The organism is Streptomyces sp. NPDC028419 (assembly GCF_055565515.1).
Window position 1 is genome coordinate 130,425 of record NZ_JBVHUE010000014.1, and the last position, 56,495, is coordinate 186,919.

The 56,495-nt window shown below is 71.2% G+C and carries 53 protein-coding genes (2 of these 53 cut by a window edge); 24 read left to right on the forward strand and 29 right to left on the reverse strand.

The window, feature by feature from the left end:
• Window positions 1-1,982, reverse strand: partial view of an SARP-family global regulator AfsR gene (gene afsR, locus ACZ4UB_RS18375; RefSeq protein ID WP_468071313.1) — the 5' portion only. 1,153 nt of this gene lie to the left of the window's left edge; 1,982 of the gene's 3,135 nt are visible here — the first part of the coding sequence; the start codon lies at window positions 1,980-1,982; its stop codon lies beyond the left edge, outside the window.
• A 132-nt stretch (window positions 1,983-2,114) separates the two neighbouring features.
• Between afsR and ACZ4UB_RS18380 the strand changes: the two genes are divergently transcribed.
• Together ACZ4UB_RS18380 and ACZ4UB_RS18385 are read left to right on the forward strand one after the other, a co-directional pair.
• The gene (locus ACZ4UB_RS18380; RefSeq protein ID WP_468071316.1) at window positions 2,115-3,332 is read left to right on the forward strand and encodes an amidohydrolase family protein; all 1,218 of its coding nucleotides are present in this window, start codon (window positions 2,115-2,117) and stop codon (window positions 3,330-3,332) included.
• 173 nt (window positions 3,333-3,505) lie between these two features.
• On the forward strand, window positions 3,506-4,378 hold the full coding sequence (locus tag ACZ4UB_RS18385) for a trypsin-like serine peptidase (protein ID WP_468071318.1): 873 nt from the start codon (window positions 3,506-3,508) through the stop codon (window positions 4,376-4,378).
• A 5-nt stretch (window positions 4,379-4,383) separates the two neighbouring features.
• Here the strand turns inward: ACZ4UB_RS18385 and ACZ4UB_RS18390 are convergent, their stop codons facing one another.
• From ACZ4UB_RS18390 to ACZ4UB_RS18415, 6 genes are all read right to left on the reverse strand, one after another.
• On the reverse strand, window positions 4,384-4,941 hold the full coding sequence (locus ACZ4UB_RS18390) for a GNAT family N-acetyltransferase (protein WP_468071320.1): 558 nt from the start codon (window positions 4,939-4,941) through the stop codon (window positions 4,384-4,386).
• A 60-nt stretch (window positions 4,942-5,001) separates the two neighbouring features.
• Entirely contained in the window at window positions 5,002-5,457 is a 456-nt protein-coding gene (locus ACZ4UB_RS18395) for an NUDIX hydrolase (RefSeq protein WP_468071322.1), read from the reverse strand.
• 71 nt (window positions 5,458-5,528) lie between these two features.
• On the reverse strand, window positions 5,529-6,746 hold the full coding sequence (locus tag ACZ4UB_RS18400; protein WP_468071324.1) for an ABC transporter permease: 1,218 nt from the start codon (window positions 6,744-6,746) through the stop codon (window positions 5,529-5,531).
• A complete protein-coding gene (locus tag ACZ4UB_RS18405; protein ID WP_468071326.1) occupies window positions 6,746-7,561 on the reverse strand; it encodes an ABC transporter ATP-binding protein in 816 nt (271 codons plus the stop codon). The genes ACZ4UB_RS18400 and ACZ4UB_RS18405 overlap by 1 nt, the downstream gene beginning before the upstream one ends.
• Window positions 7,558-8,760, reverse strand: a complete 1,203-nt coding sequence (locus tag ACZ4UB_RS18410) for a peptidoglycan-binding protein (RefSeq protein ID WP_468071328.1) — start codon at window positions 8,758-8,760, stop codon at window positions 7,558-7,560. The genes ACZ4UB_RS18405 and ACZ4UB_RS18410 overlap by 4 nt, the downstream gene beginning before the upstream one ends.
• On the reverse strand, window positions 8,742-9,254 hold the full coding sequence (locus tag ACZ4UB_RS18415) for a hypothetical protein (RefSeq protein WP_468071330.1): 513 nt from the start codon (window positions 9,252-9,254) through the stop codon (window positions 8,742-8,744). The genes ACZ4UB_RS18410 and ACZ4UB_RS18415 overlap by 19 nt, the downstream gene beginning before the upstream one ends.
• Before the next feature lie 90 nt (window positions 9,255-9,344).
• Between ACZ4UB_RS18415 and ACZ4UB_RS18420 the strand changes: the two genes are divergently transcribed.
• The 4 genes from ACZ4UB_RS18420 (at window position 9,345) to ACZ4UB_RS18435 (ending at window position 12,532) form a co-directional block, all read left to right on the forward strand.
• Window positions 9,345-10,004, forward strand: coding sequence for a response regulator transcription factor (locus ACZ4UB_RS18420; RefSeq protein ID WP_467956166.1), 660 nt, complete (start codon window positions 9,345-9,347; stop codon window positions 10,002-10,004).
• Window positions 10,001-11,305 (forward strand): ATP-binding protein, encoded by a 1,305-nt coding sequence (locus ACZ4UB_RS18425; protein ID WP_468071332.1) that lies wholly within the window; start codon window positions 10,001-10,003, stop codon window positions 11,303-11,305. Before ACZ4UB_RS18420 ends, ACZ4UB_RS18425 begins: the two co-directional genes overlap by 4 nt.
• Before the next feature lie 70 nt (window positions 11,306-11,375).
• Entirely contained in the window at window positions 11,376-11,642 is a 267-nt protein-coding gene (locus ACZ4UB_RS18430; RefSeq protein WP_468071334.1) for a glutaredoxin domain-containing protein, read from the forward strand.
• A 53-nt stretch (window positions 11,643-11,695) separates the two neighbouring features.
• Entirely contained in the window at window positions 11,696-12,532 is an 837-nt protein-coding gene (locus tag ACZ4UB_RS18435; RefSeq protein WP_468071336.1) for a L,D-transpeptidase family protein, read from the forward strand.
• On the opposite strand, the gene ACZ4UB_RS18440 is transcribed toward ACZ4UB_RS18435, so the two are convergent.
• Window positions 12,504-13,163, reverse strand: coding sequence for a transmembrane-type terpene cyclase (locus tag ACZ4UB_RS18440; RefSeq protein WP_468071338.1), 660 nt, complete (start codon window positions 13,161-13,163; stop codon window positions 12,504-12,506). The two genes, ACZ4UB_RS18435 and ACZ4UB_RS18440, sit on opposite strands and share 29 nt — an antisense overlap.
• 277 nt (window positions 13,164-13,440) lie before the next feature.
• On the opposite strand from ACZ4UB_RS18440, the gene ACZ4UB_RS18445 reads away from it, so the two are divergent.
• From ACZ4UB_RS18445 to ACZ4UB_RS18470, 6 genes are all read left to right on the forward strand, one after another.
• Complete coding sequence (locus ACZ4UB_RS18445; protein ID WP_468071340.1) at window positions 13,441-14,388, forward strand: LLM class F420-dependent oxidoreductase; 948 nt, start codon at window positions 13,441-13,443, stop codon at window positions 14,386-14,388.
• 13 nt (window positions 14,389-14,401) lie between these two features.
• A complete protein-coding gene (locus ACZ4UB_RS18450; protein WP_354381821.1) occupies window positions 14,402-15,187 on the forward strand; it encodes an SDR family NAD(P)-dependent oxidoreductase in 786 nt (261 codons plus the stop codon).
• 119 nt (window positions 15,188-15,306) lie between these two features.
• Window positions 15,307-16,428 (forward strand): LLM class flavin-dependent oxidoreductase, encoded by a 1,122-nt coding sequence (locus tag ACZ4UB_RS18455; RefSeq protein ID WP_354381896.1) that lies wholly within the window; start codon window positions 15,307-15,309, stop codon window positions 16,426-16,428.
• Window positions 16,429-16,765: 337 nt separating this feature from the next.
• Complete coding sequence (locus ACZ4UB_RS18460; RefSeq protein ID WP_330335137.1) at window positions 16,766-17,425, forward strand: response regulator transcription factor; 660 nt, start codon at window positions 16,766-16,768, stop codon at window positions 17,423-17,425.
• Between the two features lie 223 nt (window positions 17,426-17,648).
• A complete protein-coding gene (locus tag ACZ4UB_RS18465; protein WP_468071343.1) occupies window positions 17,649-19,592 on the forward strand; it encodes a 2-oxoacid:acceptor oxidoreductase subunit alpha in 1,944 nt (647 codons plus the stop codon).
• Window positions 19,585-20,664, forward strand: a complete 1,080-nt coding sequence (locus tag ACZ4UB_RS18470) for a 2-oxoacid:ferredoxin oxidoreductase subunit beta (protein ID WP_468071345.1) — start codon at window positions 19,585-19,587, stop codon at window positions 20,662-20,664. The genes ACZ4UB_RS18465 and ACZ4UB_RS18470 overlap by 8 nt, the downstream gene beginning before the upstream one ends.
• Before the next feature lie 47 nt (window positions 20,665-20,711).
• Here ACZ4UB_RS18470 and ACZ4UB_RS18475 read toward each other — a convergent pair whose 3' ends face one another.
• The gene (locus ACZ4UB_RS18475; RefSeq protein WP_468071414.1) at window positions 20,712-21,071 is read right to left on the reverse strand and encodes a winged helix-turn-helix transcriptional regulator; all 360 of its coding nucleotides are present in this window, start codon (window positions 21,069-21,071) and stop codon (window positions 20,712-20,714) included.
• A gap of 175 nt (window positions 21,072-21,246) precedes the next feature.
• Here ACZ4UB_RS18475 and ACZ4UB_RS18480 point away from each other — a divergent pair, with 175 nt between their 5' ends.
• The 3 genes from ACZ4UB_RS18480 to ACZ4UB_RS18490 all read left to right on the forward strand — a co-directional run bounded on the left by ACZ4UB_RS18480 (window position 21,247) and on the right by ACZ4UB_RS18490 (window position 24,712).
• Window positions 21,247-22,101 carry an SDR family oxidoreductase gene (locus ACZ4UB_RS18480; protein WP_468071347.1) on the forward strand — a complete coding sequence of 285 codons (855 nt, stop codon included), beginning with the start codon at window positions 21,247-21,249 and terminating at the stop codon, window positions 22,099-22,101.
• Between the two features lie 112 nt (window positions 22,102-22,213).
• Complete coding sequence (rarD, locus tag ACZ4UB_RS18485) at window positions 22,214-23,194, forward strand: EamA family transporter RarD (RefSeq protein WP_468071349.1); 981 nt, start codon at window positions 22,214-22,216, stop codon at window positions 23,192-23,194.
• A 201-nt stretch (window positions 23,195-23,395) separates the two neighbouring features.
• Entirely contained in the window at window positions 23,396-24,712 is a 1,317-nt protein-coding gene (locus ACZ4UB_RS18490; protein ID WP_354382706.1) for a M28 family metallopeptidase, read from the forward strand.
• 58 nt (window positions 24,713-24,770) lie between these two features.
• Here the strand turns inward: ACZ4UB_RS18490 and ACZ4UB_RS18495 are convergent, their stop codons facing one another.
• The 4 genes from ACZ4UB_RS18495 to ACZ4UB_RS18510 all read right to left on the reverse strand — a co-directional run bounded on the left by ACZ4UB_RS18495 (window position 24,771) and on the right by ACZ4UB_RS18510 (window position 27,965).
• Window positions 24,771-25,187, reverse strand: a complete 417-nt coding sequence (locus tag ACZ4UB_RS18495; RefSeq protein WP_354382705.1) for a hypothetical protein — start codon at window positions 25,185-25,187, stop codon at window positions 24,771-24,773.
• Window positions 25,184-25,387: a ribbon-helix-helix domain-containing protein gene (locus ACZ4UB_RS18500; protein ID WP_239516343.1), complete on the reverse strand. Its 204-nt coding sequence runs from the start codon at window positions 25,385-25,387 to the stop codon at window positions 25,184-25,186. Before ACZ4UB_RS18500 ends, ACZ4UB_RS18495 begins: the two co-directional genes overlap by 4 nt.
• 119 nt (window positions 25,388-25,506) lie before the next feature.
• A complete protein-coding gene (locus ACZ4UB_RS18505) occupies window positions 25,507-26,715 on the reverse strand; it encodes a LolA family protein (RefSeq protein ID WP_468071352.1) in 1,209 nt (402 codons plus the stop codon).
• A 239-nt stretch (window positions 26,716-26,954) separates the two neighbouring features.
• On the reverse strand, window positions 26,955-27,965 hold the full coding sequence (locus tag ACZ4UB_RS18510; RefSeq protein WP_354382703.1) for a polyprenyl synthetase family protein: 1,011 nt from the start codon (window positions 27,963-27,965) through the stop codon (window positions 26,955-26,957).
• Window positions 27,966-28,155: 190 nt separating this feature from the next.
• Here ACZ4UB_RS18510 and ACZ4UB_RS18515 point away from each other — a divergent pair, with 190 nt between their 5' ends.
• A complete protein-coding gene (locus tag ACZ4UB_RS18515) occupies window positions 28,156-29,676 on the forward strand; it encodes a peptide MFS transporter (RefSeq protein ID WP_468071354.1) in 1,521 nt (506 codons plus the stop codon).
• Between the two features lie 49 nt (window positions 29,677-29,725).
• Window positions 29,726-31,732, forward strand: a complete 2,007-nt coding sequence (locus tag ACZ4UB_RS18520) for a CocE/NonD family hydrolase (protein WP_468071356.1) — start codon at window positions 29,726-29,728, stop codon at window positions 31,730-31,732.
• 563 nt (window positions 31,733-32,295) lie between these two features.
• On the opposite strand, the gene ACZ4UB_RS18525 is transcribed toward ACZ4UB_RS18520, so the two are convergent.
• Window positions 32,296-33,114: an HAD family hydrolase gene (locus tag ACZ4UB_RS18525; protein ID WP_467956204.1), complete on the reverse strand. Its 819-nt coding sequence runs from the start codon at window positions 33,112-33,114 to the stop codon at window positions 32,296-32,298.
• Between the two features lie 140 nt (window positions 33,115-33,254).
• Here ACZ4UB_RS18525 and fahA point away from each other — a divergent pair, with 140 nt between their 5' ends.
• The 3 genes from fahA to ACZ4UB_RS18540 all read left to right on the forward strand — a co-directional run bounded on the left by fahA (window position 33,255) and on the right by ACZ4UB_RS18540 (window position 35,932).
• Window positions 33,255-34,505, forward strand: coding sequence for a fumarylacetoacetase (gene fahA, locus ACZ4UB_RS18530; RefSeq protein WP_468071358.1), 1,251 nt, complete (start codon window positions 33,255-33,257; stop codon window positions 34,503-34,505).
• Between the two features lie 136 nt (window positions 34,506-34,641).
• The gene (locus ACZ4UB_RS18535) at window positions 34,642-35,241 is read left to right on the forward strand and encodes a hypothetical protein (RefSeq protein ID WP_468071360.1); all 600 of its coding nucleotides are present in this window, start codon (window positions 34,642-34,644) and stop codon (window positions 35,239-35,241) included.
• A 70-nt stretch (window positions 35,242-35,311) separates the two neighbouring features.
• Window positions 35,312-35,932 carry a Uma2 family endonuclease gene (locus tag ACZ4UB_RS18540; RefSeq protein ID WP_468071362.1) on the forward strand — a complete coding sequence of 207 codons (621 nt, stop codon included), beginning with the start codon at window positions 35,312-35,314 and terminating at the stop codon, window positions 35,930-35,932.
• 73 nt (window positions 35,933-36,005) lie between these two features.
• Here ACZ4UB_RS18540 and nuoN read toward each other — a convergent pair whose 3' ends face one another.
• From nuoN to ACZ4UB_RS18610, 14 genes are read right to left on the reverse strand one after another with little or no spacing between them, the layout of a single operon-like run.
• Window positions 36,006-37,652 carry an NADH-quinone oxidoreductase subunit NuoN gene (nuoN, locus tag ACZ4UB_RS18545; protein ID WP_467956200.1) on the reverse strand — a complete coding sequence of 549 codons (1,647 nt, stop codon included), beginning with the start codon at window positions 37,650-37,652 and terminating at the stop codon, window positions 36,006-36,008.
• Complete coding sequence (locus ACZ4UB_RS18550) at window positions 37,649-39,235, reverse strand: NADH-quinone oxidoreductase subunit M (protein WP_468071364.1); 1,587 nt, start codon at window positions 39,233-39,235, stop codon at window positions 37,649-37,651. Before ACZ4UB_RS18550 ends, nuoN begins: the two co-directional genes overlap by 4 nt.
• Before the next feature lies 1 nt (window position 39,236).
• On the reverse strand, window positions 39,237-41,132 hold the full coding sequence (nuoL, locus tag ACZ4UB_RS18555) for an NADH-quinone oxidoreductase subunit L (RefSeq protein WP_468071366.1): 1,896 nt from the start codon (window positions 41,130-41,132) through the stop codon (window positions 39,237-39,239).
• 12 nt (window positions 41,133-41,144) lie between these two features.
• On the reverse strand, window positions 41,145-41,444 hold the full coding sequence (nuoK, locus tag ACZ4UB_RS18560; RefSeq protein WP_007265827.1) for an NADH-quinone oxidoreductase subunit NuoK: 300 nt from the start codon (window positions 41,442-41,444) through the stop codon (window positions 41,145-41,147).
• Window positions 41,441-42,250: an NADH-quinone oxidoreductase subunit J gene (locus ACZ4UB_RS18565; RefSeq protein ID WP_385774756.1), complete on the reverse strand. Its 810-nt coding sequence runs from the start codon at window positions 42,248-42,250 to the stop codon at window positions 41,441-41,443. The genes nuoK and ACZ4UB_RS18565 overlap by 4 nt, the downstream gene beginning before the upstream one ends.
• The gene (nuoI, locus tag ACZ4UB_RS18570) at window positions 42,247-42,846 is read right to left on the reverse strand and encodes an NADH-quinone oxidoreductase subunit NuoI (RefSeq protein WP_468071369.1); all 600 of its coding nucleotides are present in this window, start codon (window positions 42,844-42,846) and stop codon (window positions 42,247-42,249) included. The genes ACZ4UB_RS18565 and nuoI overlap by 4 nt, the downstream gene beginning before the upstream one ends.
• On the reverse strand, window positions 42,839-44,188 hold the full coding sequence (gene nuoH, locus ACZ4UB_RS18575) for an NADH-quinone oxidoreductase subunit NuoH (RefSeq protein ID WP_468071416.1): 1,350 nt from the start codon (window positions 44,186-44,188) through the stop codon (window positions 42,839-42,841). Before nuoH ends, nuoI begins: the two co-directional genes overlap by 8 nt.
• 20 nt (window positions 44,189-44,208) lie before the next feature.
• A complete protein-coding gene (locus ACZ4UB_RS18580) occupies window positions 44,209-46,719 on the reverse strand; it encodes an NADH-quinone oxidoreductase subunit G (protein WP_468071371.1) in 2,511 nt (836 codons plus the stop codon).
• Complete coding sequence (gene nuoF, locus ACZ4UB_RS18585) at window positions 46,716-48,065, reverse strand: NADH-quinone oxidoreductase subunit NuoF (RefSeq protein ID WP_354382690.1); 1,350 nt, start codon at window positions 48,063-48,065, stop codon at window positions 46,716-46,718. Before nuoF ends, ACZ4UB_RS18580 begins: the two co-directional genes overlap by 4 nt.
• Complete coding sequence (nuoE, locus tag ACZ4UB_RS18590) at window positions 48,065-48,787, reverse strand: NADH-quinone oxidoreductase subunit NuoE (protein ID WP_468071419.1); 723 nt, start codon at window positions 48,785-48,787, stop codon at window positions 48,065-48,067. The genes nuoF and nuoE overlap by 1 nt, the downstream gene beginning before the upstream one ends.
• Before the next feature lie 50 nt (window positions 48,788-48,837).
• Window positions 48,838-50,172, reverse strand: coding sequence for an NADH-quinone oxidoreductase subunit D (locus ACZ4UB_RS18595; RefSeq protein WP_468071373.1), 1,335 nt, complete (start codon window positions 50,170-50,172; stop codon window positions 48,838-48,840).
• Window positions 50,172-50,921 (reverse strand): NADH-quinone oxidoreductase subunit C, encoded by a 750-nt coding sequence (locus ACZ4UB_RS18600; protein ID WP_354382688.1) that lies wholly within the window; start codon window positions 50,919-50,921, stop codon window positions 50,172-50,174. Before ACZ4UB_RS18600 ends, ACZ4UB_RS18595 begins: the two co-directional genes overlap by 1 nt.
• Window positions 50,918-51,472, reverse strand: coding sequence for a NuoB/complex I 20 kDa subunit family protein (locus tag ACZ4UB_RS18605; RefSeq protein ID WP_283452260.1), 555 nt, complete (start codon window positions 51,470-51,472; stop codon window positions 50,918-50,920). The genes ACZ4UB_RS18600 and ACZ4UB_RS18605 overlap by 4 nt, the downstream gene beginning before the upstream one ends.
• 15 nt (window positions 51,473-51,487) lie before the next feature.
• Window positions 51,488-51,847, reverse strand: a complete 360-nt coding sequence (locus ACZ4UB_RS18610) for an NADH-quinone oxidoreductase subunit A (RefSeq protein ID WP_283452259.1) — start codon at window positions 51,845-51,847, stop codon at window positions 51,488-51,490.
• A 736-nt stretch (window positions 51,848-52,583) separates the two neighbouring features.
• Between ACZ4UB_RS18610 and ACZ4UB_RS18615 the strand changes: the two genes are divergently transcribed.
• The 3 genes from ACZ4UB_RS18615 to ACZ4UB_RS18625 all read left to right on the forward strand — a co-directional run bounded on the left by ACZ4UB_RS18615 (window position 52,584) and on the right by ACZ4UB_RS18625 (window position 54,573).
• On the forward strand, window positions 52,584-53,441 hold the full coding sequence (locus tag ACZ4UB_RS18615) for a C40 family peptidase (protein WP_468071376.1): 858 nt from the start codon (window positions 52,584-52,586) through the stop codon (window positions 53,439-53,441).
• 283 nt (window positions 53,442-53,724) lie between these two features.
• Window positions 53,725-54,096 (forward strand): hypothetical protein, encoded by a 372-nt coding sequence (locus ACZ4UB_RS18620; protein ID WP_468071378.1) that lies wholly within the window; start codon window positions 53,725-53,727, stop codon window positions 54,094-54,096.
• Between the two features lie 12 nt (window positions 54,097-54,108).
• A complete protein-coding gene (locus ACZ4UB_RS18625) occupies window positions 54,109-54,573 on the forward strand; it encodes a hypothetical protein (protein ID WP_468071380.1) in 465 nt (154 codons plus the stop codon).
• Between the two features lie 65 nt (window positions 54,574-54,638).
• On the opposite strand, the gene ACZ4UB_RS18630 is transcribed toward ACZ4UB_RS18625, so the two are convergent.
• On the reverse strand, window positions 54,639-55,922 hold the full coding sequence (locus tag ACZ4UB_RS18630) for a geranylgeranyl reductase family protein (protein WP_354382683.1): 1,284 nt from the start codon (window positions 55,920-55,922) through the stop codon (window positions 54,639-54,641).
• 98 nt (window positions 55,923-56,020) lie between these two features.
• Between ACZ4UB_RS18630 and ACZ4UB_RS18635 the strand changes: the two genes are divergently transcribed.
• Window positions 56,021-56,495 carry the 5' portion of a GNAT family N-acetyltransferase gene (locus tag ACZ4UB_RS18635; RefSeq protein ID WP_354382682.1) on the forward strand. Its footprint extends 53 nt past the window's final position, so only the first 475 of its 528 coding nucleotides appear in the window; the start codon lies at window positions 56,021-56,023; its stop codon lies beyond the right edge, outside the window.

A 56,495-nucleotide genomic window follows, 5' to 3' on the forward strand; every position in this document is an offset into this window, starting at 1 on the left:
TGCTCGTCGCGTTCGGCGCACGCACGCGCGTAGAGCCGTACGAGGTCGTGGAAGCGGTAGCGGCCGGGCGCGGCGGATTCCAGCAGGGAGCAGTCGACTAAAGCTTCGAGGAGGTCCTCGGTGTCGTGCTCGGCGCGGTCGAGGACGGCGGCCGCGGCGTACAGCGAGATGTCCGGGCCGTCGGCGAGGCCCAGCAGCCGGAAGGCGCGCTGCTGGGCGGGCTCCAGCTGGCCGTAGCCCAGCTCGAAGGTGGCCTTGACGGCGAGGTCGCCGGCCTGGAGCTCGTCCAGGCGCCGGCGCTCGTCGGCGAGCTTCGCGGCGAGGACGGAGACGGTCCAGGTGCGGCGGGCGGCGAGCCGGGAGGCGGCGATGCGGATGGCCAGCGGCAGGAACCCGCAGGCGCCGACGACGTCGAGGGCGGCCTGGCGCTCGGCGCCGACCCGCTCGGCGCCGACGATCCGGGTGAAGAGGAGCAGGGCCTCGTCGGGGCTCATCACGTCCAGGTCGACGAGGTGGGCCCCGGCCAACCCGGCCATCCGTACCCGGCTGGTGACCAGGGCGGCGCAGCCCGCCGTGCCGGGGAGCAGGGGGCGCACCTGGGCGGCGTCGCGCGCGTTGTCGAGGAGGACCAGGACGCGGCGGTCGTCGAGGGTGGAGCGGTAGAGCGCGGCCCGTTCGGCGGGGGAGTCGGGGATCCGGGCGTCGGGGGTGCCCAGCGCCCGCAGGAAGGCGCCGAGGACGGCCTCGGGCTCGACGGGGCGGGCCTCGGTGCCCTGGAGGTCGACGTAGAGCTGTCCGTCGGGGAAGTGCGGGCGGGCGGCGTGCGCGACGTGCACGGCGAGGGTGGTCTTGCCGACGCCGCCGATGCCCGCGAGCGCGGAGACGGCCATGACCTGGCCGTCGGCGCCGGCGAGTACCCGGCTGAGCTCGGTGACGAAGGTGGCGCGGCCGGTGAAGTCGGGCACGGTGGCCGGCAGTTGGGCCGGGCGGATCTGGACCGGGGTGGCGGTCGGGGCCGGGTCGGCGGCGACGGCGAGTTCGGCGTCGGCGCGCAGGATCCGCTGCTGGAGGGCGGCGAGTTCGGGGCGGGGGTCGACGCCCAGCTCGTCGGCGAGCAGGCGGCGGGTGTCGGCGTAGACGGCGAGGGCCTCGGCCTGGCGGCCGCTGCGGTAGAGGGCGAGCATGAGCAGCTCGCGCAGGCGTTCGCGCAGCGGGTGCGCGGCGGTGAGCGCGGTGAGTTCGGAGACGGCCTCGGCGTGGTGGCCGATTTCGAGGTCGAGGTCGAGGCGGGTCTCCAGCAGCTGGAGGCGCCATTCGCCGAGCCGGACGCGCTCCGTCTCGGCGTAGGGCCCGGGCACCCCGGCCAGCGGCTCGCCGTCCCACAGGTCCAGCGCGCGGGCCAGCAGGGTGCGGGCGAGGGTGCGGTCACCGGCGGCGCGGGCCTTGTCGGCGTCCGCGGTGAGGGAGCGGGCGACGCCGAGGTCGAGGGCCGCGGCGGAGCCGAGCCGGATGGCGTACCCGCCGGACTCGCTGACGAGCAGGCCGGTGTCGAGCACCTTGCGCAGCCGGGAGGCGTAGGTCCGTACGGCCGCCAGGGCCTGCGGCGGCGGGTCCTCGCCCCAGATCGCGTCGATCAGCTCGGGGGCGGTGGCGGTGCGGCCGTCGCGCAGCAACAGGGCGGCGAGCAGGGCGCGTTGCTGCGGGCTGCCGGAGGACAGCGGCTCGCTGCCGTGCCAGGCGCGGATGGGGCCGAGCACGGCGAAGCGGGAGTCGGCCGTGGGAGCCGTGGGGGCCGTGGGCTCCGGCGGGGCCTTCGTGGCCTTCGCGGCCTTCGGTGCCTTCGGGGGCGGCGCGGTGGGCGCCGGGTCCCGTTCCGGTTCGGCGGGAGCGGGAGGCGGGACGGCGGATCGGGCTGCCGCGGAACCGGGCCGGGCCGCCTCGGGGTGGTTCCGCTGGTGCGGGATGGCCGGTATGCCCTGCATCTCTCGTCCTCCCTGCCTTCCGTCGGTGTGGTGGCCAGTCTGCCCTGTCTTGCGGTGAGACGTCAGCCCGCGGTGGACCGATCGCCGTCCAACTAGCTGACGCATCGTCAGATCGGCGCTACCGTGGGGGCCATGGAGACCTTCCCGAAGATCATCTCGGTGGACGACCACACGGTTGAGCCCCCCCACGTCTGGCGGGACCGGCTCCCGTCCAAGTACCACGACGTCGGCCCCCGCGTCGTACGCGCCCCCTTGAAGGAAATGACCTTCCTGGGAGGCAAGTTCGCCCCGGTCATGGGCGCCAAGGGCGACGACGGGCCGATCGGCGACTGGTGGGTCTACGAAGACCTGCACCGGCCGCTGACCCGGTTGGACACGGCGGTCGGGTACGACCGCGACGAGATCAAGCTGGAAGTCATCACCTACGAGCAGATGCGCCCGGGGTCCTTCTCGGTTCCCGAGCGGCTCGCCGACATGGACGTCAACCACGTCCAGTCGGCCCTGTGCTTCCCCACCTTCCCGCGCTTCTGCGGGCAGACCTTCACCGAGGCCAAGGACCGTGAGCTGGGGCTGCTCGGCGTACGGGCCTACAACGACTGGATGGTGGAGGAGTGGTGCGGCCCGCTGGCGCACGGCCGGCTGATCCCGCTCACCCTCATCCCGCTGTGGGACCCGGAGCTGGCCGCCGCCGAGGTCCGGCGCAACGCGGCGCGCGGCGTGCGGGCGGTCGCCTTCTCCGAGATACCGCCGCACCTGGGCCTGCCGTCCATTCACACGGACGAGTGGGACCCCTTCCTCCGGGCGTGCGACGAGACCGGCACGGTCATCGCCATGCACATCGGCTCCTCGTCGAGGATGCCGTCGACCTCGGCGGACGCCCCGCCCGCCGTCGGCTCCACCATCACCTTCGCCAACTGCTGCTTCTCGATGGTCGACTGGCTGATGAGCGGCAAGTTCGAGCGCTTCCCCAACCTGCGGATCATGTACGCGGAGGGCCAGATCGGCTGGATCCCCTACATCCTGGAGCGCGCGAACGTGGTCTGGGAGGAGAACCGGGGCTGGGGCGGCGTCGCCGACAAGGTGCTGCGGCCGCCGTCGGAGCTCTTCGCCGAGCATGTCTTCGGCTGCTTCTTCGACGACGCCTTCGGGCTGAAGAACCTGGACTCGATCGGGGTCGCCAACGTCCTGTACGAGACGGACTACCCCCACTCGGACTCGACCTGGCCGAAGTCCCGCGAGGTCGGCGAGGCCCAGATGGGCCACCTCGCCCCGGACGTGGTGGACCGCATCGTCCGCGGCAACGCGATCGACCTGCTGGGGCTGACCCCGGAAGGGCTGTGGGCCGGGTAGGGGCGGCCGGTCGAGCCGTTCGCCGGCGGCCTCGCGGGATCCCGGCGGGGCGATAACTCTCCCGCTCCGGAAGTGAGATGGTGGAGCCCGGGGCTCCACCATCGGAGTACCCCTTGCGGTCGTGTTGACCTCAGGGCATGCTTCGCCGGAGCAAAGCGGGAGGAGTGGCTGTGGTGGACAAGCGGACCGTGGTGACGGTGGTGCTGTGCGCGGTGGCGGCGCTCGGCGCCTCCGCGGCCATGACCGAGGTGGTGCCGACCCCCGGGTCCGAGCCGTCCCGTCAGGTCAAGGCCGCGCCCGCGCCCAAGCGGCCGACCCCCTCGTCGTCGCGATCGCAATCGTCCACGCAGTCACAGCTGGCCACTCCGGCCCCGGGCGGCTCATCTGCCCCCGCCGCCTCGGGGAAGCCCGCGCCCTCGTCCCCGCCCGACAAGCCCACGGCCATCGCCGGGGCGCTGTTCACCGGCGGTCTGGACGGCGACCACTTCTGCACGGCGACCGTGGTGCACAGCGCGGGCCGCAACATGATCGTCACGGCCGGGCACTGCCTGGTCGAGGGGGACCAGGGCGACGCCGGGCCGGTCTTCGCACCCGCGTACGCGAACGGGGCGGCCCCGTACGGCACCTGGAAGGTCGAGAAGGTCTTCGAGGACGAGCGCTGGTCCGACGGCAACGACGACGCCTTCGACCTCGCCTTCGCCCGGCTCGCCCCGGACTCCGCGGGCCGCAACGTCGAGGACGTCACCGGCTCCGCGACCCTCGACGTCTCCGGCCGGACGGCCGAGGAGGTCACCGTCACCGGCTACCCCGCCGACCGCAAGGTGCCCCGCACCTGCACCGCCGTCACGATCCGCGACAGCGCCACCGAGCAGCGCTTCGACTGCGCGGACTTCCCCGGCGGCACGAGCGGCAGCGCCTGGATCGCCCGCGACGGAAAGATCATCGGCATCCTGACCGGCGGCGACACCGACGACGTCTCGACCAGCACGGTCTTCGGCGACTGGGCCGGGGCCCTCTACGCGAAGGCCACCGCCCCCAGGGCCTGACCGCCCTACCCGCCGTGCGGTCGCCCGGCCGCGTAGCAGTGGACGGCAACGGTCTGTCGCGGGCTCCACCGCTGCTCGACGGTGGCCAGCAGCTCCCAGCCCATGCGTTCGTACAGGGCCGCGGCCGCCGTGTCCGAGGCCACGACATCGAGGACCGGGTGCAGTCCGCGACCGTGTGCTTCCCGCACGGCCCGCGCCATCAGCAGCGCGCCGATCCCGTCGCCCCGCGCGCTCGGAGCGACGAACAATCGGCTGACCACCGCGGTCCTCTCGACGCTCACGTCCTCACGGTCGCTCCACAGACCCGGAGCCACGTCGCCCGTCCCGCTCCGGGACAGACCGATGTGACCGACGACGCGGCCGGCGCGTTCCGCGACCCACGCCGCGAACAGCGACGGCTGCGCCAGCCACTCGGCGGGGCGATCGGGCCAGTTCACCGGATAGCCGTCCCGCTCGTGGACTTCGGCGAGCACGCGGACACACTCGTCGAGGTCGCGATCGGCGCGGTCCCGGACACCGCGCACCGGGCTTCCCCCGGGCGCGATGATGCTCTCCTTCTTCACCACCGTATGGAAGCACAGCCCGGCAGCGCGCCCCTGTGACCAGCGCGCTCGCCCGGCGCCCTAGCCGATGACCTGCTCCACCAGTCCCATGTGGACCGGGCCGGTCGTCGGCTCGGCGGCCAGGAGGGCCGGGAGCAGCGGGGGCCACAGGGGTTCGCCGAGGGCGGCGAGGGCCTGCGGGGAGAGCCACCGCCAGTGGGCGGCCGGGTCCTCCGGGACGGGGTCGCGGTGCGGGCCGGTGGTGACGTAGATGTGCTCGTGCTGGCGGACCGGGACGCCCTGGTGGGTGAAGTCGTGCTCCCACGTGCACAGCAGCCGCTGCGGGGCGAGGTCCGTCCAGCCCGTCTCCTCGCGCAGCTCGCGCCGCACGCACTCCTCGGGGCTCTCGCCGGGATCGATCCCGCCGCCGGGCGGCAGCCAGTGGATCCCGACCTCGATGTTGTTCTCGCGGAAGAGGAAGACGGATCCGGCGGGGGAGAGGACGACAATTCGCGCTGCCTGCCGTGGAGTTCTCATCAGATCAATGTACGACGGGACCCCCCGCGGGCCGTAGGGGCTTGCGGGGGGTCCCGTGTCGCCCACGCGGCCTATGCCGCCTGCAGCGCCAGCGTCGGGGACAGCCGGGCCGCCCGCACCGCCGGGTAGAGGCCCGCGACCGTACCGATCAGCAGCGTCGCGCCGAAGCCGCCCGTGACCGCCCACAACGGGACCACCCAGGGCAGGTCGCCGGCCCGGGCGTAGACCAGGGTGGCGATCGCGCCGAGCGCGATGCCCGCCAGGCCGCCGAGCCCCGACAGCAGCAGGGACTCCGTCACGAACTGCACCCGGATCTGGCCCTTGGTCGCGCCCAGGGAGCGCCGTAGCCCGATCTCGTGCCGTCGCTCCAGCACCGAGATGATCATCGTGTTGGCCACGCCGACCCCGCCCACCAGCAGGGCGATGCCGCCCAGGCCGAGCAGGAGGGTGCTGAAGGCGCCTTCGGTGGCCGCCTTCGCCTGGAGCGCCGCCGAGGGGTCCGTCACGGCGACCGCGCCCGGCGAGGCGGGGTTGGCGGTCTTGGCCATGAGGCCGCGGACCGCCCGCACGCGGTCGTCCGTCGAACGCTCGTAGATGGAGGTGGGGTGGCCGTCGAAGCCGAGCAGGTCCTGCGCGGCCTGCCAGCCGATCAGCGCCGAGCGCTCGATCTCCGGCGCCAACGGGATCGGGTCCAGGACGCCGATGACGGTGAAGTACCGGCCGCCGATGAAGACCTGGCCGCCCGGCTGCGTGATGCCGAGGCGCTCGGCCGTGACGTGCCCGAGGACGACGGAGGGGTAGCGGCCCGTCGCGTCGTTGAGCCAGGTGCCGTTGCGCATCCGCGCGCGCAGCGTCTCGAGCAGGTCGTCCTTGGCGGCCTTGAGGGCGATGCCGCCCGTTTCGTCCGGGGGGATGTTCTCGCTGCGGCGGACCGACTCCTTCACGTCGCCCGTCGTACCGACCGATTCGACCCCGTCGATCCGGGCGATCATGCCCGGGGCCTCCTTCGGGAGCCGGGTGTCCTGCCCGGAGTACATCGACGGCGCCGGGGTGGCGACCATCATGTTCGTCCCGAGCTTGTCGAGCTCCTGGAGCAGCTTGGCCTGGCTGGACGAGGAGATGCCGACCACCGCGATCATCGTCGCGATGCCGATCGCGATGCCGAGCGCGGACAGGAACACGCGCATGGGGCGTGAGCGCAGCCCCGCCGATCCGACGTGCAGGACGTCCCGGGGCCCGAGGCGCGGCGGCGACAGCTTGCGGGCGCGGGACTTCGTACGGGCCCCCATCACGCCACCCCCGCCGCGTCGGTGCGGGCGGCGCCCGCGTTCCACACGTCCGCGACGACCTCGCCGTCGCGGATGCGGACCTGCCGGGGCAGGCTCGCCGCGATCTCGTTGTCGTGGGTGATCACGGCGATGGTGGCCCCGTCCTGGTTGAGCTCGTGCAGCAGTTCCATCACCGATTCGCCGGAGGCGGTGTCGAGGGCGCCCGTCGGTTCGTCGGCGAGCAGGAGGTCCGGCTCGCCGGCGACCGCGCGGGCGATCGCCACGCGTTGCTTCTGGCCGCCGGACAGTTCGTGCGGCCGGTGGTCCATGCGGTCGCCGAGGCCGACGCGTTCCAGGGCGCGCTCCGCCCGGCGCCCGCGCTCGGCCCGGGAGAGGCCGGAGTAGAGCAGTCCCTCGGCGACGTTGGCCCGGGCGCTGATGCCCGGCACCAGGTGGAAGGACTGGAAGACGAAGCCGACGTGGCGCGAGCGCAGGGCCGACAGCGACCGGTCGGAGAGGGCGGCGATGTCGTACCCGGCGATGGCGACGCGTCCGGCGGTCGGCCGGTCCAGCGTCCCCACGATGTGCAGCAGGGTGGACTTCCCCGAGCCCGACGGCCCGACGATGGCGAGGAGCTCGCCGCTCAGGACGGTGAGGTCGACCCCGCGCAGGGCCGCGACCCCGCCGGGGTACTCCTTGGTGACGCCGGTCAGCTCGACGACCGGGTGGGCGTACCGGGCGATCGGGACCGTGTGCTCGGTGGGGTGTGCGGGGCTGACCGGGGGCGTGGGGTCGTTCGGGTCCGTCGGTTCGTTCGGGTCCGTGGGGTCGGTCATGACGCGGGGACTCCCACGTGCATGCCCTCCTTGAGGGCGTCCCCCTTCACCTCGACCCGGCCCTTGCCGAACATGCCCAGCTCGACCTTGACCTCGCGGACCTTGCCGTTCTCGACGACCTGGACGCCGAAGCCGCCTTCGGCCAGGGCGAGGAGCGAGTTGACCGGTACCGAGAGGACGTCCTTGCGGACCTGGCCGGTCAGGTTCACCGAGACCGGTGCCTGGTCGGCGCCCTTGGCACCGGCGGCGTCGTCGAGGGTGACCTCCACCTGCACCTTCGGCTTCTTGTCCCCGCCCCCGCCCCCGCCGCCGCCCGTGGGCGGATCGTCGGGGTTGGCGGTGCTGCCCACCGACTCGATCTTGCCGTTGGCGGTGCCGCCGCCGGGCAGGCTCACGCTCACCGGGTCGCCGGCCTTGACCGCGCCCGCCTTGGCCACGTCGAGCTGGAAGCGGACCATGCGCTCGGTGCCGGTCAGGGTCATGACGGGCTTGCCGGACCCCGCCTCGTCGCCGACCGCCATGTCGTTCTTCTGGACGCGCTGCGGACCGGACGCGAAGGCGATGTCCTCCTTGCCGATCTCGCCCGTCTCCTTCAGGCCGTGGGACTTCTGCCAGCGTTTGACGCCGGTGGCGGTGCCGTCGGTGAAGGTGCCGTCCGAGGCGTCCAGGCCGACGCCGAAGCCGAGGGCCTGGAGGTTGCGCTTGAGCTGCTTGACGTCGTCGCCCTTGTCCCCGCTCTTCATGGTCCGGTAGACGGGGGTGGTGCCGTACATGAGGCGCACCGCCTTGCCGTTGACCTCGTAGAGCTTGCCGTCCCGCTCGATCGAGGAGCCGGCGGGCGCGACCCAGGTCAGGGTCGCGGAGCCGCCCCCGCCGGAGCCGCCCGGAGCACCTGATCCGCCCGCACCGCCCGTCCCGCCCGAGCCACCGGCTCCCGCTCCGGATCCCGCTCCCGCCGCGCCGAGCTTGCGCTCCTTCGCGTACCCGAGCGTGCCGTCCACCGTGAGCCCGGAGCTCAGGTCGCCGCGCGTGACCGGCGCCGTCGCACCCGGCAGCCCGTCCGTCCGCTGCTGCTTCGCGTCCTTGCCGTCCGTCCCGGCCTGCGCCACGACGGCGTACCCGCCGCCCGAGATCGCCAGGACGACGGCGACCGAGCCCAGGACCCACTTGCCGCGCCGACTCACTTCTCGGCGCTGCACTTGTTCATCTGGGCCATGAAGGCGTCCTTGTCCACGCCGTCGGGAAACGTGTTCGCGCTCATCGCACCGCCGTTGAACTCCGGGTCCTTCACGTCGAAGCCGTGGTCCCGCATGCACTTGGCCGTCTTCAGCGCCTTGTCCTTGTCCGCCTGGGAGACCTGACCGGAGCCCGGGGCCTGGAGGCCGCACTTCTCGAAGGCCTTCTTCATGGCCTCCGGGTCGCCCCCGCCCCCGCCCAGGACCATGCCCCGCGCGTCCTCGCCGGGCTTCGGGTCGGGGGCGTCTATGCCGTTGTCGCGCAGGCACTTGCGCGTCTTGAGCGCCTTGTCGGCGTCCGCGCCGGAGTTGCCGCCACCGCCCGAGGCGGAGTTCGACGACTCCTTCTTGTCGTCCTTCTTCCCGTCCGAGCCGCCGACACCGCCCGCGCACGCGGTGACGAAGAGGGCCATCCCGGTGAGGAGGGCGGCCGTGGTCATGGTCGTGGATTGCTTCATGCGTCGAAGCGTGCGCGAGACGTGGGTTTCGCTTCTCTAAGGGCCCGCGCTTACAACGACGAAATGTCGCTCTCGGGTAAAGAGGACACCATGCGAGTTCTGGTGGTGGAGGACGAGGAGTTCCTCCGGGAGATGATCGCCGAGGGGCTGCGCCGCGACGCGCTGGCCGTGGACGAGGCGAGCGACGGCCTGGAGGCCCTGCGGCGGCTGCGCCTGGGCGAGTACGACGTCCTGGTCCTGGACCGGGACCTGCCCGGGTTGCACGGCGACGAGGTGTGCCGCCAGGTGGTGCGCGAGCGCCTCCTCACCCGGGTCCTGATGCTCACCGCCTCCGGCACGGTCCGCGACCGGGTGGAGGGCCTGGGCCTGGGCGCCGACGACTACCTGACCAAGCCCTTCGCCTACGACGAGCTGCTCGCCCGGGTCCTCGCCCTGGGCCGGCGCGCCCGCCCCGCGCTGCCGCCCGTCCTGGAGGCCGCCGGGATCGCCCTGGACACGGCGCGGCGCAGCGCGGTCCGCGACGGGCACCGGCTCGCCCTGTCGCGCAAGGAGTTCGCGGTGCTGGAGACGCTGCTGCGGGCGCAGGGGGCGGTGATCAGCAACGAGGACCTGATCGAGCAGGTGTGGGAGGCGGACACCAGCTACAGCACGAACGCGGTACGGGTCACGCTCAGCAAGCTGCGCGCCAAGCTGGGCGAGCCCGCGCTGATCGAGACGGTGCCGGGCGCGGGCTACCGGATCGCCCGGTGAGCCGCTCCCCCTGGGCCCGGCTGCTGCCCCGCGGCGAGCGGGCCCGGCTGACCACGCTGTACGGCTCGCTGCTGGTGCTCGCGGGCGGCGGTCTCGTGGCGCTGCTGAACCTGCTGGTCCGCCAGGGCCTCTTCCGCCGCATCAACCAGGCCGTCACCACCTACGCCCCGGCGCTCAACCAGACCCAGGTGCTCCAGGAGGGGCAGCACTACCCCGTGCCCGCGCAGCGCCTGCCCGGCGACGTGGTGCCTTCGTCGCCGGACCAGGTGGCGATGTACGCGGCCACGCGCAGGCTCAGCAGCGCCGCCGAGCAGGCCGCCCTGCACGAGCTGCTGACCGTGTCGCTGGTCGCGCTCGCGGTGTTCGCCGCGCTGTCGATCTGGCTGGCTTGGTGGATGTCGGGGCGGGTGCTGCGGCCCGTCGGGGTGATCACCGAGACGGCCCGGCGGCTGTCCGGGGAGAACCTGCACGAGCGGATCGGCCTGGACGCCCCGCCGGGCGAGCTGAAGCGGCTCGCGGACACCTTCGACGGGATGCTCGACCGGATGCAGGACCTGGTCGGCGCGCAGCGGCGGTTCGCGGCGAACGCGGCCCACGAACTGCGCACCCCGCTCGCCGTGCAGCGGGCGGCTGCGGAGATCGGGCTGGCCGGGGACCCGGATCCGCGGAAGGTCGCCAGGATCCGGGACAAGCTGATCGGGGTCGCGGATTCCAGCGAGCACCTCATCGAGTCGCTGCTGCTGCTCGCGGTGTCCGAGGAGGGCCTGGAGGGCACGGAGACGGTCGACCTCGCGGCGCTGGCCGCGGCGGAACTCTCCGCGGTGGAGCCGTCGGCCGCCGAGTGGTCGGACGGCGCGGGGGCGGTGACGGCGGGCGCGACCGGGTTGGTGGTCGAGCGGGAGCTGGCGCCGCTGCTCGTGACGGGGGACCGGCCGCTGCTGGGCCACCTGGTCCGCAATCTGCTGGCCAACGCGGTCCGGCACAACCGCCCCGGTGGCCGGATCACCCTGCGCACCTCCGCGGGCGGGGTGCTGACGGTCTCGAACACCGGCCCGGTGATCCCGCCCGAGGACGTGGCCCGGCTGCTGGAGCCGTTCCGGCGGCGCGCGGAGCGCCGGCACACCGCGGGGGAGGGCGCGGGGCTGGGGCTCTCGATCGTCGCCTCGATCGCCCGGGCGCACGGCGCGGAGCTGGCGGCGGAGGCCAACCCGGCTCCGGACGGCGGCCTGACGATCAGCATCCGCTTCCCCGCCGACTCCCGCCCGAAGCCGCCGCGGTCCGCCGCACCGGGTCCGTCGTAGAGCCGGCCGCCGGGTCCGTCGTGGAGCCGGCCGCAGAGCCGATCCCGGGCCGGCCGTAGGGTGTGTCGCCATGAGCGCTGAGATCACCGTCTACTGGCGGCCGGGGTGCGTGTTCTGCATGAAGCTGTGGCTCAAGATGCGGCTGACCGGCACCCGTTACCGCCCCGTCAACATATGGCGCGACCCGGAAGCGGCGGCCTTCGTCCGAAGCGTCGCGGACGGCAACGAGACGGTCCCGACGGTCCGGGTCCGCAGTGCCGACGGCACGGAGCGGAGCATGGTCAATCCCCGGCTGAGGGAGGTCCGTCGGGCGTTGGCGGGCCGAGGTCGCGGATGATCACTCGTTGACCGGTGAAGGGAATCCGGGGGCGGCTGTGTACGGTCGAACGCATGAGCAAGCACGCCCGACCCCGCAGCAGCGCCCGTACCGGCCCCCGTACCCGTACCCGTTCCCGGTCCTCCCGGAGCGTGGTCGTGGCCGCCGCCGTCGGGCTGTTGACCTGCTCGGCGGGGTGGGCGTACGCCGTGCACGACCGGGGTGACCGGGAGCGGCGCACGGAGGCGGCGCTGGACGCGCACGCGCGCGCCGGCGGGGACGCTACGGGCGCCCGGGCCGCCCGGGGCGCGGAGCGGGAGGGCCTGAGCGGGCTCCCGGGGGTCAGCGACGCGACCCGGGCCAGGATTCCGGCGGACGCGCGCCAGTTGGTCCTGGTGACCGGCAGGGCCAAGGACTCCTCGGAGGGCACCGCCGCGCTCTACACCCGCGCGCAGGCGGGCGGGCGTTGGTCGCCGGTGGGCAGCTGGCCCGCCCGCAACGGGGCCAAGGGGTGGTCCACCGAGCGCGCGTACGGCGACCTGACCTCCCCGCAGGGCGTGTTCTCGCTCACCGACGCGGGCGGGCTGCTGGCCGCTCCGCCCGGCACCCGGCTCCCGTACGACAAGGACAGCTCCTTCGTCCCCTCGGGCCGCGGTGTCAACGGCGAGTCTCTGGCCGGGTCCTTCGACTACGTGGTCGCGGTCGACTTCAACCGCAAGCGGGGCGCGTCCCCGCTCGACCCGACCAAGCCGGAGGGCGAGGCCAAGGGCGGGAACATCTGGCTCCACGTGGACCACGACGGTCCGTCACAGGGCTGCGTCGGCATTCCCAAGGAGGGCATGCGCAAGGTCCTGGAGACCCTGGACCCGGCGGCGAAGCCGGTCATCGTGATGGGGCCGGCCGGCTTCTGACGGCGGCCCGCCCCGCTGCCGCCCCGGCTCCCCGGTCGCGGACCAGCAGCGCGATGTAGGCGAGGTCGAAGACGCAGCACAGCACGCCGAGCCCGAGGATGAAGGGCGCGTCCTCGATCGCCCCGAAGAGCACGGTCGGGGCGAGGGTGCCGAGCCACTTGGCGACGGCGATGACCAGGCTCTGCCCGTGCGCCCCGCCGCGCCCCGCGAACAGCGCGATGAAGAGCCCGGACATCAGCAGGTTCTGCAGGAACGCCGAGTAGCGGGAGGCGTCGTGCGCCCCGAAGTGCGCGAGGAAGAGCCACTGCACGGCGAAGGCGGCGGCGAAGACCAGTACGCCCCAGGCGGCGAAGAGCGGCCGGGTGACGAAGGCGGGCAGTTCGGCCCGGCCGAAGCGGAAGTACGTGTAGACGATCACCACGTCGGCGAGTGCCCAGACGATGTTGACGACCCCCTGGGCGGAGATCCCGCCGAGGACGTCGTTGACGGCGTACGTCGTCTCCCACGCGAAGTTCAGGGCGAGCGCGGCCACGGGCATCGCGTACGTCCGCCGGCGCAGCCCGAGCCGGATGGCCTCGACGTAGACGATGGTCCAGGCGATCCCGCTGACCAGGGTCAGGAACAGCTCCACGCACGTCTCCCGCACTCGCGCCACCCCGGATCCGCACCCCGCGTCCGGCCCTGGCGCCGCACCCTAGCCCGCTGACCGGCCGAGGTCCACCGCGGCCCCCACCGCCCCGGTGCCCCCGCCCCCGTCGCCCGGCCCCGCCGCCCCCGTGCCGTCGTACCCCTTGCCTGACGATCCGTCAGCTACGACGATGGGCCCCGGCATCCGTATGACGAATCGTCAGGTGATGGCGAGGCGGTCGCGGTGGTGGCGGTGACGGCGAAGGCGAGGCGGGGACGGCATGGCGCGTGTGTTTCCGGAAGGTCGGCTGGTCTACGGGATGCAGCTCCCGATCCAGTCGCAGAGCACCATCTACGCCGAGCCCTGGGAGGCGTCGGCCGGGGCCGCCGACCTCGCCGAGGTCGCGCGGGCCGCGGACCGGGCCGGATTCGGTTACCTCGCCACCTGCGACCACGTGGCGATACCCCGGCGGATGGCCGGGCCCATGAGCACCGTCTGGTACGACCCGGTCGCCACCCTGTCCTTCCTGGCCGCGATCACCGAGCAGGTGCGCCTGCTCAGCCACGTGGCCATCGTCGGCCTGCGGCACCCGCTGATCAGCGCGAAGCAGTACGCGACCCTCGACCACCTCAGCGGCGGCCGGCTGATCCTCGGCGTCGGCGCCGGGCACGTGCAGGAGGAGTTCGAGGCCCTCGGCGTGGACTTCGCCCGGCGCGGCCCGCTGCTCGACGAGACCCTCGACGCGCTGCGGGCGGCCCTCGGGCCCGAGGAGTACCCGGAGTTCGAGGGGGAGACCTTCGCCTTCAAGGACCTGGGCCAGCTGCCGCGTCCCGCCCAGGAGCGGATCCCGGTGTGGGTCGGCGGGTCCTCGCCCGCCGCCGTGCGCCGGGCGGCCGTACGGGGTGACGGCTGGCTCCCGCAGGGCGATCCGCGGGACAAGCTCCCGGCGCAGGTGGCCCGCATCCGCGAGCTGCGCGCGGCCGCCGGGGTCACCGCGCCCATCGAGATGGGCGCGATCACCGAGCCGCTGTACGTCGGCGAGCCCGGCTGGGACACCGGCCGGCGCACCCTCACCGGCAAGGCGGAGGCCCTGGCCGAGTCCCTGCGCGCGTACACGGCGCTCGGCATGGACCAGATCCAGGTGCGCTTCCGCAGCCGCGACCGGGCCGAACTGGTCGACCAGATCAGCGCTTTCGGGGCCGAGGTCGGCCCCCTCCTCAACGACTGACAGGGGCATCGGCATGGGCAAGTTGGACGGGCGCGTCGTCATCATCACGGGGGCGGCGCGCGGCCAGGGCGAGCAGGAGGCCCGGATCTTCGCCGCCGAGGGCGCGAAGGTGCTGCTGGGCGACGTGCTGGACGAGCAGGGCGCCGCCGTGGCCAAGGAGATAGGGGAGGAGCGGGCCCGGTACGTACGGCTGGACGTGAGCCGGGAGGAGGACTGGGCGGCCGCCGTGGCCGCCGCGAAGGAGGCCTTCGGTGCGATCGACGGCCTGGTCAACAACGCCGGCATCCTGCGCTTCAACGAGCTGGTGAGCACTCCGCTGGCGGAGTTCCAGCAGATCATCCAGGTCAACCAGGTCGGGGCCTTCCTCGGCATCAAGGCGGTCGCCCCAGAGATCGAGGCGGCGGGCGGCGGCACCATCGTCAACACCTCCTCCTACACGGGGCTGACGGGCATGGCCTACGTGGGCGGCTACGCCGCCACCAAGGCGGCCATCCTCGGGCTGACCCGGGTGGCCGCGCTGGAGCTGGCCGCCAAGAACATCCGGGTCAACGCGATGTGCCCGGGCGCCGTGGACACGCCCATGGCCAACCCCGGGCTGCTGGACCCGGCGGGGATGACGGACGAGGCCCGGGACGCGATGGCGGACCTCTACAAGCGGGTCGTGCCGATGGGGCGGGTCGGCCGCCCGGACGAGATCGCGCGCCTGGCCCTGTTCCTGACCAGCGAGGACTCCTCGTACATCACCGGCCAGCCGTTCGTGATCGACGGCGGCTGGATGGCCGGCGTCAGCATCCTCTGACGCGGCATCCGTGGCCGGCATCTGATGGAGCGTCAGGTATTGACGGCTCCGGTGCTCGGTGGAACAGTCAAGCCCATCAAATCTGACGCAACGTCAGAAACCTAAGGACGGTGAACCCCTTGGAATTCGGGCTCTTTGTGCAGGGATACGTGGCTGAGGCGCGTTCCAAGGTCGACCCCGAGGCAGAGCACAAGGCGCTGATCGAGGAGACCGAGTACGTCATCCAGGCCGACAAGTCCGGCTTCAAGTACGCCTGGGCCTCCGAGCACCACTTCCTGGAGGAGTACTCGCACCTCTCGGCGAACGAGGTCTTCCTCGGGTACCTCGCCCACGCGACCGAGCGCATCCACCTCGGTTCCGGCATCTTCAACCCGCTCGCCCCGGTCAACCACCCGGTCAAGGTGGCCGAGAAGGTCGCCATGCTCGACCACCTCTCCAAGGGCCGCTTCGAGTTCGGCACCGGCCGCGGCGCGGGCAGTCACGAGATCCTCGGCTTCCTCCCGGGCATCGAGGACATGAACGGCACCAAGGAGATCTGGGAGGAGACCATCGCGGAGTTCCCCAAGATGTTCCTCCAGGAGGAGTACGAGGGGTTCCAGGGCAAGCACTGGTCGCTGCCGCCGCGGAAGATCTTCCCCAAGCCGTACGGCAAGGCGCACCCGGCCATGTGGTACGCCGCCGGCTCCCCGTCCTCGTACGCCATGGCCGCCAAGAAGGGCCTCGGCGTCCTCGGCTTCAGCGTCCAGAAGGTCTCGGACATGAGCTGGGTCCTCGACCAGTACAAGACGGCCATCCAGGAGGCGAAGGCCATCGGCGCCTTCGTCAACGACAACGTCATGGTCACCTCGACCGCGATCTGCGCCGAGACCCACGACAAGGCCGTCGAGATCGCCGTCAACGCGAACATGAACCGCTTCCAGTCGCTGGTCTTCCGCTACCACGACACCTTCCCGCGGCCCGAGGCGATCCCGCAGTGGCCCGAGATCCTCCCCGAGTACAACGCGGAGATCATCGAGCTGCTGATCGCCGAGGAGCTGCTGATCTGCGGCGACCCGTCCGAGGTGCTCCAGCAGTGCAAGCGGTGGGAGCAGGCCGGCGCCGACCAGCTGTCCTTCGGCCTGCCGACCGGCGTCTCGTACGAGGACACGATGAACACCGTCAAGCTCATCGGGGAGCACGTGATCCCGAAGATCGACACGGACCCGGTGCACCGGACGACCCGCTTCCGCGACGCGGTCTGATCCCGCGGCGCCGGTTGCCGGGGCTCCGCCCCGGACCCCGCGCCTCAAACGCCGGCGAGGCTGAAGTGGGCCCGGCCCGACTGGAAGGGGCCCGGGGCTCCGCCCGGACCCGCGCCTCAAACGCCGGCGGGGCTGACCTTGGCCCGGCGGGGTGGAGCTTCGGGCCCCTTTTTTTGTGGGCCGGAAGGCCCGTTGGGGCGGGCGACCTCGCAAAGTGGGGGTGGGCGCGGACTTGTTGGCCCGGAGCGGCCTTGACTCGGCCCCGAGGCTGGGATGCTTGGCTGTGCCAGGGATCGACAACGAGGGACGCGGGAGCTGCTGAGTCGTGGAAGACAGGGTGCGGGTGGTCATCGCCGAGGATTCAGTGCTGCTGCGTGAGGGCCTGACCCGGTTGCTGACCGACCGGGGGCATGACGTCGTAGCCGGCGTCGGGGACGCGGAAGCCCTGATCAAGACGGTGGCGGAGCTGGCGGCGGAGGACGCGCTGCCGGACGTGGTGGTGGCGGACGTACGGATGCCGCCGACCCACACCGACGAGGGGGTCCGGGCGGCCGTACGGCTGCGCAAGGACTACCCCGGGATCGGCGTGCTCGTGCTGTCGCAGTACGTCGAGGAGCAGTACGCCACCGAACTGCTGGCCGGTTCCAGCACCGGCGTGGGGTACCTGCTCAAGGACCGGGTGGCCGAGGTGCGCGAGTTCCTCGACGCGGTGGTCCGGGTGGCCCGGGGCGGCACGGCCCTGGACCCGGAGGTGGTCGCCCAGCTGCTGGGCCGCAGCCGCAAGCAGGACGTACTGGCGGGGCTCACGCCGCGCGAGCGCGAAGTGCTGGGGCTGATGGCCGAGGGGCGGACGAATTCGGCGGTGGCCAAGCAGCTGGTGGTCAGCGACGGAGCGGTGGAGAAGCACGTCAGCAACATCTTCATGAAGCTCGGCCTGTCGCCGAGTGACGGGGATCACCGGCGCGTGCTCGCCGTCCTCACCTATCTGAGATCCTGATCAACTGACACCCTGTCAGGCAATGCTGGAGCGCCTGGCACGACGGGGGTGTCGGAGAACCTGACGGCGGAGTGTCTCCTCACCGATGGTTTGCGCGGCGGGAGACACTCCGGACCAGGCCGTCCCACGGGACGGTCCAGCATATGAGCGGCCCAAGGAAGGACACCCTTACCGACGTAGGGTTGACCTTGCGAACGCCACGCCTCGAAGGAGGTCCAGTTCAGTGACCAGCCAGGTCAGTAGCCCAGCCGAGCAGGCCGACGGGGCCGGGGGTGCTGTTGTCGGTGGACAGCGCACGCCCGCGGGTCCCGGCGAGAAGGAAGTCCGTCGGCTGGACCGTGTGATCATCCGTTTCGCGGGTGACTCGGGTGACGGCATGCAGCTCACCGGTGACCGCTTCACGTCCGAGACGGCTTCTTTCGGCAACGACCTCTCCACGCTGCCGAACTTCCCTGCCGAGATCCGGGCGCCCGCCGGCACCCTGCCGGGCGTGTCCTCGTTCCAGCTGCACTTCGCCGACCACGACATCCTCACGCCCGGTGACGCGCCGAACGTGCTGGTCGCGATGAACCCGGCCGCCCTGAAGGCGAACATCGCCGACGTGCCGCGGGGCGCGGACATCATCGTGAACACCGACGAGTTCACCAAGCGCCCGATGGCGAAGGTCGGCTACGCGGTCTCGCCGCTGGAGGACGGCTCGCTCCAGGCGTACAACGTGCACCCGGTGCCGCTGACGACGCTGACCGTGGAGGCCCTCAAGGAGTACGGGCTCTCCCGGAAGGAGGCCGAGCGGAGCAAGAACATGTTCGCGCTGGGCCTGCTGTCGTGGATGTACCACCGGCCCACCGAGGGCACCGAGGCGTTCCTGCGCGCGAAGTTCGCGAAGAAGCCGCAGATCGCCGAGGCGAACGTGGCCGCCTTCCGGGCGGGCTGGAACTTCGGGGAGACCACCGAGGACTTCGCGGTGTCCTACGAGGTCGCGCCCGCGACGAAGGCCTTCCCGACCGGGACCTACCGCAACATCTCCGGGAACCTGGCCCTGTCCTACGGGCTGATCGCGGCCGGGCAGCAGGCCGACCTGCCGCTCTACCTGGGCTCGTACCCCATCACCCCGGCTTCCGACATCCTGCACGAGCTGTCCAAGCACAAGAACTTCGGCGTGCGGACCTTCCAGGCCGAGGACGAGATCGCGGGGATCGGGGCCGCTCTGGGGGCCGCCTTCGGCGGCTCGCTGGCGGTCACGACCACCTCCGGGCCGGGCGTGGCGCTGAAGTCGGAGACGATCGGGCTGGCGGTGTCGTTGGAGCTGCCGCTGCTGGTCGTGGACATCCAGCGCGGCGGGCCCTCGACGGGCCTGCCGACCAAGACGGAGCAGGCCGACCTGCTCCAGGCGATGTACGGGCGCAACGGCGAGGCCCCGGTTCCGATCGTGGCGCCGCGGACCCCGGCCGACTGCTTCGACGCCGCGCTGGACGCGGCGCGGATCGCGCTGACGTACCGGACGCCCGTCTTCCTGCTCTCCGACGGCTACCTCGCCAACGGGTCCGAGCCCTGGCGGATCCCGGACGTCACCGACCTCCCCGATCTGCGGGTGCCCTTCCAGGACGGCCCCAACCACCAGCTCGCCGACGGCACCGAGGTGTTCTGGCCCTACAAGCGGGACCCGCAGACCCTGGCCCGCCCGTGGGCCGTGCCCGGCACGCCGGGGCTGGAGCACCGCATCGGCGGGATCGAGAAGCAGGACGGCACCGGGAACATCTCCTACGACCCGGCCAACCACGACTTCATGGTCCGCACCCGCCAGGCCAAGATCGACGGCATCCAGGTCCCCGACCTCGACCTCGACGATCCCGACGGGGCGACCACCCTCGTGCTGGGCTGGGGCTCCACCTACGGCCCGATCACCGCGGCCGTACGCCGGCTGCGCCTGGCCGGGACCCCCATCGCCCAGGCCCACCTGCGCCACCTGAACCCCTTCCCCAGGAATCTGGAAGAGGTCCTGCGGCGTTACGACAAGGTAGTGGTGCCCGAGATGAACCTCGGCCAGCTGGCCACCCTGATCCGGGCGAAGTACCTGGTCGACGCCCGTTCGTACACCCAGGTCAACGGCATGCCCTTCAAGGCGGAACAGCTCGCCACGGTCCTCCAGGAGGCCATCAATGACTGAGGTCACCGACGCCCCCGCCCAGGCACCGACGCTGCTGTCGCTGGTCCCCAAGGCCGAGGCCAAGCAGTCGATGAAGGACTTCAAGTCCGACCAGGAAGTCCGCTGGTGCCCCGGCTGCGGCGACTACGCCGTCCTCGCCGCCGTCCAGGGCTTCATGCCGGAGCTCGGACTGGCGAAGGAGAACATCGTCTTCGTCTCCGGGATCGGCTGCTCCTCCCGCTTCCCGTACTACATGAACACCTACGGGATGCACTCCATCCACGGCCGCGCCCCCGCCATCGCCACGGGCCTGGCGACCTCGCGCCGCGACCTGTCGGTGTGGGTCGTCACCGGTGACGGCGACGCCCTGTCCATCGGCGGCAACCACCTGATCCACGCCCTGCGGCGCAACGTCAACCTCAAGATCCTGCTCTTCAACAACCGGATCTACGGGCTGACCAAGGGCCAGTACTCGCCCACCAGCGAGGTCGGGAAGCTCACCAAGTCCTCCCCGATGGGCTCCCTCGACGCGCCCTTCAACCCGGTCTCGCTCGCGATCGGCGCCGAAGCCACCTTCGTGGCCCGCACCGTCGACTCCGACCGCAAGCACCTCACCGAGGTCCTGCGCGCCGCGGCCGACCACCAGGGCACCGCGCTCGTCGAGATCTACCAGAACTGCAACATCTTCAACGACGGCGCCTTCGAGGTCCTCAAGGACCAGGAACAGGCGCAGGAGGCCGTCATCCGCCTCGAACACGGAGCGCCCATCCGTTTCGGGACGGACGGCTCCAAGGGCGTCGTCCGCGACCGCGCCACCGGCGACCTGCAGGTCGTCACGGTCACCCCGGACAACGAGGCCGACGTCCTGGTCCACGACGCGCGCACCACGTCGCCGACCAACGCCTTCGCGCTCTCCCGCCTCGCCGACCCGGACACCCTGCACCACACGCCCATCGGCGTGTTCCGCGACGTCGAGCGCCCCGTCTACGACACGCAGATGGCCGACCAGCTCGACACCGCCATCGAGCAGCACGGCAAGGGCGATCTGAGCACCCTGCTCACGGGCAACGACAACTGGACCGTCGTCGGCTGAGCCCGGCGCCACGGCCCCGCGCACGGGGCCCGGATCCCGGCCGACGGCTACGGGGTCCGGGCCCCGTCGTATGCCGCGCGGGCCCCGTCGTACGCCGCGCGGGCGGCCTGGACCTCGCCCGTACGGCGTTCCGTCCAGCGGGCCAGCGCCCACACCTGCTCGGCGGCCTCGCGCCCCAGCGGGGTGAGCGAGTAGTCGACCCGCGGCGGGATCACCGGCTGCGCGACCCGCAGCACGAAGCCGTCGCGCTCCAGCGTCTGGAGGGTCTGGGCCAGCATCTTCTCGCTGACCCCGCCCACCTCGCGGCGCAGTTCGCTGAAGCGGAACGACCGCTCCACGAGCGCGGCCAGTACCAGGACGCCCCAGCGGCTGGTGACGTGTTCCAGGACGCCCCGGGAGGGACACATGGGGGCCTTGACGCTCACTTCCGGAACTTCCGGAACTTCCGGCACTTCCGGCACTTCCGGTACTTCGACACTTACTTCCATGCCAGTACCTTACTTCAAAGTGGGTACTTACAAATAGTTAGCGTGCTCCGTAGGGTGGTGTCATCCACCGCAGGAACCCCCGAAGGAGCACCCCATGAGCATCGTCGTCACCGGAGCCACCGGAGCCCTCGGCCGCCTGGTCCTGGAGGACCTGCTGGCCACCGTCCCCGCCACGGAGATCGCCGCCGTCGTCCGCGACGAGGCCAAGGCCGCCGACCTCGCCGCGCGCGGCGTCGAGGTGCGCGTCGCGGACTACAGCGACCCCGCGAGCCTGGAGGGCGCCTTCCGCGCCGGGGACCGGGTCCTGATGATCTCCGGCAGCGAGGTCGGCCAGCGGGTGCCGCAGCACACCGCGGTGATCGAGGCCGCGAAGGCCGCCGGGGTGGCCCAGCTCGCCTACACCGGGATCCTCGGCGGCCCCGAGGCCGACTTCGACCTCGCCGCCGAGCACCGCGTCACCGAGCAGCTCATCCTCGACTCCGGGCTGCCCCACACCTTCCTGCGCAACGGCTGGTACCACGAGAACTACACCGCCCAGCTGGGCAACGTCCTGGAGCACGGCGCGGTCGTCGGCAGCGCCGGCGAGGGCCGGATCGCCTCCGCGGCCCGCGCCGACTACGCCGCCGCGGCGGCGGCCGTGGTGACCGGCGAGGGCCACCTGAACAAGGTCTACGAGCTCAGCGGCGACACCTCCTGGAGCCTGGCGGAGTACGCCGCCGAGGTCGCGGCGCAGTCCGGCCGCGAGATCGCCTACGCGGCCGTCCCGGCGGACGCGCACCTCGACATCCTCACCGGCGCCGGCGTCCCGGCGGGCTTCGCGGCGATCCTCGTCGACGTGGACGCGGCCATCTCGCGCGGCCGGCTCGCGGGCACCAGCGGGGACCTGGCCAAGCTGATCGGCCGCCCGACCACCCCGATCGCCACCGCCATCGCGGCCGCCCTGGCCTGAGCCGCGATGGAGACGCTCCGGATGTCATGACCGTCACCTGCCAACGGGCATGACATCCAGCTCCGGCGGCGCTACCTTCGTGAGGTTGGCGCGAAGTGACCCTGGAGGGCCCGTGAGCACAGAGAACGAGCAGCGCACGGGTTTGCTCTACGGATTCGGCGCCTACGGCCTGTGGGGCTTGGTGCCCCTCTTCTGGCCCTTGCTCAAGCCCGCCGAAGCGATCGAGATCCTCGCCCACCGCATGGTGTGGTCCCTGGTCGCCGTCGGCCTCGCCCTGCTCGTGATGCGCCGCTGGGGATGGATACGGGCCCTGGTCGGCCAGCCGCGCAAGCTCGGCCTGACCGCGCTCGCGGCCACCGTGATCTCGATCAACTGGGGCCTGTACATCTGGTCCGTGAACCACGGCCGGGTCGTCGAGGCCAGCCTCGGCTACTTCATCAACCCGCTGGTCACCATCGGCATCGGCGTCCTCGTCCTGGGCGAGCGGCTGCGCCGCACGCAGTGGGCGGCGGTCGCCGTCGGCTTCGCCGCCGTCGTGGTGCTGGCGATCGGCTACGGTCGGCCGCCGTGGATCTCGCTGGTGCTCGCCTGCTCCTTCGCGACCTACGGCCTGCTCAAGAAGAAGATCAACCTGAACGGCCTGGATTCCCTGGCCGCCGAGACCGCGCTGCTCTTCCCGCCGGCCCTCGGCTACCTCCTGTGGCTGACGGTCCAGGGCCACTCCACCTTCACCACCGGGGGCGTCGGGCACGCCGCCCTGCTGGCCTCGACCGGCCTGGTCACCGCGATCCCGCTGGTCTTCTTCGGCGCCGCGGCCATCCGGGTCCCGCTGTCCACCCTCGGCCTGCTCCAGTACCTGGCCCCGGTCTTCCAGTTCGGCCTCGGCGTCGTCTACTTCCACGAGGCCATGCCGCCCGAGCGCTGGGCCGGCTTCTCCCTCGTCTGGGCCGCGCTCGCCCTGCTGACCTGGGACGCATTGCGGACCTCACGGCGCTCCCGCGCGGCCCTCGCGGCGACCGTTTCGGCCACCGCGGCGCCCCCCTCGGGGGCCCCCGCGGCGACCCCGGTGACCCCGGCGCGCGAACCGGCGTAGCCGCGCATCATCCACCGCTCGATCCCCGGTACGGAACCTCCGTACCGGGGATCGTCCGTTTTCCGAACCCCACTGACCGGATTATGACCTTGACGGGCAGTCATACTCTCGCTGAACATCAGGCTCGCACTGACGCACGAACGCTCACTTGCTCTATCCCCGCAGTTCCGTCATATCCCCGCGGAATCCCGGAGCCCCCACATGAGCCTGTCCGTCTCACGGCGCCTGGCCGCCGTCACCGCGATCGCGGTGGCCGGCCTCTTCGCCTCCACCGCCCCCGCGGCGCTGGCCGCCCCCACCGCGGCCACGGCCGCGCCGACGCCGCCCGACATCCCCATAGCCAACGTCAAGGCGCACCTGACCCAACTCCAGTCGATCGCCACCGCCAACGGCGGCAACCGCGCGCACGGCAAGGCCGGTTACAAGGCCTCGATCGACTACGTGAAGGCCAAGCTGGACGCGGCCGGTTACACCACCACCCTGCAGACCTTCACCTCCAGCGGCGCCACCGGCTACAACCTGATCGCCGACTGGCCGGGCGGCGACCCGAACTCGGTCCTGATGTCCGGCTCGCACCTGGACTCGGTCAGCGCCGGTCCCGGCATCAACGACAACGGCTCCGGTTCGGCCGCCATCCTCGAAACGGCCCTCGCCGTCTCCCGGGCCGGGCTCCAGTCCACCAAGCACCTGCGCTTCGGCTGGTGGGGCGCGGAAGAGCTGGGCATGGTCGGATCGACGTACTACGTCAACAACCTGCCGAGCGCCGAGAAGTCGAAGATCTCCGGCTACCTGAACTTCGACATGATCGGGTCGCCGAACCCGGGCTACTTCGTCTACGACGACGACCCCACGATCGAGCAGACCTTCAAGACGTACTTCGCCGGCGTCGGCATCCCCACCGAGATCGAGACCGAGGGCGACGGCCGCTCCGACCACGCCCCCTTCAAGAACGCGGGCATCCCGGTCGGCGGCCTCTTCAGCGGCGCCGACTACATCAAGACCGCCGCGCAGGCCCAGAAGTGGGGCGGCACCTCCGGCAAGGCCTTCGACGCCTGCTACCACCGGTCGTGCGACACCTCGGCGAACATCAACGACGCGGCGCTGGACAAGAACAGCGACGCGATCGCCTACGCGGTCTGGACCCTGGGCGCGGCCGCCACGGTCCCGCCGGGCCCGTCCTTCGAGAACACGACGGACTACAACATCCCGGACTCCCCTGCCGCCGGCGTCAGTTCGCCGATCACCGTCTCGGGCGTCACGGGCAACGCCCCGGCGACCACGAAGGTGGACGTGAACATCGTCCACACCTACCGCGGTGACCTCCAGATCGACCTGATCGCCCCGGACGGCACGGCGTACCGGCTGAAGAACTCCAGCTCGGACTCGGCCGACAACGTCATCGCCTCCTACACGGTGAACGCGTCGAGCGAGGTCGCCAACGGCGTCTGGAAGCTCCAGGTGAAGGACGTGGCCGCGCAGGACATCGGCTACATCAACAGCTGGAAGATCACCTTCTGACAGCCCGAACGCGCCACCGCCGCCCGCTTCCCCCTCGGGGAGGCGGGCGGCGGTGGCGTCACGCGCCCTCGGCGCGCACCCGCAGGGTCTCCGGGACCGGCTCCTGTATCTGGGAGCGCAGCTCCTCGGCCACGGCGGAGATGTCGACCCGGCCCAGTTTCGCGGCCTCCACGAGATCACCGAGCGCCTCGGGCGAGGGCAGTTGCTTCGCCCCGGCCACCCGCAGGTACGAGCGGGTCGCCGCGGCCGCGTAGAACTCGTTCATCGGGGATTCCAGCGCCGGGCACACCGCGAGGGTGTGCAGGAAGGCGGCGGCCCGCCAGGCGGTGTCGGGGGCGGGCTGCTCGGGGACCAGCACCAGGTCGTTCTGGTGGCGGGCCACCGCGGCGGCCACCCCGGAGGGATCCCACACGGCGGGATCGGACGGGAGGTGGTGGGCCAGAGCGGTCCAGGCCCACTCCATGGTGATCTTCAATGGCCGAACCGCTCCTGGAAGTAGCCCCAGTGGTCGGCGAACTCCTCGATACCGGAGAGGAAGTTCTTGCGGTCCTCGTCCAGTTCGCGTTCGGTGACCTCGGTGATCAGCGCGGTGACCGTCGTCCCCAGCGCCGCCGCGCGCGCTTTGAGGCGCTCGTGGAACTCTTCCTCCAGGCGGATGGTGACGTGTCTCGACATGGCACTCACGGTACAGCGGGCCCGCTGTACGGAGGAGAGTTACGCCGGAAGGGTGGCCCGGGACACACGTCCTGGGCCACCCTTGTCGTACCTGTGCCCGCGTCCCGCGGGCGTCCGGACTACTTCGCCGCGTTGGCCGCCTGGACCAGGGCGTCCTTGGTGAGCGCACCCACATAGACCTTGCCGTCATCGGTGATCAGCGCATTGACCACGCGGGTCGAGAAGATCCGGCCGGAGCCGAACTTCCCGCTGACCTTGTCCCCGAGGCTGTCGAGGAGCTGCTTGGCCTCCTTGGGGGCGCCCTTCTCGTTCGCCTTGCCCTCGAAGTCCTTGAGCCCCTTGCCCGAGCCGGAGTCGATCCGGGCGACCGCGCCCCAGCCCTCACCGAGGACCGTGGTCCCGCCCTTGGCCCCGCCGCCGGTCAGGCCGTTCAGGCCGGGGATCGGCAGCGAGTCCATGCGGCGCTGCGCCTTGTCCCCGTGCGAGGCGTCGGAGCCCTCCCGCACCTTGGCGCCCTTGGGCGGGGTGAAGGTGAAGGTGTCGGCGGCGGGCTTGGCGAAGTCGACCTTGCTGAAGCCCGCGTCCACGATCGGCTTGCCGCCCTGGCTGGAGAGCACCTGGACGCGCAGCGGCACCCCGTTCTTGGCGTCCACCGCGATCTGGACGGACCCGATGGTGGAACCGGACGCCTTCGGCTTGAGCACCAGCTGGTAGGCGTCGCGTCCGGCCACCTGGGCCGTGTCGCCGACGCTCACGTCGGTGGTGGGTCCGGCGGCCTTCAGGGCCTCCTCGGCGAGCTGCGCGGGCGAGGTGGCGAGCCGGTCGGCCGTCTTGTGCTCCTTGCCCTTCTGGCCCGCCTTGGCGCCCGCTTCCTTGTCGTGGAAGACCTCGTTGGACTTGCTGTCGTAGCCCCAGACCTCATCACCGTTGTGGATGAGGCTGTACTCGTCCTTGCCGTCCAGGAAGGTGATCCGCTGGCGGTCCGGGCCGTCGGCCGCGACCTTGAAGGTGTGCGTGCCGGTGGCGAGCTGCGTGAGCTTGTCCTCCGGGTTCGCGGAACCGCCGGAGACGCCCCCGCCGCCGAGCAGGCCGGTCGCCAGCTTGGGCAGGCCGAGGTCGGTGCTGATCTTCGCGGTGCCGGACAGCTGCTGGGTGTCCGATGCCGCGATCTTCTCGATGAGCTGCTGCGCCGTCACCTTCGGAAGGTCCGGTCCGCTCGCGTTGGCGAAGGCCGGAATGAGTCCGACGGTCGCCACGGCCACTCCCACGACCACGACCGGTACCGCGTACCGCGAGGCCTTGCGAGGGGTCTTTACGTTCGCTGCCATGTCTCTGCCCTACCTCTGTGTGTAGGCGGCGACCTACCCATCCCGACATCTCAACGTCCACCCCGCGCCGCCACTCTCACCCGATCTGGTGGGGATGTGTGTCTCCATATGACCAAACGAAGGCCCTCCGGGGCATCACTCCTCGGAGCCAACTCCGTGTACGCCCGTGGGATGACATGACGAAGGCCCCCCGTCCCCATCCCGTAGGGGGTCGGAGGGCCTCGCCTCTGCCTTAGGACCTAGCCGGCCCGGTGGACCACCGCGTCGCACAGCTCTTCCAGGGCGGACTTCGCGAAGCACTCGGGCAGCGGGGCCAGCGTGGCCCGCGCGTCCTCGGCGTAGCGGATGGTGTCGCGCCGCGCCTGCTCCAGCGCCGGGTGCACCCGCAGCCGGGACAGCACCTCCGCGTGCCGGGCGTCGTCCGTCAGGTCGCCGTCCAGGAGGCGCACGAGCTCCAGGTCCTCCTCCCGCCCGTCCCGGGCGGCCATCTCCCGCAGCCGCAGCACCGGCAGGGTCGGGATGCCCTCGCGCAGGTCCGTGCCCGGCGTCTTGCCGGACTCGTGCGAGTCGGAGGCGATGTCGAGGACGTCGTCGGCGAGCTGGAAGGCGGTGCCGAGGCGCTCGCCGTACTGCGTGAGGATGTCGACGACCGACTCGTCGGCGCCGGACATCAGGGCGCCGAAGCGACCGGAGACGGCGATCAGCGAGCCGGTCTTGCCCGCGATGACGTCGAGGTAGTGGGCGACGGGGTCGCGGCCGTCGCGCGGACCGGCCGTCTCCAGGATCTGACCCGTCACCAGCCGCTCGAAGGCCTCGGCCTGGATCCGCACGGCCTCGGGGCCGAGGTCCGCCAGGATGTGCGAGGCACGGGCGAACAGGAAGTCACCCGTCAGGACCGCCACGGAGTTGCCCCAGCGCGTGTTCGCGCTGTCCACGCCGCGCCGGACGTCCGCCTCGTCCATGACGTCGTCGTGGTAGAGCGTCGCGAGGTGCGTCAGCTCCACGACCACCGCGGACGGCACGATGCCGGGCGCGTAGGGGTCGCCGAAGCGGGACGCGAGCATCACCAGCAGCGGCCGGAACCGCTTGCCGCCGGCTTTCACCAGATGCTGCGCGGCCTCGGTGATGAAGGGGACTTCGCTCTTGGTGGCCTCCAGCAGACCCGCCTCGACTGCGGCCAGTCCGGCCTGGACATCGCTCTCAAGAGCCTGGTCCCGCACGCTCAGTCCGAACGGCCCGACGACGGTCACGAGGGGTACTCCTGTCTGCTGACGATCACGGTGACGATCACCTGGATTGTCGATGTGTCGCTGCCATCACTCAAGCCAGCGTATCCGGTCTGTTTTCGATCACCGAGAGCGCCCGCCCGGTCGCGACCAGCGCACCGTCCGAACCACACCGGTATGTTCTTAAGGAGCCAATACGACCGGAGAATACGTTTTGTCCAGAACTGCTCCTGATATCGACGAACCGGCGGACCCGGAGGCCGACCAGCCGCCGCCCGGCGACGACCACGCCTTCCTCGGCCACCCCAGGGGCTTGGCGACGCTCTCCGGACTGGAGGTCTGGGAGCGCTTCTCGTTCCTGGGCATGCAGGCCATCCTCGTTCTCTACTTCGCGGACACCGTAGTCAACGGCGGCCTCGGAATGAATCCGGGAACCGCCGCGTCCGTGTCGGCCGCCTACGGAACCATGGTCTACCTGGTTTCCGTCGCCGGCGGCTGGCTCGCCGACCGGATCCTCGGCTCCTACCGATCCGTCCTGTGGGGCGGCGTCCTGATCGCCTGCGGCCACTACGCGATGGCCGTGCCGACCGCCGCCATGACCTGGGTGGGCCTCGGCCTGATCAGCGCCGGCACCGGCCTGCTCAAGCCCAATGTGGCCAGCATGGTCGGCAAGCTCTACCGCACCGAGGACCAGCGCCGCGACGCCGGCTTCGCCCTCTACTACATGGGCATCAACATCGGCGCCTTCGCCGGCCCGCTCATCACCGGCTGGCTCGGCGAGCACGAGGGCTGGCACTGGGGCTTCTCCGCCGCCGCGATCGGCATGACGGCCGGCCTGGTCCAATACGTCCTGGGACGCCGCCATCTGGCCGGACGAAAGCACTCCGCCGAGTACCCCCTCGCCCCCGCCGCGATGCGCCGCGCCGTGTGGAGCATCCTGGGCGGCCTGCTGGGCGTGGCGGTCCTCGCCACCCTGTTGGCCGCACTCGGCTGGCTCACCATGGGCCGGTTCGTCGACCTGCTCACCCTGATCTCGGTGATCGCCCCGGTCGTCTACTTCGCCGTCATGTTCCGCAGCCCCCGGGTGAGCGCCGAGGAACGCGGCCGGCTGCGCCCGTACGTGGTGCTCTTCCTCGCCTCCGTCGCCTTCAACTTCATCCTGTTCCAGGCGTACTCGACGATGATGCTGCTGGCCTCGACGAACGCCCAGACCTCCATCCTCGGCTTCCACTTCCCGGCCAGTTGGTACGCCTCCGCGCTCGGCGCCTTCGAGGTGGCGCTGGCCCCGGTCGTCGCGGCCGTCTGGGTCCGGATGGGCCGCCGCCAGCCGCACTCCTCCCGCAAGATCGCCCTCGGCGTGATCCTGGGCGGCCTGTCCTTCCTGCTGATGGTCGTCCCGACCTCCGGGCACGGGGGCGACGACGCCTTCAAGATGGCCGCCTGGTGGATCGTCGGCTCCTACCTGCTGCTCGGGCTCGGCGACGTACTGCTGGAGACCTCGGGCATGTCGGCCACCACCAAGCTCGCCCCGAAGGCCTACGCCAGCCAGACCATGGCCCTGTGGTTCCTCTCGCTGGCCCTCGCCAACGGCATCCAGGCCCAGGTGGTCAAGCTCTACGGCACGGTCTCCATCCCCGCCTACTTCGGCGTCAACGGCGCGATCGCGGTGGCCGCAGGCCTGGCCGTGATCGCCCTCGGGCCCTGGCTGAAGCGCACCATGCACCCCGTGCACTGACCCGCCTGTCCACCGACCTTCCCAGTACCGCGAGGGGCTGAGGCCGCGCATGAACATCCGTACCGACTTCCCGTACGGGACCACCCACGAGGATGTCCGGATTCCGCTCCCCGACGGAGTGACGCTGTACGCCCGTATCTGGCGGCCCGTGACGGACGAACCCGTTCCGGCGCTGCTGGAGTACCTCCCGTACCGGCTCAGCGACTGGACCGCGCCCCGTGACCAGCAGCGTCACCCCTGGTACGCCGGGCACGGTTACGCCTCGGTGCGGGTCGACGTGCGCGGCCACGGCAACAGCGGGGGCCACCCCGGCGACGAGTACGACGCGCGGGAACTGGCCGACGGGGTCGCCGTCGTGGAGTGGCTGGCCGCACAGCCCTGGTGCACCGGCGCGGTCGGCATGTTCGGCATCTCCTGGGGCGGCTTCAACTCCCTCCAGATCGCCGCCCTCGCGCCCGAGCCGCTCAAGGCGGTCGTCACCGTCTGCTCCACCGACGACCGCTACGACAACGACGTGCACTACATGGGCGGCTCGGTCCTCGCCGTCGACATGCACGCCTGGGCCGCCACCATGCTCGCCTTCGCCGCCCGCCCGCCGGACCCGCTCTACGCGGGCGACGGCTGGAAGGAGCAGTGGCTGGACCGGCTGGAGTCCCTCCAGCCGCTCGTCCACACCTGGCTCGCGCACCAGACCCGCGACGCGTACTGGAAGCACGGCAGCGTCTGCGAGGACTACTCCGCGATCGGCGCGGCCGTCCTCGCCGTCGGCGGCTGGCACGACCCCTACCGGGACACCGTCCTGCGGCTGGTCGAACACCTGCCGGCCGACCGGGTGCGCGGCCTGATCGGCCCCTGGTCGCACCAGTACCCCGACCGCGGCCTGCCGCCGGGACCCGCGATCGGCTTCCTCCAGGAGACCCTGCGCTGGTGGGACCACTGGCTGAAGGGGGTGGACAACGGGGTCATGGACGAGCCGCTGCTGCGCTCCTGGATCAGCGAGTCGCACCGCCCGGCCACCGTCTACGAGCGGATGGAGGGCCGCTGGGTCGGCGACCCGGCCTGGCCCTCGCCGGCGGTCGCGCCGCACACCTACGCGCTCCAGGGCGACCCGGTCCTCGTCGTGTCCCCGCAGCACACCGGCCTGGATGCGGGCCGCTTCTTCCCCTTCGGCAACGACGGCGACCTGCCGCCGGACCAGCGCGAGGAGGACGCCAAGTCGGCCTGCTTCGAGTTCCCGGTGGGCGCCGGCGGGCGGCTGGAGGTCCTGGGGCGGCCCCGGGTCACCCTGCGGCTGCGGATGGACGTGCCGTACGGGCAGGTCGTCGCCCGGGTCTGCGACGTGGCGCCCGACGGGTCCTCGACGCTGGTCACCCGGGGCGCGCTGAACCTGTCCGCGCGGCGGGGGCGGGACAAGGCGGTGCCGTGGCCGGTGGGCGCGTACGAGGACGTCGCCTTCGAGCTGAACGGCATCGGGCACGCCTTTCCGCCCGGGCACCGGATCCGGCTCGCGGTGTCCTCCGCGTACTGGCCGTGGATCTGGCCGCGGGCCGGGTCCGAGGCGGGCTGGACGCTGGAGCCCGCGGGGAGCGCGCTGACCCTGCCGGTCCGGGACCCGGCCGTGGGGGCGGGGCCGGAGGTCGTCTTCGAGCCGCCGGAGCAGTCCGAGGGGCTCGGCGTGGTCCACCCCGAGACGTTGGACGAGCCGCGGCCGGAGCGGCTGGTCGTGCGGGACGTGGCGCGCGGGCTCTGGCGGCTGGAGGTGGACCCGCGGTACGGCGGGACGCGGGTGTACCCGGACGGGCTGGAGTTCAGCGAGGACGCGCGGGAGGTGTACGAGATCGAGGACGGCGACCCCTTGTCGGCCCGGACCGTCTCGGACTGGCGGATCCGGTTGCACCGGCCGGAGCGGGGGTGGGACGCGAGGGTGGAGACCCGGTCGGAGATCTCGTGCGACGAGGGTGGCTTCGTGACGTCCGACGAGGTCGTGTGCCGTGAGGGTGACGAGGTCCTCTTCCACCGCACCTGGCAACGCCGCCTCCCCCGCACAGCGGGCTGACCCCGCCCCGCCCCTCAATCGCCGGGCGGGCTGAATCGAGCCCGGCCCGCCCCACCGATTGCCCTCAAACGCCGGGCGGGCTGGATTGGGCCCGGCACCGCCCGCCCGCGCGGCTCACAGACTGCCCTCAAACGCCGGGCGGGCTGGATTGGGCCCGGCACCGCCCGCCCGTGCGGCTCACAGACTGCCCTCAAACGCCGGGCGGGCTGGATTGGGCCCGGCACCGGCCGCCCGTGCGGCTCACAGACTGCCCTCAAACGCCGGGCGGGCTGGATTGGGCCCGGCACCGGCCGCCCGTGCTGTCTCCGACGGGCTCGAATTCCAGCCTCGCCGGCGTTTGAGGCGCCCCCGGAGGGAGGGGGGCGGCGCGGGCTGGATCGGGCCCGGGTCACAGACTGCCCTCAAACGCCGGGCGGGCTGAATTGGGCGGGCCGGGAATCCAGCCTCGCCGGCGATTGAGGCGCCCCCGGAAGGGGAGCCGCGGCGCGGGCTGGATTGGGCGGGCCGGGGGTTCAGCCCCGCCGGCGTTTGAGGCGCCCCCGGAGGGAGGGGGTGGGGGCTCGTTACGCGTACAGGCGTTCCAGGACCACCGCGATGCCGTCCGCTTCGTTCGACAGGGTCACCTCGTCCGCCACCGCGACCAACTCGCGGTGGGCGTTCGCCATGGCCACCCCATGGGCGGCCCAGGCGAACATGGGGATGTCGTTCGGCATGTCGCCGAAGGCGATCGTCGAGGACCCGTCCAGGCCCAGGACGGCCGCCGCCCGCCCCAGCCCACTGGCCTTGTCGATGCCCGGCGGCTGGATCTCCACCGTGTGCTCCCCGGCCATCGTGATGTTGACGAGGTCACCGACCACGCCCCGCGCGATCCGGGTCAGTTCGTCGTCGTCCAGCTCGGGGTGCTGGAGCAGCACCTTGTTGATCGGGGCCGACCACAGGTCCGCCCGGCGCGGCACGCGGACCGTCGGCAGGTGCGGGTGCCACATCCGGTAGCCGGGCCCCATCAGCATCTCCGCGTCCAGCCCCTCCCGGTTGACGGCCGCGAACACCTCACCGACCTCCGCCTCGATCTTGCCGAGGGCGACCTCCGCCAGATCCCGGTCCAGGGCGACGGAGTGCAGCATCCGACCCTCCGCCGCGTCGTACAACTGCGCGCCCTGTCCGCACACCGCGAGCCCCGTGTAGCCGAGGTCGTCCAGGACGTGCCGGACCTGTGGGACGGGGCGCCCGGTGACGATGATGTGCCGGGCGCCTGCTGCGCGCGCCGTCGCGAGCGCCGCGTACGAACGGGCGGAAACTGTGTCACCTGCGCGCAGCAGCGTCCCGTCCAGGTCAGTGGCGATCAGGGCGTACGGGAGGGCGCGAAGGGGGGCGGAAGTCACGGGTTCAAGGATACGGACCTCGTTGGACAAGTCCTACAAATAGCGCCCGAATCCGGCCTCCCGCAGGCCCCACCAGGCACGTAACGTGTCAACAAAACCCGGGACACCCCCGGGCCGCCCGGAAAGCGAGGCAGTATCCCATGCCCCTGCAGAGCCCCCTCGACGTACCCGAGGGCGACCCGTTCGGGCCGCACAACCTCCCGTACGGCGTGTTCTCCACCGCCGAGGAGACGGGCGGGGACGCGGAGCCCCGACGGCGCATCGGCGTGCGGATCGGCGGGTACGTGCTGGACGCCGGAGCCGTCGCCCTCGCGCTCGGGTCCCCGTACGCCGGGCTGCTCGGCCAGCCCTCCCTCAACCCGCTGCTGGCGGCCGGCCGCACCGCCTGGCACGACGTGCGCCGCGCGCTCACCGCGTGGGTCACCGACCCGGGCCACCGGCCCGCCGTCGAGCCCCACCTGGTGCCGCTCGCGGCCGTCACCCTGCACCTGCCGTACGAGGTCGCGGACTACGTCGACTTCTACGCGAGCGAGCACCACGCCACCAACGTCGGGCAGATCTTCCGCCCGGACGGCGACGCGCTCACCCCCAACTGGAAGCACCTGCCCATCGGTTACCACGGCCGCGCGGGCACCCTGGTCGTCTCCGGCACGGACGTCGTGCGGCCCTCGGGCCAGCGCAAGGCGCCCGCGGACCCGGCGCCCGTCTTCGGCCCGAGCGTCAAGCTCGACATCGAGGCGGAGGTCGGCTTCGTCGTCGGCACCCCCTCCGAGCTGGGCACGGTCGTGCCGCTCGGCGACTTCCGCGAGCACGTCTTCGGCCTCTTCCTGCTGAACGACTGGTCGGCGCGCGACATCCAGGCGTGGGAGTACGTGCCGCTCGGCCCCTTCCTCGGCAAGTCCTTCGCGACCTCCGTCTCCGCCTGGGTCACCCCTCTGGAGGCCCTGGACGCGGCCCGCGTGGCGCCCCCGGCCCGCGACTTCCCGCTGCTGCCCTACCTCGACGACTCCGAGGCCGGCGCCGACGAGCAGGGCGGCTTCGACCTGCACATCACGGTCGCGATCAACGGCCACGAGGTCGCGCACCCGCCGTTCTCCTCGATGTACTGGACCGCGGCGCAGCAGCTCGCCCACATGACCGTCAACGGCGCCTCCCTGCGCACCGGCGACGTCTACGGGTCCGGCACGGTCAGCGGCCCCGAGACCGGCCAGCGCGGCTCCCTCCTGGAGCTGACCTGGAACGGCCGCGACGCCCTGGAGCTCCCCGACGGCAAGCGGACCTTCCTGGAGGACGGCGACACCGTCACCCTGACCGCCTGGGCCCCGGGCCCGGACGGCACCAAGGTCGGCCTCGGCGAGGTCACCGGCACGATCACGGCCGCGCGCCCCTGACCCGGCGCCGCTCCCCCGGCCCCGCCCGCGCGGCGGGGCCGGGGACCCGGCCGACCCCCCTTTGGGCCACACCACGTGCGCCCGCGCACGCTCCCGGCCAGGGTGGACCCACGTCCCCCACCCGCCAGGAGCCCCGATGTCCGTACGCCCCCTGAAGGCCGCCCTGACCTGCCTGGCCGCCGCGTCCATAGCCCTGGCCGCCGTCCCCGCGGCCCAGGCGGTGGACGGTCCGGCGCCCGATCCCCGCAACGCGCAGGCGATGCGCGACCTGGCCACGGCGATGGCGGTGACCGCCAAGTACGTGGACGAGCGGGAGGCGATCAAGGACGGCTACGTCCCGCACGGCATGGAGTGCATGACCAACCCCTTCGGGGTGGGCGCCATGGGCTACCACTACGTCAAGGAAGCCAACTGGGGTTCGACGGACCCGAGCAGGCCGGCCGCGCTCCTCTACAGCAGCACGAAGGACTCCCACGGCCGCCGCACGCTCGAAACCGTGGAGTGGATGTCCGCCGACCGCGACCAGGACATGAAGACCACCGACGACCGGCCGAGCATGTTCGGACTGCCCTTCGACGGCCCCATGCCCGGCCACTGGGCGGGCATGCCCAAGCACTACGACCTCCACCTGTGGGCCTACAAGGAGAACCCGGCCGGCCGCTTCCACAACTGGAACCCGGCCCTGACCTGCCCGAAGACCTCCGAGCCCGCCGATCCGGCCCACGCTCACCCGTAAGAGCGGTGCTTCCCGGTTTCCCGGCGATACGCTGAGCGGACTCGCGAGACTCTGCCCCATGGGAGCACTGATGAGCGTCGAATCCGCAGCGCCACAGCCTGAACCGGAGCCGGGGCCACACTGGCCGATCCCGCCGGCAGGCGGCTGGACCGCGGACGACCTGGACACGCTTCCGAATCTGCCTCCGCACACGGAGCTGATCGACGGGAGCCTGGTTTTCGTGAGTCCGCAGAGCGTCTTCCACGAGCGGGCCATCGACTTGTGCAAGTGGCAACTGCAATCGGTGGCCCCTGACGACTTCGAGGTCTTCCGCGAAATCACCATCGACATCGACAAGGGGAACCGGCCCGAGCCGGACGTCGTCGTCGTACGCGCGGACGTTGTCGATGCTCTGGAACAGACTCGATTCCCTGCCGAGGCCGTGGTTCTCGCCATCGAAGTGGTCTCCCCCGACTCGATCGGGCGCGACCGCGAAGCGAAGCCGTTGAAGTACGCCACGGCCGGGATCCTCCACTTCTGGCGGGTGGAGAACAAGGACGGCCGGGCCGTGGTCTACGTCTACGAACTCGACCCCGCCACCCAGAAGTACGTCGCCACCGGCATCTTCCACGACCGCCTGAAAGTTTCCGTTCCGTTCCCCATCGACCTGGACCTCGACGCGATCACGCCGAAGCGCCGGCGCCCCGAGTAGTCCCGTACCCGGTACGTGTCAGGGCCCGGCCCCCTAGGAAGGGGGGCCGGGCCCTGGCGCGTGGACGAACGGGTCAGCGGACGAACGTGCTCGCGTGGCCGGCCAGTTCGAGGAAGTACTGGGGTGCCACGCCCAGGACCACCGTCACGGCGACGCCCACCGCGATCGTGGTCATCGTGAACATCGAGGGGACGGCGACGGTCGGGCCGTCGGCCTTCGGCTCGCTGAAGAACATCAGCACGATGACCCGGATGTAGAAGAACGCCGCGATCGCCGAGGAGATCACACCCACCACGACCAGCGCGCCCGCGCCGCCCTCCGCCGCCGCCTTGAAGACCGCGAACTTACCGGCGAAGCCGGAGGTCAGCGGGATGCCGGCGAAGGCGAGCAGGAAGACCGCGAAGACAGCCGCCGTCAGCGGGGAACGCCGGCCGAGACCCGCCCACTTGGACAGGTGCGTGGCCTCGCCGCCCGCGTCGCGCACCAGCGTGACCACGGCGAAGGCGCCGATCGTCACGAAGGAGTACGCCGCCAGGTAGAAGAGGACGGAGGAGACGCCCTCCTTCGACGTGGCGATCACACCGGCCAGGATGAAGCCCGCGTGCGCGATCGAGGAGTAGGCCAGCAGCCGCTTCACGTCGGTCTGGGTGATCGCGATGACCGCGCCCGCCAGCATCGTGACGATCGCGACGCCCCACATCACCGGGCGCCAGTCCCAGCGCAGGCCCGGCAGGACCACGTACAGCAGGCGCAGCAGCGCGCCGAAGGCCGCGACCTTCGTCGCCGCCGCCATGAAGCCGGTGACCGGGGTCGGGGCGCCCTGGTAGACGTCCGGGGTCCACATGTGGAAGGGGACCGCGCCGACCTTGAAGAGCAGGCCCATCAGGATCAGCGCGCCGCCGATCAGCAGCAGCGCGTCGTTGCCCATGGTCCCCGCGAGGGCCGGGTCGATCTTCTGGACGGTGCCGTCCACCACGTCCGCGATGACGGAGTACGAGACGGAGCCCGCGTAGCCGTACAGGAGCGCGATGCCGAAGAGGAGGAAGGCGGAGGAGAAGGCGCCCAGCAGGAAGTACTTGACCGCGGCCTCCTGCGACATCAGCCGCTGGCGGCGGGCGAGGGCGCAGAGCAGGTAGAGCGGGAGGGAGAAGACCTCCAGCGCCACGAAGAGGGTCAGCAGGTCGTCGGCGGCCGGGAAGATCAGCATCCCGGAGACCGCGAACAGCATCAGCGGGAAGACCTCGGTGGTGGCGAAACCGGCCTTGACCGCGGCCCGTTCGCTGTCGCTGCCCGGGACGGACGCCGCCTGGGCGGCGAAGGAGTCCACCCGGTTGCCGTGCACCTCCGGGTCCAGGCGCCGCTCGGCGAAGGTGAAGACGGCGACGACGGAGGCCAGCAGGATGGTGCCCTGCAGGAACAGCGCCGGTCCGTCGACGGCGATGGCGCCCATCGCGGCGACGTGCGCCTTGGTGGTGCCGTAGCCGCCGGCGGCGAGGCCGACCACGGCCGCGAAGGCCGAGGCCAGTGCGGCGGCGGTGACGAACACCTGGACGGCGTACCGGGCCCGGCGCGGTACGAACGCCTCGACGAGGACGCCGATCAGCGCGGCGCCCAGCACGATCAGCGTGGGCGAGAGCTGGGCGTACTCGATGTGCGGGGCCGGGATCTTGTCGATCGGATCGGCGGCCAGGGCCCACAGGCCCACGGCGGTCGTGCTCACTTGGCGGCCTCCACGCTCTGTACCGGCACGGTGGGCTTGGGGTCCTGCTGCTTCACGTCGGACATGGTGTGCTTCACCGCCGGGTTGACGATCTCGGTCAGCGGCTTCGGGTAGACGCCGAGCCCGATCAGCAGGGCGATCAGCGGGGCGACCACCAGGACCTCCCGCAGGCGCAGGTCCGGCATCGAGCGGACCTCCTCCTTGAGCGGGCCGGTCATGGTGCGCTGGTAGAGGACCAGCGTGTAGAGCGCGGCCAGCACGATGCCGAAGGTGGCGATGATGCCGACGACCGGGTAGCGGGCGAAGGTGCCCACCAGGACCAGGAACTCGCTGACGAAGGGCGCGAGGCCCGGCAGCGAGAGGGTGGCCAGGCCGCCGATCAGGAAGGTCCCGGCGAGCACCGGGGCCACCTTCTGCACGCCGCCGTAGTCGGCGATGAGCCGGGAGCCGCGGCGCGAGATCAGGAAGCCGGCCACCAGCATCAACGCCGCCGTCGACAGGCCGTGGTTGACCATGTAGAGGGTGGCGCCGGACTGGCCCTGGGAGGTCATCGCGAAGATGCCCAGGATGATGAAGCCGAAGTGCGAGATCGAGGCGTAGGCGACCAGGCGCTTGATGTCCCGCTGGCCGACCGCGAGCAGCGCGCCGTAGACGATGCTGATCAGGGCCAGGACCAGGACGACCGGGGTGGCCCACTTGCTGGCCTCGGGGAAGAGACCGAGGCAGAAGCGGAGCATCGCGAAGGTGCCGACCTTGTCGACCACCGCGGTGATCAGGACGGCGACCGGGGCGGTGGCCTCGCCCATCGCGTTGGGCAGCCAGGTGTGCAGCGGCCACAGCGGGGCCTTCACCGCGAAGGCGAAGAAGAAGCCGAGGAACAGCAGGCGTTCGGTGCCCTGGGACATGTCCAGGGTGCCGGCGGCCCGGGCGGCGATGATCTCCTGGAGGGAGAAGTTGCCCGCGACCACGTACAGCCCGACGACCGCGGCCAGCATGATGAGGCCGCCGGCGAGGTTGTAGAGGAGGAACTTGACCGCCGCGTACGAGCGCTGCGCGGCCGCGTTCTCGTCGGACCCCGAGTGCGCCCGGTCCCCGAAGCCGCCGATGAGGAAGTACATCGGGATCAGCATGGCTTCGAAGAAGATGTAGAAGAGGAAGACGTCGGTGGCCTCGAAGGAGATGATCACCATCGCCTCGACCAGCAGGATCAGGGCGAAGAAGCCCTGGGTCGGCCGCCAGCGCGATGAATGCGTCTCCAGGGGGTCGGCGTCGTGCCAGCCCGCCGCGATCACGAACGGGATCAGCAGCGCGGTGAGCGCGATCAGCGCCACCCCGATGCCGTCCACGCCCAGTTCGTAGCGGACCCCGAAGTCCTTGATCCAGGAGTGGGATTCGGTGAGCTGGTAGCGGTCGCCGCCCGGTTCGAAGCGGACCGCGACGAGGGCGGCCAGCGCCAGTGTCGCCAGCGAGACGAGCAGCGCGAGCCACTTGGCGGCGGTCCGGCGGGCGGCCGGTACGGCCGCCGTCAGGATCGCGCCGACCGCGGGCAGCGCCGCCGTCGCCGTAAGAAGCGGGAAATTCATCTCACACCGCCCTCATCAGCAGGGTCGCGGCGATCAGGATCGCCGTGCCCCCGAACATCGAGACCGCGTAGCTGCGGGCGTAGCCGTTCTGGAGCTTGCGCAGCCGTCCCGACAGCCCGCCGACCGCGGCGGCCGTGCCGTTGACCACCCCGTCGACGAGGCTGTGGTCGACGTAGACGAGCGAGCGGGTCAGGTGCTCGCCGCCGCGCACCAGCACGACGTGGTTGAAGTCGTCCTGGAGCAGGTCCCGTCGGGCCGCCCGGGTCAGCAGCGAGCCGCGCGGGGCGACCACCGGGACGGGCTTGCGGCCGTACATCGCCCAGGCGACGCCGACACCGAGGACCAGCACCACCATGGTGGACAGGGTCACCGTCAGGGCGCTGACCGGCGGGTTGCCGTGCTCGTGCCCGGTGACCGGCTCCAGCCACTTGAGGAAGCGGTCGCCGATCCCGAAGATGCCGCCCGCGAAGACGGAGCCGAAGGCCAGCACGATCATGGGGATGGTCATCGACTTCGGGGACTCGTGCGGGTGCGGCGCGTGGCCGTCCGCGTCGGGCTGCCAGCGCTTCTCGCCGAAGAAGGTCAGCAGCATCACGCGCGTCATGTAGAACGCGGTGATCGCGGCGCCCAGCAGGGCGACGCCGCCGAGGATCCAGCCCTCGGTGCCGCCCTTCGCGAAGGCCGCCTCGATGATCTTGTCCTTGGAGAAGAAGCCCGACAGGCCCGGGAAGCCGATGATGGCGAGGTAGCCGAGGCCGAAGGTGACGAAGGTGACCGGCATGTACGTGCGCAGGGCGCCGTACTTGCGCATGTCGACCTCGTCGTTCATCCCGTGCATCACGGAACCCGCGCCGAGGAAGAGGCCCGCCTTGAAGAAGCCGTGCGTCACCAGGTGCATGATCGCGAAGACGTAGCCGATGGGGCCGAGGCCCGCGGCCAGGATCATGTAGCCGATCTGCGACATCGTCGAGCCGGCGAGGGCCTTCTTGATGTCGTCCTTCGCGCAACCGACGATCGCACCGAAGAGGAGCGTCACCGCGCCGACCACGACGACCGCGGTCTGCGCGTCCGGCGCCCCGTTGAAGATGGCGCCCGAGCGGACGATCAGGTAGACGCCGGCGGTCACCATCGTCGCCGCGTGGATCAGGGCCGAGACCGGGGTCGGGCCCTCCATCGCGTCGCCGAGCCAGGACTGGAGCGGCACCTGGGCCGACTTGCCGCAGGCGGCGAGCAGCAGCATCAGGCCGATGGCCGTCAGCTTGCCCTCGGAGGTGGAGCCGACCGCGCCCAGGACCGGGCCGAAGGCGAAGGTCCCGAAGGTGGTGAACATCAGCATGATGGCGATCGACAGGCCCATGTCGCCGACCCGGTTGACCAGGAAGGCCTTCTTCGCGGCGGTCGCCGCGCTGGGCTTGTGCTGCCAGAAGCCGATGAGCAGGTACGACGCCAGGCCGACGCCCTCCCACCCGACGTACAGCAGCAGGTAGTTGTCGGCGATGACCAGGATCAGCATCGCCGCGAGGAAGAGGTTGAGGTAGCCGAAGAAGCGGCGGCGGCGCTCGTCGTGCTCCATGTACCCGATCGAGTACACGTGGATGAGCGTGCCGACGCCGGTGATCAGCAGGACGAAGGTCATCGACAACTGGTCCAGCTGGAAGCCGAGGTCGGCCCGGAAGCCCTCCACCGGGATCCAGCTGAAGAGCCGCTGGTGCATCGCCCGGTCCTCGGCGGCGCGTCCGAGCATGTCGGCGAAGAGCGCCACGCCGATCCCGAAGGAGACGGCGGCGAGCAGGGTGCCGAGCAGGTGCCCGACCTTGTCGAGCCGGCGGCCGCCGCAGAGCAGCACCGCCGCTCCGAGCAGGGGCGCCGCCACGAGCAGCGCGATCATGTTCTCCACGGTGAGCGCCCCTTACAGCTTCATCAGGCTGGCGTCGTCGACCGAGGCCGAGTGGCGGGTACGGAACAGCGACACGATGATCGCCAGGCCCACCACGACCTCCGCGGCGGCGACCACCATCGTGAAGAAGGCGATGATCTGACCGTCCAGGTTGCCGTGCATCCGGGAGAAGGTCACGAAGGCCAGGTTGCAGGCGTTGAGCATCAGCTCCACGCACATGAACAGGACGATCGCGTTCTTGCGGATGAGCACGCCCGCCGCGCCGATGGTGAACAACAGGGCGGCGAGATAGAGGTAGTTGACGGGATTCACTTCGATGCCTCCTCACGGCCGAGCCGCTCGGACGAGGCCTGCTCCAGCGCCTTCAGGTCCTCCAGCGCCTTGCCGGACACGTCCCGGATCTGGCCCCGGGAGCGCAGGGTCTGGTTGACGGTCAGCTCGGACGGGGTGCCGTCCGGCAGCAGACCGGCGACGTCCACCGCGTTGTGCCGGGCGTAGACGCCGGGGGCGGGCAGCGGCGGGAGCTGGACGCCCTCGCGCACGCGCCGCTCGGCCAGCTCGCGCTGGGTCGCGGCGCGCTCGGTGCGCTCGCGGTGGGTGAGCACCATCGCGCCGACGGCCGCCGTGATGAGCAGCGCGCCGGTGATCTCGAAGGCGAACACGTACTTGGTGAAGATCAGCGTGGCCAGGCCCTCGACGTGGCCCGCCGAGTTGACCTTCCCCAGCCCGTTGAAGTGGGTCAGGGAGGCGTTGCGGATCCCGGCGATCAGCAGGATGCCGAAGCCGAGCCCGCACAGGAGCGCCAGCCAGCGCTGGCCCTTGAGGGTCTCCTTGAGCGAGTCCGCGGCGGTGACGCCGACGAGCATGACCACGAAGAGGAAGAGCATCATGATCGCGCCGGTGTAGACGATGACCTGGACGACGCCCAGGAAGTACGCCCCGTTGGCGAGGTAGAAGACCGCCAGGATGATCATCGTCCCGGCCAGGCACAACGCGCTGTGGACGGCCTTCTTCATCAAGATCGTGCACAGCGCGCCGATCACGGCGACGGTGCCCAGGACCCAGAACTGCACGGCCTCACCGGTCGAGGTGAGCGAGGCGGCGGCCACGGCGTTCACGCGCCCACCCCCTCGGACTCGGCGGCGCCCTCGCCCTTGGAGACGGCGACCTGGCGGACCGTGCCCGGAGCGGCCTCCGTCACCAACCCGCGGTAGTAGTCCTGGTCGTCCGTGCCCGGGAAGATCGAGTGCGGGGCCTCGACCATGCCCTCCGTGAGCCCGGCGAGCAGCTGCTCCTTGGTGTAGATGAGCGCCTCGCGGCTGGAGTCGGCCAGCTCGAACTCGTTCGTCATGGTCAGCGCCCGGGTCGGGCACGCCTCGACGCACAGCCCGCACAGGATGCAGCGGGCGTAGTTGATCTGGTAGACGCGGCCGTAGCGCTCGCCCGGGGAGTAGCGCTCCTCCTCGGTGTTGTCCGCGCCCTCCACGTAGATCGCGTCGGCGGGACAGGCCCAGGCGCACAGCTCGCACCCGATGCACTTCTCCAGACCGTCCGGGTGCCGGTTGAGCTGGTGCCGTCCGTGGAAGCGCGGGGCCGTGGTCTTGTGCTGCTCCGGGTACTGCTCGGTCAGCCGCTTCTTGAACATGGCCTTGAAGGTCACGCCGAAGCCGGCGACCGGGTTCTGCCACTTCTCGTTCTCGTCGGTGTCAGACATCCTCAGCACCCTCCTCTCGGTCACTGTCGTTGTTCGGCCCGCCACTGACGATCAGCTCCCGCTCGCTGCGGGAACGCCTGCGCGGTACGGGTGCCAGGAGCTGGCCGGGCTTCGGCGGCACGGGGAAACCGCCCGCCAGCGGATCGAAGGGCTCGGCGTCGCGCACCTCGGCCGCGGCCGCCGCCTTCCCCTTGCGGTCCCGGAAGACGTCCGCGACCAGGGACAACAGCAGGACCGCCACGACGCCCCCGCCGACGTACAGCACGATCTCCGAGAAGTCGTACCGCTCGTTGCGCAGCGCCCGTACGGTCGCCACCAGCATCAGCCAGACGACGGAGACCGGGATGAGGACCTTCCAACCGAGCTTCATCAGCTGGTCGTAGCGCACGCGCGGCAGCGTGCCGCGCAGCCAGATGAAGAAGAAGAGCAACAGCTGGACCTTCAGGACGAACCAGAGCATCGGCCACCAGCCGTGGTTCGCCCCCTCCCAGTACGTCGAGATCGGCGCCGGGGCCCGCCAGCCGCCCAGGAACAGGGTGGTCGCGACCGAGGAAACGGTGACCATGTTGACGTACTCGGCCAGCATGAAGAGCGCGAACTTGATCGACGAGTACTCGGTGTTGAAGCCGCCGACCAGGTCGCCCTCGGACTCCGGCATGTCGAAGGGGGCGCGGTTGGTCTCGCCCACCATCGTGACGACGTAGATGATGAAGGACACCGGCAGCAGCACGATGAACCAGCGGTCGCCCTGCGCCTCCACGATCTTCGAGGTCGACATCGACCCGGAGTAGAGGAAGACCGAGGCGAAGGCCGCGCCCATCGCGATCTCGTAGGAGATCATCTGCGCGCAGGAGCGCAGGCCGCCGAGCAGCGGGTACGTCGAGCCCGACGACCAGCCCGCGAGCACGATGCCGTAGATCCCGACCGAGGCCACCGCGAGCACGTACAGCATCGCGATCGGCAGGTCGGTGAGCTGCATCGTGGTGCGCTGGCCGAAGATCGAGACCTGGTTGTCGGAGGGCCCGAAGGGGATCACCGCGATGGCCATGAAGGCCGGCACCGCCGCGATGATCGGGGCCAGGATGTACACCACCTTGTCGGCCCGCTTGACGACGATGTCTTCCTTGAGCATCAGCTTGACGCCGTCGGCCAGCGACTGGAGGAAGCCCCAGGGGCCGTGCCGGTTGGGGCCGATGCGCAGCTGCATCCAGGCGACGACCTTGCGCTCCCACACGATGGAGAAGAGCACGGTCACCATCAGGAAGGCGAAGCAGAACACCGCCTTGATCAGCACCAGCCACCAGACGTCCTTGCCGAACAGCGACAGGTCCTCGGCAGCCATCTGTACGCCTTGTACGCCGTTCACGCGTCCACCTCCGAAGTGGCGTCGCCGGTCTCGGCCCGCCGGGTCGCGGGGCCGATGCGGACCAGGGCGCCCGGACGGGCACCGGTGTCCGCGAGGACGCCGGATCCGGTGGAGTTCAGCGGGAGCCACACCACCCGGTCGGGCATCCGCGTGATCCGCAGCGGCAGTTCCACCGAGCCGGCCGGTCCGGTGACGGCGAGGACGTCGCCGTTCTTGACCCCGGTCTCGGCGGCGGTGGCCGCCGACAGCCGGGCACTGGCCTCGTGCCGGGTCCCGGCCAGGGCCTCGTCGCCCTGCTGGAGCAGACCCTGGTCCAGGAGCAGCCGGTGGCCCGCCAGGACCGCCTCGCCCGCGCCCGGCCGGGGCAGCGGCGCGGTGTCCACGCCCTGCGCGCCCGCGCGGGCGCCGGCCCACGGCCCGAGCCGGTCCAGCTCCCGCCGCACGGCGTGTACGTCGGCCAGCGCGATCGGCCGGTCGGCGGCGTCGGCCAGCATGTGCAGCACGCGGGCGTCGGCCGGGGCCAGCCGGCGGGTCATCTGGTCGGGCTTCAGGGCGGCCTCGAACGGGCGCACCCGGCCCTCCCAGTTGATGAAGGCACCGGCCTTCTCCGCGACGGCCGCCACCGGCAGCACCACGTCCGCGAGATCGGTGACCTCGCTCGGCCGCAGCTCCAGGCAGACCACGAAGGCCTCCTTGAGGGCCTCGCGGGCCCGGACCGGATCCGGCAGGTCGGCGACCTCGACGCCGCCGACGAGCAGCGCGCCCAGTTCACCGCTGGCCGCGGCCTCCACGATCTGGCCCGTGTCGCGGCCGTAGCGGTGCGGGAGTTCGTCCAGCCCCCAGGCCGCGGCAACCTCCTCGCGGGCCCGCGGGTCGGTGGCCGGCCGGGCCCCCGGCAGCAGGGACGCCAGCGCCCCCGCCTCGATCGCGGCCCGCTCGCCGGCCCGGCGCGGGATCCACACCAGGGCGGCGCCGGTCGCGGTGGCCGCCCGTACGGCCGCGGTCAGCGCGCCCGGTACGGACGCGAGCCGCTCGCCGACGACGATGACCGCGCCCGGCAGCCGCAGCGCCTCGGCGGCCGCCTGACCGCCGTCCTCCAGACCGGTGCCGGAGGCGAGGGCGTCCAACCACTCGGGCTCGGTGCCGGGGGCGGCGGCCAGCAGGGTGCCGCCCGCCTTCTCCAGACCGCGCGTGGCGAAGGGCGCCAGGCCGAAGGTGCGCTGCTTGCGCGCCAGGTGGGCCTTGCGCAGCCGCAGGAAGACGCCGGGAGCCTCCTCCTCGGCCTCGATGCCGACGAGCAGGACGGCGGGCGCCGCCTCCAGCGAGGTATAGGTGACTCCGGCGCCGTCGAGGTCCTTGCCGCGGCCGGCGACCGAGGAGGCCAGGAAGTCGGTCTCCTCCGCGCTGTGCACCCGGGCCCGGAAGTCGATGTCGTTGGTGTCCAGCACCACCCGCGCGAACTTGGCGTAGGCGTAGGCGTCCTCGACGGTCAGCCGACCGCCGGTGAGCACCCCCGCCCGGCCGCGCGCCGCGGCCAGCCCGGCGGCCGCGGCCGCCAGCGCCTCGGGCCAGCTCGCCGGGGCGAGCACCCCGTCGCTACCGCGCACCAGCGGGGTGGTCAGCCGGTCGGGACGCTGCGCGTAGCGGAAGCCGAAGCGGCCCTTGTCGCACACCCACTCCTCGTTGACCTCGGGGTCCTCGGCCGCCAGACGGCGCAGCACCTTGCCGCGGCGGTGGTCGGTGCGGGTCGCGCAACCGCCCGCGCAGTGCTCGCACACGCTCGGGGAGGAGACCAGGTCGAAGGGGCGCGAGCGGAAGCGGTAGGCGGCGGAGGTGAGCGCGCCGACCGGGCAGATCTGGATGGTGTTGCCGGAGAAGTACGACTCGAAGGGGTCGCCCTCGCCGGTGCCGACCTGCTGGAGCGCGCCGCGCTCCAACAGCTCGATCATCGGGTCCCCGGCGATCTGGTTCGAGAAGCGGGTGCAGCGCGCGCACAGCACGCAGCGCTCACGGTCCAGCAGCACCTGGGTGGAGATCGGGACCGGCTTCTCGTAGGTGCGCTTCTGTCCCTCGAAGCGGGATTCGGCGTTGCCGTGCGACATCGCCTGGTTCTGCAGCGGGCACTCGCCGCCCTTGTCGCAGACCGGGCAGTCCAGCGGGTGGTTGATGAGCAGCAGCTCCATCACCCCGCGCTGGGCCTTGTCCGCGACCGGCGAGGTCTGCTGCGTCTTGACGACCATGCCGTCGGTGCAGGTGATGGTGCAGGAGGCCATCGGCTTGCGCTGGCCCTCCACCTCGACGATGCACTGGCGGCAGGCACCGGCCGGGGCGAGCAGCGGGTGGTCGCAGAACCGGGGGATCTCGACGCCGATCTGCTCGGCGGCACGGATGACCAGGGTCCCCTTGGGCACCGACAGTTCGACGCCGTCGATGGTCAGGGACACCAGGTCCGCGGGCGGCTTCACTGCCTCGCCGCCACCGGCGGGAGCATTACTGGTGACGGTCACGCGTTCACCTCCGTGTCAGCCCAGAGGGTCGACTTCTTGGGGTCGAAGGGGCAGCCCTTGCCCGTGATGTGCTGCTCGTACTCCGCGCGGAAGTACTTCAGCGAGGAGAAGATGGGGCTGGCCGCGCCGTCGCCGAGCGCGCAGAACGACTTGCCGTTGATGTTGTCGGCGATGTCGTTCAGCTTGTCGAGGTCGGACATGACGCCCTTGCCCGCCTCGATGTCGCGCAGCAACTGGACGAGCCAGTAGGTGCCCTCGCGGCACGGGGTGCACTTGCCGCAGGACTCGTGCGCGTAGAACTCGGTCCAGCGGGTGACCGCGCGGACCACGCAGGTCGTCTCGTCGAAGCACTGGAGGGCCTTGGTGCCCAGCATGGAACCGGCCGCGCCGACGCCCTCGTAGTCCAGGGGCACGTCCAGGTGCTCCTCGGTGAACATCGGGGTCGAGGAGCCGCCGGGGGTCCAGAACTTCAACCGGTGCCCCGGGCGGATGCCGCCGCTCATGTCGAGGAGCTGGCGCAGGGTGATGCCGAGGGGGGCCTCGTACTGGCCGGGTCCCACGACGTGCCCGCTGAGCGAGTACAGCGTGAAGCCGGGGGACTTCTCGGTCCCCATCGACTTGAACCAGTCCTTGCCCCGGTTCAGGATCGCGGGAACGGACGCGATGGACTCGACGTTGTTCACCACGGTGGGGCACGCGTAGAGCCCCTCGACCGCGGGGAAGGGGGGACGCAGCCTGGGCTGACCACGCCGGCCTTCGAGCGAGTCGAGGAGCGCGGTCTCCTCACCACAGATGTACGCGCCCGCGCCCGCGTGGACCGTCAGTTCCAGGTCCAGGCCGCTGCCGAGGACGTCCTTGCCGAGGTAGCCCGCCGCGTACGCCTCCCGCACGGCCTCGTGCAGGCGGCGCAGTACGGGGACGGTCTCGCCGCGCAGGTAGATGAAGGCGTGCTGCGAGCGGATCGCGTAACAGGCGATCACGATGCCCTCGATGAGGGAGTGCGGATTGGCGAAGAGCAGCGGGATGTCCTTGCAGGTCCCCGGCTCCGACTCGTCCGCGTTCACGACCAGGTAGTGCGGCTTGCCGTCGCCCTGCGGAATGAACTGCCACTTCATCCCGGTCGGGAAGCCGGCGCCGCCGCGACCGCGCAGCCCCGAGTCCTTCACGTAGGCGATCAGGTCGTCCGGGGTCATCGCGAGCGCCTTGCGCAGGCCCTCGTAGCCGTCGTGGCGCCGGTAGGTCTCCAGCGTCCACGAGTTCGGCTCGTCCCAGAAGGCGGAGAGCACGGGCGCCAGCAGCTTCTCCGGGCTGGTGCCGTTCTCGTTCAGTTCGGTGGTCACCGTCATCACTCCCCCTCCTCGGCGCTCGCCTCGGCGCGCGGGCCGACGACCTTGCCGCTCTGGTGCGGGACCTCGCCGCGCGCGATCCGCAGCCCGATCAGCGAGGCGGGACCCGCGCCGCCGCTCGCCTCGACGGCGCCGGGGCGCTCGTCCGGGAAGCCGGCCAGGATCCGGGCCGTCTCCTTGTACGTGCACAGCGGCGCGCCCCGGGTCGGCCGCACCGGGCGGCCCGCGAGCAGGTCGTCGACCAGGGCCTTCGCGGACTCGGGGGTCTGGTTGTCGAAGAACTCCCAATTGACCATCACCACGGGGGCGAAGTCGCAGGCCGCGTTGCACTCGATGTGCTCCAGCGTCACCTTGCCGTCATCGGTGGTCTCGTTGTTGCCGACGCCCAGGTGCTGCTTCAGCTCGTCGAAGATGGCGTCGCCGCCCATGACCGCGCACAGCGTGTTCGTACAGACGCCCACCTGGTAGTCGCCCGAGGGCTTGCGCCGGTACATCGTGTAGAAGGTGGCGACGGCGGTGACCTCGGCGGTGGTCAGGCCCAGCATCTCGGCGCAGAACCGGATCGCGGTGCGCGAGACGTACCCCTCCTCGGACTGCGTGAGGTGCAGCAGCGGCAGCAGCGCGGAGCGGCTGTCGGGGTAGCGGGCGATGACCTCCTGCGCGTCCGCCGCGAGCCGGGCGTGCACCTCGGCCGGGTAGTCGGGGGCCGGCAGTTGGGGCATCCCCAGGGAGAGGGGGGACTGGGGGGTGTCCCCTCCAGAAAGCGCGGTGGTCATCGGTCGACGCCTCCCATCACGGGGTCGATGGAGGCGACGGCCACGATGACGTCGGCGACCTGGCCGCCCTCGCACATCGCCGCCATGGCCTGCAGGTTGGTGAAGGACGGGTCGCGGAAGTGGACCCGGTAGGGGCGGGTGCCGCCGTCGGAGACGAGGTGGACGCCCAGTTCGCCCTTGGGGGACTCGACGGCCGCGTACGCCTGGCCGGCCGGTACCCGGAAGCCCTCGGTCACCAGCTTGAAGTGGTGGATGAGGGCCTCCATGGAGGTGCCCATGATGTTCTTGATGTGGTCGAGGGAGTTGCCGAGGCCGTCCGGTCCCATCGCGAGCTGCGCGGGCCAGGCGATCTTCTTGTCGGCGACCATGACCGGCCCGGGCTCCAGCCGGTCCAGGCACTGCTCGACGATCCGCAGCGACTGCCGCATCTCTTCGAGGCGGATCAGGAACCGGCCGTAGGAGTCGCAGGACTCGGTGGTCGGTACGTCGAACTCGTACTCCTCGTACCCGCAGTAGGGGTCCGTCTTGCGCAGGTCGTGCGGCAGACCCGCCGAGCGCAGGACGGGGCCGGTGGCGCCGAGCGCCATGCAGCCGGTGAGGTCGAGGTAGCCGACGTCCTGCATGCGCGCCTTGAAGATGGGGTTGCCGGTGGCGAGCTTGTCGTACTCCGGCAGGTTCTTCTTCATGGTCTTCACGAAGTCGCGCAGCTGGTCCACCGCGCCCGGGGGCAGGTCCTGGGCGAGGCCGCCGGGGCGGATGAACGCGTGGTTCATGCGCAGACCGGTGATCAGCTCGAAGAGGTCGAGGATCAGCTCGCGGTCCCGGAAGCCGTAGATCATGATCGTGGTCGCGCCCAGCTCCATGCCGCCGGTGGCGATGCACACCAGGTGCGAGGAGAGCCGGTTCAGCTCCATCAGCAGGACGCGGAGGGTGGTGGCGCGGTCGGGGATCTGGTCCGTGATGCCGAGGAGCTTCTCGACGCCCAGGCAGTACGCCGTCTCGTTGAAGAACGGCGTCAGGTAGTCCATCCGCGTCACGAAGGTGGTGCCCTGCGTCCAGTTGCGGAATTCGAGGTTCTTCTCGATCCCGGTGTGCAGGTAGCCGATTCCGCAGCGGGCCTCGGTGACCGTCTCGCCGTCGATCTCCAGGATCAGCCGCAGCACGCCGTGCGTGGACGGGTGCTGGGGACCCATGTTGACGATGATCCGCTCGTCGTCGGCGCGGGCGGCCGACTGCACGACCTCGTCCCAGTCGCCGCCGGTGACGGTGTAGACGGTGCCCTCGGTGGTCTCGCGGGAGGAGGCGTGGGACGTCTCGGGTGAAGTGGACATCAGCTGTACGACCTCCGCTGGTCGGGAGCCGGGATCTGGGCGCCCTTGTACTCGACGGCGATGCCGCCGAGCGGGTAGTCCTTGCGCTGCGGGAAGCCCTGCCAGTCGTCCGGCATCATGATCCGGGTGAGGGCCGGGTGCCCGTCGAAGACCAGGCCGAAGAAGTCGTACGTCTCGCGCTCGTGCCAGTCGTTGGTCGGATAGACCGACACCAGCGACGGGAGGTGCGGATCGCGGTCCGGGACCGACACCTCCAGCCGCAGCACCCGACCGTGGGTGAGCGAGCGCAGGTGGTAGACGGCGTGCAGCTCGCGGCCCTTGTCCTCCGGGAAGTGGACGCCGGAGACCCCGGTGCACAGCTCGAAGCGCAGGGCCGGGTCGTCGCGCAGGGTGGAGGCCACCGTGACGAGGTGCTCGCGCGCGATGTGGAAGGTGAGTTCGCCGCGGTCCACGACCGTCTTCTCGATGGCGTTCTCCGGCACCAGGTCCTGCTCCTCCAGGGCGCCTTCGAGCTCGTCCGCGACCTCGTCGAAGTACGAGCCGTACGGTCGGCCGGTGGCGCCCGGGAAGGCCACGGTGCGCACGAGGCCGCCGTAGCCACTGGTGTCGGCGCCCTTGGTGGCCCCGAACATGCCCTTGCGGACGCCGATGACCTCGCCCGCGGCGTCGCCGCGGGGCGCGGGAACGTTCCCGTTCCCCTCCGGCCCTTCGTGCGCGCGGCCCTTGGTCGCGTCGTTCGTCGCGCTCACCGGAGCAGACCCTTCATCTCAATGGTGGGGAGCGCCTTGAGGGCCGCCTCCTCCGCCTCGCGGGCCGCCTCCCGCTGGTTCACACCGAGCTTGGAACCCTGGATCTTCTGGTGGAGCTTGAGGATCGCGTCCATCAGCATCTCGGGGCGGGGCGGGCAACCGGGCAGATAGATGTCCACGGGGACGATGTGGTCGACGCCCTGGACAATTGCATAGTTATTGAACATTCCACCCGATGATGCGCAAACCCCCATGGAGATGACCCATTTGGGAGAAGGCATCTGGTCGTACACCTGCCGCAGTACGGGCGCCATCTTCTGGCTCACCCGGCCGGCCACGATCATCAGGTCGGCCTGGCGCGGCGAACCACGGAAGACCTCCATGCCGAAGCGGGCCAGGTCGTACCGGCCCGCTCCGGTGGTCATCATCTCGATGGCGCAGCAGGCGAGGCCGAACGTGGCCGGGAAGACGGATGACTTGCGCACCCAGCCCGCGGCCTGTTCGACGGTGGTCAGCAGGAAGCCGCTCGGCAGCTTCTCTTCCAGTCCCATGGAGAATTCAGCCCCTCAGTCCCATTCCAGGCCGCCCCGCCGCCATACGTACGCGTAGGCGACGAAGACGGTGAGCACGAAGAGCAGCATCTCGACGAGCCCGAAGATCCCCAGGGAGTCGAAGGTGACGGCCCAGGGGTAGAGGAAGACAACCTCGATGTCGAAGACGATGAAGAGCATCGCCGTCAGGTAGTACTTGATCGGGAAGCGACCACCGCCGGCCGGAACCGGGGTCGGTTCGATCCCGCATTCATAGGCGTCAAGCTTTGCCCGGTTGTACCGCTTTGGGCCGATCAGCGTGGCCATGACCACGGAGAAGATCGCAAACCCTGCGCCGAGGGCGCCGAGCACGAGGATGGGCGCGTACGCATTCACGCTCCTCGCTCCTTCCAGTCGTCCTTGACCGTTGGACCGCTGCACCGGCGCGCTGTACCGCCTCGCGAAGATCACGCACTCAATCGAACGCTCGCATGTGAGGCAGTTCACAAGCCGGACTGGTGCGCATCTTATGCCCGGCGGTCTGTGATCTGCGACACGGGTAACAACAACGAGTTTGTGATCTCCACCACCTGACGAACGATCATGAAGTCCGATGAGTGGTGATCTTCGTACGCGAAGCATCCACATGATCACCAAAGGTGACATCCGGGCCCGTCGCCGCAGGTGGAAGGGGTGTCGCCCTATCAAATGCTGCGCACTGCACGCAAATTGGCGGAGCGTCGGCGTGGGTGATAAAGGGAAGCCGTGTAGCCCGCCCGGGGGACCCCCCGAGGACGGGGGTGGACGCGTGCTTTCGTTCACGAACTTCACGGACGCATCACAGGTGGGTCACAACGCCCGCATCGCGTGACGGTTCTGTGACCTGCGCCACACTGGAATTCCCCCGCCGGAAAGGGGGCTTGGCCATCTGGTCCAGTGGATGGTAGCCACCTGGCCAATTCGGACTTTTTACAGAAACCCCATGATCACAGGCTTGCGGCCGCATGTCCGGTTCGCCCGTTACGGCGTCAATAAGGCCCGCGACGCGCCCGGTTAAACCTCATCCGAAGCAACTGTGGCGCAGACCACGTTTCTTGAAGCGACCCACAACCCCCTGATACCGGTTGTCCCTATGTCCCACACCGCTCACATACCCAGCCACCGGAAGCCGCGCCGTAGCGCCTCGAAGCTCGCGGTCCGCGCCGGAGTTGCCGGTGGCGTTCTCAGCACGCTGGCGATGGCCGGCACGGCGAGCGCGTCCCCCGCCGCCGAACCCGCCACCGAGACCACCCTCGAGATGCCGGTCCTCAACATGGACCTCGGCTCCCAGGTGTCCTCCGCCGTCATCAAGGCCGCGGACAACACCCGGGCGCAGGCCCTCGTGGGCGAGCTGAACGCCCAGGAGGAGACCGCCCGTACGGGCGCCGCCGCCGAGGCCAAGCTCGCCAAGGCCGACGCCCAGGCCAAGGCCGACGCGGAGAAGAAGGCCACCGACGAGGCCAAGCGCCAGGCCGACGCCGACCGCGCCAACCGCGGCGACGGTCGCACGCAGCTCGCGAGCGCCAAGGGCTCCTCCGGCTCGTCCGCCGGCTCCTCGGCCTCCGACGACGACTCCGGCGTCCGCGCCCCGGCCACCGGCTCCGCCGCGGCCATCATCAACTTCGCCCGCAACCAGGTCGGCAAGGCGTACGTCCTGGGCGGCACCGGCCCGTCCTCCTTCGACTGCTCCGGTCTCGTGCAGGCCGCGTACCGCCAGGCGAACATCTCCCTGCCGCGCATGTCGCAGGACCAGTCCTCCGAGGGCACGTCCGTCTCGCTGAGCAACCTCCAGCCGGGCGACGTCCTGTACTGGGGCAGCCGCGGCAGCGCCTACCACGTCGCCATCTACTCCGGCGGCGGCAAGTTCATCGGTGCGCAGAACTCCGGCACCGGCATCGTCGAGCGCTCGCTGAGCTACGACCCGCCCACGGGCGCCGTCCGCATCCTCTGATCCCAGCCGGATCGAGGCCGCCGGAGGCCGGTACTCCCCCGCTCGGGGGGCGAGTACCGGCCCTCGCGCACCGTCCTGCCACCGCGCCGCCGCGCACGAGGGCCGCCCACGGCCCTGTACGCGACCGCCGCACCCCCGGGGGACTTCCCACCCCACGCACGCGCCCTGACGGCCCCACAGGCCCCAGGGCCGCTTCGGCGACCCCGCGCGGCGAACCGCCCCGGAACCGGCGGCTCCGATGCACGCCCCCGAGCCCTACCATCGTGGGCAGGAGGTGGCCGGATTGAACACGCACCACGACGCGCACCACAGCGAGCCCGACGGACCGCGCGAGCGGCACGGGCGCGGCGGGCAGTACGACCGCGCGTCCGTCCCCGACGCGACGGCGCTCGCGGCCGCCGCCGGCCTCGGCCTCCTCGCCCTCGGCGGCTGGCTGCTGACCACCACGCGCCCCTGGACCCGCCCCGACGGCCCCGCCGTCCTGGCCCTGTACTGGGGTTCCTCACTGGCCGTCCTGCTGTGCGGGCTGGTGCTGATCCGCCGCGGCGTCCACGCCGTTCACGGATCCGACGCCGCGGCGCTGGACGACGTACCCACCGGGAACGGCGCCGTCGCGTCCTTCCCGCAGCTCGCCCCGCCGGACCCGCCGGCGTAACCGAGGAGTTCAGTGAACCGTCGCGCGTCCTGCGTCTTACTCTGCGCCGTCATCGCCACCGCGGGCCTCACCGCGTGCGGCAGCGATCAGGACGGCGCACTGCCCCCGGCCCGGACGGGGCCCGCCGCGACGCCCGTGGTCACGCCCTCGCCCCCGCCGGAACCAGACAAGGGCGACAAGTCGGCCGATCCCAGGGCGAAGACGCCCCCGCCGTTGCCGGACGCGGAGACCGAGGCCAAGTACCTCGCGGCCCTGACGGCCATCGACGCGGACATCGTCCACAACAAACCCGACAAGGCCGTCGAACACGGCCGCAGCCTGTGCCAGACGATCGCGCGCTCCCCCGGCGACCTCAAACGCCAGGACGACATCGCGGCCGTGCGCTTCACCTCCCCCGCCCACCCACACGGCTTCGGCCCCACCACGGCCCCCCGCATCCGCGCCACGGTCCACACCCACCTCTGCCCGACGTACTGACACCGATCCGCCCGTCGCGGCGCGGCGACGGGCGGATCGGGGGGCGCTACGGGCGGGTCGTGGGCTCAGGCCTTCGGGGCCACCTTGCTCAGGCCGTTGATGATGCGGTCCATCGCGTCGCCGCCCTGGGGGTCGGTCAGGTTCGCCAGCATCTTGAGCGTGAAGCGCATCAGCACCGGGTGGGTGAGGCCGCGCTGGGCGGCGATCTTCATCACCTTCGGGTTGCCGATCAGCTTCACGAAGGCGCGGCCCAGCGTGTAGTAGCCGCCGTAGGTCTCCTTGAGGACCTTCGGGTAGCTGTGCAGCGCCAGTTCGCGCTGGGCCGGGGTGGCGCGGGCGTGGGCCTGGACGATGACCTCGGCCGCGATCTGGCCCGATTCCATCGCGTAGGCGATGCCCTCGCCGTTGAACGGATTGACCAGCCCGCCCGCGTCGCCCACCAGCAGCAGGCCCTTGGTGTAGTGCGGCTGCCGGTTGAAGGCCATCGGCAGGGCCGCGCCGCGGATCGGCTGCGTCATGTTCTCCGGGGTGTAGCCCCAGTCGGCGGGCATCGACGCGCACCACGCCTTCAGCACCTCGCGCCAGTCCAGCTCCTTGAAGGCGGAGGAGGAGTTGAGGATGCCGAGGCCGACGTTGGACGTGCCGTCGCCCATGCCGAAGATCCAGCCGTAGCCGGGCAGGAGGCGGTCCTGGGCGCCGCGCCGGTCCCACAGCTCCAACCACGACTCCAGGTAGTCGTCGTCGTGGCGCGGGGAGGTGAAGTACGTGCGGACGGCGACGCCCATCGGGCGGTCCTCGCGCCGGTGCAGGCCCATCGCCAGGGACAGCCGGGAGGAGTTTCCGTCGGCCGCGACCACCAGCGGGGCGCGGAAGGTGACGGAGTTCTTCTCCTCACCGAGCTTCGCGTGCACGCCCGTGATGTGCCCGGTACGGGCGTCGCGGATCGGCTCGCCGACGTTGCAGCGCTCGTACAGGCGGGCGCCGGCCTTCTGGGCCTGCCGGGCGAGGGTCTCGTCGAAGTCGTCGCGCTTGCGCACGAGTCCGTAGTCCGGGAAGGAGGCCAGCTCGGGCCAGTCCAGCTGGAGCCGCTGCCCGCCGCCGATGATCCGCAGGCCCTTGTTGCGCAGCCAGCCGGCCTCTTCGGAGACGTCGATGCCCATCGCCACGAGCTGCTTGGTCGCGCGCGGGGTCAGGCCGTCGCCGCACACCTTCTCGCGCGGGAACGCCGTCTTCTCCAGGAGCAGGACGTCGAGTCCGGCCTTGGCGAGGTAGTAGGCGGTGGTGGAGCCGGCGGGCCCGGCCCCGACGACGATCACATCCGCGGAGTGTTCGGAGAGGGGCTCGGTCACTGCGGGATCTCCCGAAGGCTCGATAAGGGGTGCCGAACGGCACGAGACATGTGCAGTCTAAGCAGCGAGAGAGATCACGATCCGAAGGGCTGCCCACGATGACCGTCTCGCCGACCCGGCCACTGCCCGATGTACAGCTGCGCGTGCCCACCGATGAGGACGCGCACGCCTGGCACCGGGTGTTCGGCCATCCCGATGTCATGGAGTTCCTGGGCGGTCCCGCCGAGCTCTCCGTGTACGAGGAGTTCACCGCCCGCCAGCGGATGCACGACGCCCGGCACGGCTTCTGCCTGTGGACCCTCGTGGACCCGGACGGCGCCGTCATGGGCTTCACCGGCGCCCAGCCGTGGCCCAAGCCCTGGGGGCCGCCCCTGGGGGAGATCGAGATCGGCTGGCGGCTCGGCCGCGAGTTCTGGGGCAAGGGGTACGCCTACGCCGCCGCGCTCGCCACCGTCGAACGGGTCCGGGCCGCGGGCGTCCCGCACGTCATGGCGATGATCGACTCCCGCAACACGCGGTCGATCGCGGTCGCGGAACGGATCGGGATGGACCTGGCCGAGGAGTTCACCTCTC

Excerpts from the sequence above, each read along its gene's own strand:
- ACZ4UB_RS18470 (WP_468071345.1), top strand. The coding sequence starts at position 19,585 with ATGACTGAGGTCACCGACGCCCCCGCCCAGGCACCGACGCTGCTGTCG.
- ACZ4UB_RS18435 (WP_468071336.1), top strand. The coding sequence starts at position 11,696 with ATGAGCAAGCACGCCCGACCCCGCAGCAGCGCCCGTACCGGCCCCCGT.
- ACZ4UB_RS18605 (WP_283452260.1), bottom strand. The coding sequence starts at position 51,472 with ATGGGACTGGAAGAGAAGCTGCCGAGCGGCTTCCTGCTGACCACCGTC.
- ACZ4UB_RS18450 (WP_354381821.1), top strand. The coding sequence starts at position 14,402 with ATGGGCAAGTTGGACGGGCGCGTCGTCATCATCACGGGGGCGGCGCGC.
- fahA (WP_468071358.1), top strand. The coding sequence starts at position 33,255 with ATGCCCCTGCAGAGCCCCCTCGACGTACCCGAGGGCGACCCGTTCGGG.
- nuoH (WP_468071416.1), bottom strand. The coding sequence starts at position 44,188 with ATGGCTGCCGAGGACCTGTCGCTGTTCGGCAAGGACGTCTGGTGGCTG.
- ACZ4UB_RS18595 (WP_468071373.1), bottom strand. The coding sequence starts at position 50,172 with ATGTCCACTTCACCCGAGACGTCCCACGCCTCCTCCCGCGAGACCACC.
- ACZ4UB_RS18505 (WP_468071352.1), bottom strand. The coding sequence starts at position 26,715 with ATGGCAGCGAACGTAAAGACCCCTCGCAAGGCCTCGCGGTACGCGGTA.
- ACZ4UB_RS18535 (WP_468071360.1), top strand. The coding sequence starts at position 34,642 with ATGTCCGTACGCCCCCTGAAGGCCGCCCTGACCTGCCTGGCCGCCGCG.
- ACZ4UB_RS18415 (WP_468071330.1), bottom strand. The coding sequence starts at position 9,254 with ATGAAGCAATCCACGACCATGACCACGGCCGCCCTCCTCACCGGGATG.
- ACZ4UB_RS18420 (WP_467956166.1), top strand. The coding sequence starts at position 9,345 with ATGCGAGTTCTGGTGGTGGAGGACGAGGAGTTCCTCCGGGAGATGATC.
- ACZ4UB_RS18405 (WP_468071326.1), bottom strand. The coding sequence starts at position 7,561 with ATGACCGACCCCACGGACCCGAACGAACCGACGGACCCGAACGACCCC.
- ACZ4UB_RS18445 (WP_468071340.1), top strand. The coding sequence starts at position 13,441 with ATGGCGCGTGTGTTTCCGGAAGGTCGGCTGGTCTACGGGATGCAGCTC.
- ACZ4UB_RS18490 (WP_354382706.1), top strand. The coding sequence starts at position 23,396 with ATGAGCCTGTCCGTCTCACGGCGCCTGGCCGCCGTCACCGCGATCGCG.
- nuoE (WP_468071419.1), bottom strand. The coding sequence starts at position 48,787 with ATGCCCCAACTGCCGGCCCCCGACTACCCGGCCGAGGTGCACGCCCGG.
- ACZ4UB_RS18550 (WP_468071364.1), bottom strand. The coding sequence starts at position 39,235 with ATGAATTTCCCGCTTCTTACGGCGACGGCGGCGCTGCCCGCGGTCGGC.
- ACZ4UB_RS18615 (WP_468071376.1), top strand. The coding sequence starts at position 52,584 with ATGTCCCACACCGCTCACATACCCAGCCACCGGAAGCCGCGCCGTAGC.
- nuoF (WP_354382690.1), bottom strand. The coding sequence starts at position 48,065 with ATGACGGTGACCACCGAACTGAACGAGAACGGCACCAGCCCGGAGAAG.
- ACZ4UB_RS18430 (WP_468071334.1), top strand. The coding sequence starts at position 11,376 with ATGAGCGCTGAGATCACCGTCTACTGGCGGCCGGGGTGCGTGTTCTGC.
- nuoI (WP_468071369.1), bottom strand. The coding sequence starts at position 42,846 with ATGTCTGACACCGACGAGAACGAGAAGTGGCAGAACCCGGTCGCCGGC.
- ACZ4UB_RS18520 (WP_468071356.1), top strand. The coding sequence starts at position 29,726 with ATGAACATCCGTACCGACTTCCCGTACGGGACCACCCACGAGGATGTC.
- ACZ4UB_RS18395 (WP_468071322.1), bottom strand. The coding sequence starts at position 5,457 with ATGAGAACTCCACGGCAGGCAGCGCGAATTGTCGTCCTCTCCCCCGCC.
- ACZ4UB_RS18400 (WP_468071324.1), bottom strand. The coding sequence starts at position 6,746 with ATGGGGGCCCGTACGAAGTCCCGCGCCCGCAAGCTGTCGCCGCCGCGC.
- ACZ4UB_RS18475 (WP_468071414.1), bottom strand. The coding sequence starts at position 21,071 with ATGTGTCCCTCCCGGGGCGTCCTGGAACACGTCACCAGCCGCTGGGGC.
- ACZ4UB_RS18500 (WP_239516343.1), bottom strand. The coding sequence starts at position 25,387 with ATGTCGAGACACGTCACCATCCGCCTGGAGGAAGAGTTCCACGAGCGC.
- ACZ4UB_RS18380 (WP_468071316.1), top strand. The coding sequence starts at position 2,115 with ATGGAGACCTTCCCGAAGATCATCTCGGTGGACGACCACACGGTTGAG.
- ACZ4UB_RS18540 (WP_468071362.1), top strand. The coding sequence starts at position 35,312 with ATGAGCGTCGAATCCGCAGCGCCACAGCCTGAACCGGAGCCGGGGCCA.
- ACZ4UB_RS18480 (WP_468071347.1), top strand. The coding sequence starts at position 21,247 with ATGAGCATCGTCGTCACCGGAGCCACCGGAGCCCTCGGCCGCCTGGTC.